This is a genomic window from Candidatus Pelagibacter sp. HIMB1521 (genome assembly GCF_052047875.1).
In the GTDB taxonomy this organism is placed as follows: domain Bacteria; phylum Pseudomonadota; class Alphaproteobacteria; order Pelagibacterales; family Pelagibacteraceae; genus Pelagibacter.
In genome coordinates, this window is the sequence record NZ_JBNAIZ010000007.1 from 1 (window position 1) to 57671 (window position 57671).

Below are 57671 nucleotides of genomic sequence, written 5' to 3' on the forward strand. Positions count from 1 at the left end.
CTTATTAATAATATTAATTCTTCCTATAATAATCAGTCCTGAAAAATATAACAAAGAAAGATATTATAAAGAAAATAGATTTAACATCTGGTGTGACAGTTTTATGAAAAGTTATACAAAACAAATTTCACAAACCGAAATTAAAAAAATTTGCAATTAATCTTTTTTAATTATCACCATTAATGATTTACCAATAAATAGTTTTAAGAAAATATCTAAAATTTTTGATAAAGGAATCATTATATTCCAAAATTTAATACTAGATTCTAAATTAACTTTATCAGAGAAATTAAGAAATTTTGAAAATAAAATTAAAAAATATCCAATAGAGTCAAAATAACTTGTGTTATAATTTTTAATATTTAAATCAAATAAGATTTCTTTAAACATTTTTTTATCATATCTGCGGTAATGTCCTATTTTTTTGTCATAATCCGTGAATAAATATTGAAAAGCTGGAACACTTATAATTAAAAATCCATTTTTTTTAAGTTTTTTATATGCATTTAAGATTTCTTTTTTATCTTTTTCAATATGCTCTAACACATCTAAATAAATTATAGTGTCATATTTTAAAGTATTATATTTATTAAGTATCTTAACTCTTTTAAATTTTTTAGTTCTTTCCTTTAATTTTTCTCTAATTTTGCCCGAAGGTTCGTATAAATGAATTTTGTTTGAGATTGGATAATATTCTTTTAAGAAAACACAGTTTCCTGGTCCTACTTCAAGAATATTTTTTTTCACAAAATTTCCAAACAAACTCCATTGATAATTTCTAAAATTTTTAGCCTTATCAAAATAATCAAGTTCCCATCCTTCATAATCTGTTTTCTTATTCATATTTTTTAAATAATACTGATTTTAAAATTTTAAAAAACTTCAAAATTCAATTATTAAGTGATTTTTGTTCTCCTCGAATCATGTAATTCTACTATCGAGGTGATGGAGGGAGACTGAAGTCACCTCTTTTTATTTTAGAGCTTTTCTTAATTTATCAACTATTACTTTTAGAGCTGTTTTTGAGTAATTTTTTTCTTTAACAACCCACACAGATAATGGCCAAGAACTATCTTTTATACTTCTAGCAATAATATGTATATGCAACTGAGGAACAATATTTCCAATTTTTTCTACGTTAAGTTTTGAAGTTTTAAATAATTTTTTCATTACTTTACTTGCATAAACAATTTCCTTCATTAGCAGAGTTTGATCTTTAGAATTAAGATCGCTTATGTCAGTAATCTTATTTCTTTTGGGAATTAGTATTATCCATGGAAATTTAGAATTATCGTTTAACCTAATAGTGCATAATTTAAGATCAATAAGATGATGTGAAGTCTTTAAAAATTTCCTATTTAACTTAAACGACATGCTTATAATTTAATATATTCGTAGAAAAACTTAACTGCTACGAATAGTAAGAAAATAGCAAGTAATTTACTAATTTTATTTTTATCTATTCTGTGAGCTGTTCTTGCACCTATTCTTGCCATAAAAGTTGTAATCGGAATGAAGATTAAAAAAGCTGGTACATTTAAAAATCCAATACTAAATGGTAAATTTGTTTTTAAATAACTTCCTGAAATAAAAAAACCTGTGGCACCAAATAGAGCAATTAAAAAACCAATCGCTGCAGCACTTCCAATTGCTTTATTAATTGAATAACCAAAAAATTTAAGGATTGGTACATTCATAACAGCACCACCTATACCTGTTATAGCTGAAATAAATCCAACAATCGCACCAAGTATTATTTTTAAATACAATTTCATTTCAGATATTATACTCTGTTCCTTTTCTTTAATCGTAAGTAAATAAATTCCTAAAAGAAAGATTACGATCGCAAAAAAAAGTACTAATGATTTTGTTTTAAAAGTTGCAGCAAATATTGTTCCCAAAACAACTCCTGCAACTACAAAAATACCGTAGCTTTTGACTACATTAAAATCGACTGAATTAAATTTATGATGGGTTAAAACTGAAACTATTGATGTTGGAATTATTATTGCAAAAGAAGTTCCTACCGCTAAGTGCATTATATAAGCTTGATCAATTTCAAGTTTACCAAATATGTAATAAAGAAACGGGACAGTTATTAAACCTCCGCCGATACCAAAAAGGCCAGCCACAAATCCAACTGGAATTGCAGTCAAAACCATTAATAAAACTATATAGATATATTCATTTGCGAAGATTGAACTAAGCAGATTGACCATCTCTCATATCGACATTGTTGTATTTAATTTTATCCATTATGTGATCAATTTTTTTTACATCAGCATCTCTCACGCACATATTTTCACTTAAATATCTTTTCCAATGACTAGCACCAGATTGACCGTGAAATAAACCTAATGTGTGTCTCATGATTTGGTTTAAACGAGTTCCTTTTTTTAATTCGTCTTTTACATAAGGAATTAACTGCTCAATAACATCTTGCCTACTAGGAATATCCTCATTATTAAAAATTTCTCTCTCTATATCTGCTAACAAATAAGGTGTATGATAAGCAGCTCTTCCAATCATAACTCCATCTGTTTTTTCTAAATGAGGTTTAATTTGATTAACAGAGGTTATTCCTCCATTTATTATTATTTCCTCATTTGGAAAATCTTCTTTTAACTTATAAACAAACTCATACTTTAAAGGTGGGATATTTAGATTTTGTTTAGGTGTAAACTTACCAAGCATAGCCTTTCTTGCATGAATAATAAAAGTTTTAACACCTGTAGATTTTAGAGTGGATATAAAATTATGCAAGTTTTCATAATCTTCGACATTGTCATATCCAATTCTAGTTTTTATGGTTACAGGTAATTTAGTTTTCGATTTCATCTCTGTTAAACAATCTGCAACTAAGTTTGGCTCTTTCATTAAACAAGCGCCAAATCTATTTTTCTCCACTTTTCTACTTGGACAACCTAAATTTAAATTAATTTCATCGTAACCAAAGTCTTCTCCAACTTTTGTTGCCTCCGCAAGTAAATCAGGTGAAGATCCACCTAATTGAAGTGCAACTGGCTTTTCATTAATGTTGAATTCTAGTAATTTTTTTTTATCACCTCTATTAATTGCTTCATCGACAACCATCTCAGTGTAAAGAAGTATATTTTTAGATATTAGTCTTAGAAAATATCGTTCATGACGATCTGTACAGTCCATCATAGGAGCAACTGATACCAACCTATTCATAAACTAAGACTTTATATTATTTTATTATGAGTTTGAAGCTTCCGGATCTTCAGAAGCAACATCTGCTTCTTGATTTTCTGACTCTGAAACTTCATCTAATGAAACTTCACCCTGTTCGTTCATAGTTTCTTCACCAACTGAAGCATCAATCTCAGGTGTGGCTGTTTCAGACAATTCAGCTAAATCTTCCTTTGAAACTTGAATTTTTTCTGGAGTTTTTCTTGCTCTTTTAGATGGTAAAATTGGAGTTCCACTTTTTGAAATTTCTCCTTTGTAAAGATTTTCAAAATCATCACCAATATCTTCATCATCCTCTACCCCGTCATCAACTTGTTCAACGTGTTTTCTAAGTTTGTAAACAGCGCTTTCAGTTAAATCCGATACTTTGATTTTCTCTTCAGCAATTTCTCTTAAAGATATCACTGTATTTTTATCATTATCCCTATCTATTGTTGGTTCTAAACCAGCATTAAGCTGAGTAGCTCTCTCTTTAGCTACTAAAACTAATTCATAAGGACTTTCTACTTTATCTATACAGTCTTCAACGGTAACTCTAGCCATGCGCAGTATCTACACAGTGAGTCTTAAAAAATCAAGGGATATTTTTTATAAATAATGAGGATTTAACTTATTTTTTATCATTAATAAAAGCACAAGCATAAATCCAACGTATATTGCTGAAAAAGTGGCAATTTGTTCGATAACAAAACCTTTGTCTATTAAAAATCCATACAAAGCAGTTCCAAAAGCAGTGGAGAAAACCATTAAAGCAGAAGTCATAGCTTTTATTCCTCCAATAAATCTTACACCATATAATTCTGCCCATGTAGATGTACCTAAAACATTTGCAAAACCATTTGTCATTCCCAATAATCCTAAGAAAATAAATGAAACGATCGGATGATCAAAAACTATCAATACCAAAGCAGCAATCAACATAGGAATGTTTGTAAAAATTAATAATTTCCTGCTTGAAAACTTATCTATTAAAATACCAGTTATAAATAAAGTCAAAACAGAACATATCGAATAGGCCATAAAAGATTGAGCTATCACATATGGACCCCACCCCTTAGAAATTTGAACAAAAGACTGAAAAACTGCAAAGCCTGTAAAAATCCATGGCATTGCTAATAAGTTCCCACAAATAATATAAAACTTATAATCTTTTAATACTTCTCCTCTAGTCCATTGTTTGATTGTATCCTCTTGAGAATTATTATTATTGTCAGACTCTCTAGAATTAATATTTAAATTATTTATTAAGAACATTGAGACGACAGGGAGAAATAAAATAATAATTAAAGAAAATCCTACCCACAACTCTCTCCAATGTATGAATGTCAAAAAATATACTATTAAAACTGGTAAAATAAATTCTGCTAATGACAAACCTAACCAAGAAGTACTTAATGCTTTTCCTCTTGATTTATCAAAATATCTTGAAACTGTAGTACTAGCAGTATGAGACATTAACCCTTGACCAAATAACCTCATTAAAAAAATTGCTAAAAATAAAAAAACTATTGAATTGATTTTAGAAAATATAAATGAAGATATGCTTAATGATATAATTACAAAATATGCAAATTTAATTGCACTAAAATCATCTATTTTTTTTCCAACCCATATTAAAATAAAACTACTGCATAAAGTTGCGGAAGCATAAATTGAACCAAATTGTCCATGAGATATAGAAAGAGCTTCTCTAATACTAGTGTTAAACAAACCAAGAAAATAACTCTGTCCAAAACTTGAAAAAAATGTAAAAATAAAACCAAATAAAATTACTTTTAAACTTAAACTTTTAAACATAGATAAAAATTATGACTTGTAATGTTGCTTTCATAGGGCTTGGGGTTATGGGCTACCCTATGGCTGGTTATATATCAAAAGCTGGACACAATGTAACTGTTTTTAATAGAACAAAATCAAAAGCTGAAAAATGGATTGGTGAATACAAAGGTAAAATGGCTGACACTCCTGCTCAGGCAGCAGAAGGTGCAGATTTTATTTTTACATGTGTAGGTAACGATAATGATTTAAGAGAAGTAGCTACAGGAGAGAATGGATTATTTAACACAGCAAAAGCTGGATCAATATTTATTGATAACTCAACTGTGTCTGCGGAAGTGTCTAGAGAATTATATAAAGCTGCAAAAGATAAAGGTTTTGATTTTTTAGATGCACCAATATCTGGAGGTCAGTCTGGTGCTGAAGGTGGAATACTTACTGTAATGGTTGGTGGTGATGAAGAAGTTTTTAAAAAAGCAGAGCCAGTAATTGATTGCTACAGTAAAAAAGTAAAATTAATTGGATCTTGTGGAAGTGGACAACTGACTAAAATGATGAACCAAATGTGTATAGCTGGAGCAGTTCAAGGTTTATCAGAAGCAATTAATTTTGGAATAAATGCAGGTTTAGATATGGATAAAGTAATGGAAACTATATCTAAAGGTGCGGCACAGTCTTGGCAGATGGAAAATAGATATCGAACTATGACTGATGATAAGTTTGATTATGGGTTTGCTATTGATTGGATGAGAAAAGATTTAAAAATTGCAATTGAAGAAGCAAAAAGAAATGGTTCGCCTGTGCCAATTACAGAAATCATAGATGGTTACTATGCCGAAGTACAAGAAATGGGTGGTAACCGTTGGGATAGCTCTGCACTTATTGCTCGATTAAAAAAGAAAAAATAATTTGTGACTAAAACTGTTCCTTATTATGAGGACTTTAAGGAGATCAAAAAGAAAATTTGGTCTATGTTAAATAATGCTATCAAAGACAGAAGCTCGCCTTTTAGAATACCTGTATTTATATGTGGTAGCCAATCTGATTTAGATGGTAGAATTGTAGTTCTTCGAAAATCAGATCAATCTAATAACTTAGTTCAGTTTCATAGTGACATTCGTTCAGATAAAATTGAAAAATTAAAATCTAACAAAAATGCAGCAATGCTATTTTATGATAAAGATGAAAAAATTCAGGTTAGGCTAAAAGTAGAGTGTACTATTAATCATAATAACGAAGTTACTAAAGAATCTTGGTCAAAAACCCAACACATATCTAGAAAATGTTATTTAGTTGATAATGGACCAGGAACTGAGTCTGACATACCTACATCTGGACTGAAACCTGAACTTAATAATTTTGATTACACTAAAGAACAAAGTGAAGAAGGTTACAAAAACTTTACAGTTATTCAGTGCAAAATAAAATCAATAGAATGGTTATATTTGGCTGCTAAAGGTCACCGACGAGCTAGATTTGATTTTGAAAACAACCTTGGTTCAGAAAACACAATCTCAAGAGATTATTGGCTTGTACCTTAAAGAACATATTATTTTAAATTAATTATCAATTTTAGAATAAAAGATCAAATTTTACTAAATTTGATAAATTAATTTTTCAATTTATAGCCTATTTTGAGTAATTACTCGTTAATGAGCAAAAGTACAATTTTATTGATCAATATAGTTTTATGCTGTATTTTTGAATGTAAATATGAATAGCAATAAAACACATGAAATATATCCTGAGTTTTTGAACCAATTAGCTGTTGATTTAAATATATTTTATAAAAAAATAATTAATTCAAATATAAATGTTAAAAACAAAAATAAATCAGGAAAATTTAATCCTGTAACCAGTTTCGATAAAGCATTTGAAAAATTTATTAGGAATAAAATAAATAAAAGATTTCCTGGTCACAGCATTGTAGGTGAAGAATTTAAAACAAAAAATAAAAAAAGTGATTATTCTTGGATTATAGATCCCATTGATGGTACCAAATCATTTGTTGTTGGAAATCCAACGTGGTCAAATTTAATTTCATTAAATTATAAAGGAAACCCACAATTTGGTTTGGCTAATTTTCCTGAGTTAAATAAATACTATTTTAATCAAAGCGCAAACACAGCTTATGTTGTAAAAAATGGAAAAAAAAGAAAACTTAGAGCAAATAAAAAATCCACATTTAACCAAATGAAATTAGCAGGAGAATTTCATGGTTGGTTATCTTTAGATCAACAACTAAAAATTCTTAAAGTTTTAGATTTAATGCAATTTCCATCGTCAGATGCCCTAAGTTATGTGAATTTTTGTGAGGGAAAAATAGATTCTGTTATTCAATGTGTAAATAAAATTTGGGATATTCATGCTTTAATACCAATAATTAAAGCTTCAGGAGGGATTGCCTCGACTTGGAGTAACAAGGATCCAAAGGAAGCAGGAACTATTTTAGTAAGTTCAAATAAAATTATTCATAATAAAATGCTCGGTTATTTAAAACCGTTATCTGAATTTATTCCTGGAGGAATAAATAATTAAGTGATGCTTGGATTGTTTTTTTTACCCTTAAATTTTCTCTCCCAAGCATCACTTTAATTAATTACTAATTCAAAAATCCAAATTTTAGTTTATTAATATCTATATGTCTAAAAAATTTAAGATCGGTATTGACTATGGTGGTACAAAAATAGAGGGCATTCTTTTGGATCAAGATGGGAAACAAATTGAGAGAAAAAGATATTTGTATGACAAAAATTATATTTCAGGAATCGAAACTGTAAAAAAACTAGTAAGTGAATTTGATGCAATTAGTGAACAAACTTGTTCAGTGGGTCTAGGAATACCTGGTTTTTCATCAAAAGAGACTGGATTAATCACTAATGCTAATTCCTTATGGTTAAATGACAAACCATTTGAAAAAGATTTAGAAATTGCATTACAAAGAAAAGTAAAGTTGATGAATGATGCCAATTGTTTAACTTTATCAGAAGCTATAGATGGTGCTGGTAAAGATTATCAGTCAGTATTTGGTGTCATAATTGGAACTGGTTTTGGAGGAGGTTTATCTTATAAAAAAGAAATTATTGAGGGATCAAATCAAATTGCTGGAGATTGGGGTCATCAACCATTACCCTATCCAACTGACGAAGAAAATAAACTAAATGTTAAATGCCCTTCTGGAAATTGTGGAAGACCCTTGTGTGCAGAGCAATTCATCTCAGGAACAGGTTTCACTGAAATTTTTAATAAAAAACATAATACAAATTTTACGACAACAGAAATTGTTGAACTTGATAAAAATAACGATGATCGTGCTAATTTAGAATTTTCTTTATATGAGGATAGAATGGCAAGATTAATGGCTGTAATGGTAGGTATCTTTGATCCAGACGTAATTGTTTTGGGTGGAGGAATGTCAAATATTGAAAGATTGTACAAAAATATTCCTCCATTAATCCCCAAATATACTTTTGCAAAAAAAATAGAAACCAAAGTTTTAAAAAACTTACATGGTGATTCCAGTGGAGTAAGAGGAGCTGCTTGGTTGTGGAAATAATTTTTAATTTATAATAGTTTTTCTGCTGTCACTTCATCTGTAATTAAACCATTTACAAGCCTACCATTTAATGCTGCTTTTATTGCAAGAACCCTATCTGATCCTCCTGCAAATGCAATTACTGGTTTCTTTAAATTTGCGTCTGGAAGAATAGACATTGGAATATAATTATCAATATTTTTTATTATTTTTCCATTTTCATCGAAACACACGCCATTAATTTGTCCCACTACACCTTTTGATTTCATTAAATGATATTTGTCATCATCTATTAAAGAGTCTCTTAATAAGCCTGCTGTTTTTTTGGATCCAAATCCACCTATAGATAAAAAACAAGCATCAAAATTTTTAATTAATTTTACTGTTTTTTTAACAGGTAAATAATTCAAAAAAAATTTTTGAACTTCTTTGCTAGATGAATAGATAGGAACTGTGAAAGGAAAAAAATTAGACTCTACATTTTGACTGATTCTACCTAGTACAAAATAAGGTGGTTCAAGACCATCTGGACCATGATTGCCAATATTTGATACTATTTTATGCTGTAAGCAAGTGACTGGTGAAAGTTTATCAGCTACTTTTGAAAGAATTAATCCAGAACCAAAAATTAAATTCATAGACTTTTTTGCCATCAAAAAAGTATCTATAGTTTTTGATGCCAAATTCACTATCCCATCTAATTTGTCTATTTTATTAGAAACATTTGGGGCAACTTCAACATTCATTAGGTTAAATTTTTTTTTTAATTCCAAAGATAATTCTTGGCATGAAACTATTGGGTGATTTATCTTAAAATTAACTAAATTTTCATTGACTGCTAAGGAAATTAATCTTTGAGCTCTTTGTCTTGAAATTCCCATGGTCTTTGCTATTTCATCTTGGTTCATTTTATAAATATAATACATCCAGGCAGCTCTCGCTGCGTTATCGTTTTTGTGTACTTTTGATATATTCATTATAGAATTCTTATATCGTTTAAAAAATCTTTTTCAATTAATAGTTGCACTAATTTACTCATTTTGAGTATTTGATCGAACTTGAGCAAATATATTGATTTTCATAACCAACTGTGATTAGGTTTCATTAATAAACTAACAAGGAGAAATATGAATATAATTAGAACTGCTATTGCTTCTATCATCACACTATTCGTTTCGACTATTGCTATTGCTGAAACAATTAAAGTAGCAACAGTAAACAACGGTGACATGATTAGAATGCAAGGGTTAACAAATGAATTCACTTCTAAAACAGGAATAAATGTTGAGTGGGTTACATTAGAAGAAAACGTTCTACGTCAAAAAGTTACAACTGACATTACTACTAAAGGTGGTCAGTTTGATGTACTTACAATTGGTACTTATGAAGTTCCAATTTGGGGAGGCAAAGGTTGGTTAAATGAACTTAACTTTAGCGCTTCGTATGATGTAGATGATCTTTTACCAGCAATCAGAAGTGGTCTGTCTATAGATGGAAAACTTTATGCAGCTCCTTTCTATGGTGAGTCATCAATGATTATGTATAGAAAAGATTTAGTTGCTAAAGCTGGAATGACTATGCCTCAAAGACCAACATGGGGAGAAGTTTATGATATTGCTAAAGCAATCACTGAAGGCAACGACGGTGTATACGGCGCTTGTTTAAGAGGTAAACCTGGTTGGGGTGAAGGTGGAGCTTTCATAACAACTGTAGCTAATGCATTTGGTGGTAGATGGTTTGATGAAAACTGGAACCCACAAATGGATAGTCCAGAGTGGAATGCTGCGGTATCGTTTTATGTAGATTTACTTCAAAACTATGGGCCTCCAGGTGCATCATCAAATGGTTTCAATGAAAACTTAGCATTGATGAACGAAGGTAAATGTGGAATGTGGATTGATGCGACAGTTGCAGCAAGTTTTGTAACAAATCCTGATCAATCAAAAGTACATGACAAAATGGCATTTGCTCAAGCACCATGTGCTGTAACTTGTAAAGGTTCAAACTGGTTATGGGCATGGTCTTTAGCTATTCCTGGTGGATCAAAAAAAGTTGATGCAGCAACTAAGTTTATCGATTGGGCAACTTCCAAAGATTACTTAGAGCTTGTAGCTTCTAAAGAAGGTTGGGCAAATGTACCTCCTGGTACTCGAACGTCGTTATATCAAAACCCAACTTATTTAAGTGAAGCACCATTTGCTGAGATGACTTTAAATGCCATTAACACAGCAGACCCTTCATTTAATGGTACTTTGAAGAAAAAACCTTACATGGGTGTACAGTTTGCTGCTATTCCTGAGTTTCAAGGAATTGCAACTTCAGTATCTCAACAAATCTCTTCAGCTTTAGCAGGAAAAATCACTGTAGAAAAAGCATTGAAAAATGCGCAGAAGATTGCTGCAAAAGAAATGAAGAAAGCTGGTTATACTAAATAATAACTAAGCTTTAATTATATTTAAAGGCCACTATGAAATTAGTGGCCTTTATAATAAAACCTTAATCATCAACATCTATGAGAAGTAATTTAGTTCCCAAATTAACCTCTTATCCAACTATTACTTTGTTATTTATTTGGATGGCAGTGCCTCTAGGGATGACCATTTATTTTTCTTTTTTAAGATACAGCTTGATGTATCCAGATGTAAGAGAGTTTACTGGTTTATTAAATTATGAATATTTTTTAACAGATTTTGCCTTTTTGGAAGCTTTGTGGAACACTTTTGTTTTAGTTTTTTCTGTATTAATTTTTTCAATATTATTCGGCACAGGATTTGCAGTTTTATTGAACCAAAATTTCTTTGGTAGAGGTTTAGCGAGAGTTTTGGCAATAGCACCTTTCTTCATTATGCCAACAGTAAGTGCATTAATTTGGAAAAACTTATTTATGAATCCTGTATCAGGATTGTTTGCGTGGCTATTATCTTTATTTGGTCTTGGGCCTATAGATTGGTTTACTCATGTTCCAATGATTTCAATAATAATAATTGTTTCATGGCAATGGACTCCTTTTGCAACACTAATTTTATTAACAAGCTTACAATCAGTTGATAAAGATCAGCTTGAGGCTGTTAAACTAGATGGAGCAAATAACTTCCAAGCTTTTAGGTATGTTATACTGCCCCATTTATCAAGACCGATTGCGATAATCATATTAATAGAAACTATTTTTTTACTAACAATATTTGCCGAAATATTTGTTACTACAACAGGTGGGCCAGGTTTAGCTACTACAAATTTAGCATTCTTAGTATTTACCGAAGCCTTGTTAAAATTTGATATTGGTATTGCTTCAGCAGGTGGTGTTGTTGTTGTTATACTCGCAAATATCGCAGCATTCTTTTTAGTTAAAATGATTGGAAAAAATTTACAATAAATATGAAAAAAAAAATTATTATTACTTTTTTTGCTTGGTTGTTTTCTCTGTTAATTTTCTTTCCTATTTTATGGATGATAATTACATCATTTAAAACTGAAATAGATGCGGTAGCAATACCACCTTTATTTTTTTCATTTGAGCCAACGTTAGAAAACTACGGGATTGTTCAAGAAAGAAGTAATTATCTAAAGTTTGCACAAAACTCTGTAATAATTTCATTTGGTTCATCAATTTTAGGTTTAGTGTTATCAATACCGATAGCCTGGTCAATGGCTTTTCATCCAACTAAGAGAACTAAAGGAACTCTTCTGTGGATTTTGTCAACAAAGATGATGCCACCAGTTGGAGTGTTAATCCCAATTTATTTAATATTTAGAGACTTTTCTCTTTTAGATACTCAATTGGGAATTGTTATTGTTTTATGTTTTGTCAATTTGCCAATCATGATCTGGCTTTTATATTCATATTTCAAAGAAATACCTAATGAGATTTTAGAAGCTGTGAGGATAGATGGTGCTAGTACACTTCAAGAAATACTTTATGTTTTGGTTCCACTTTCGTTACCTGGAATAGCATCAACATCTTTGTTATGCATTGTGTTAGCTTGGAATGAAGCGTTTTGGACTTTAAATCTTACATCTATTGATGCTGCTCCTTTAACAACATTTATTGCATCTTATTCCAGTCCAGAAGGTTTATTTTATGCAAAACTTTCGGCTGCCTCTACCCTATCAGTATTACCAGTTTTATTTTTAGGATGGTTTACTCAAAAACAATTAGTCAGAGGATTAACTTTTGGAGCTGTTAAATAAATGTCTTTGGAAATAAAAAATCAAACAGATAATCCTAAATTAATTAAAGGTAATTTTGATAAAAGTTCTATTCAAGCTGGAATATTGCATATAGGTGTAGGAAATTTTCATAGATCACATCAAGCAAATATTATTGATCAATTTATGGAAAACACAGGTAATTACAGCTGGGGAATTGTAGGTTTAAATTTACTATCCGAAACTACTAACTTTCTAACAAATCTAAAAAAACGAAATGGAAATTATGTTTTAAAAACAATTTCACCAAATGAAGAGATTGTATTTAGAGAAATAAAATCAATTGTTGAATTATTAGATTGGAATTCAGATAAGGAAAAATCAGAAAAAATTCTTTTAAATAAAAATATACATTTAGTCACCATTACTGTTACAGAGACAGGATATTTTTTAACTGATAACGCTGAATTAGATATTAATCATGAGGTTATTAAAAATGAAATAATGGGTAAAATTACTAATTCACTTTACTCTTATTTAAGAATTGCTCTAAATAAACGAAAAAATTCAATTAATAAACCAATTACAATTTTATGTTGTGATAATTTAAGAGAGAATGGAAAAATATTAAAAAAAGCTTTTTTAAAATATTTAGAACTCTTTAATGAAAAAGATTTAATAAACTGGGTTAAAAAAAATGTTTCTTTCCCACCATGTGTAGTTGATAGAATTACACCAAGATCACCGGAAAAATTATCAAAAGAAATTGAAGATCATTTTGATATTAAAGAAGATTGCACTGTTTTATCTGAAGATTTCATTCAATGGATAATAGAAAAAGACTTTGCGGCACCATTTCCTGATCTTGATAAAATTGAAAATGTTAATTTTACAGAAAATGTATTTGATTATGAGGAAACTAAAATTAGAATTTTAAATGGAGGCCATACTTGTTTGGCTTATCTAGGAGCACTCAAAGGTTTAAAAACTTTTGATGAATGTTTTAATCATGAGGATCTAAAATCTTTTTTCGATAATTTACAAAATAAAGAGATAATCCCAGCATTGGGTAATATAAAGCCAATAAATTTAAATAAATATTTAGAAACAATATCTCATAGATTTCAGAATAGTCATATTAGTGATGCGTTAGAGAGAATTTGCATGGATGGTTCAAGTAAATTTTTAATTTTTATAATACCCACTATAAAAAAATGTTTTGAAAATAATATTGAACCTGTAAATTCAATTACAGCTATTGCTAGTTGGTATATCTTTATGAAAAAAGTTTATAATAAAGAATTAGAATTTAATTATATTGATCCAAAATGGGATTGGTTAAAAAACTTCCTTGAAGATGATATGATTGACGAGTTTTGCACTAACAAAGATTTATGGGGAGACCTACCTACTCAGTTTCCTAAATTTAAGGAAATATTAAAATTAAAAATTAAAAATAAAAGATGAGATAATTAAATGGCTAATATTAAGATTAAAAACTTAAACAAATATTATGGTGATCTTCATATTATAAAAGATGTAGATATAGATATTGAAGACAAATCTTTTACAGTTTTAGTTGGGCCAAGCGGTAGTGGAAAATCAACAGTGCTTAGAATGATAGCTGGTTTAGAAGAAATAAACTCAGGTGAAATTTATATTGATAATAAAATTGTTAATAACTTAGATCCAAAAGATAGAGAGATTGCAATGGTATTTCAATCTTACGCCTTGTACCCACATATGACAGTTTTCGAGAATATGGCTTTAGGTCTAAAATTAAGAAAAACACCTAAAGATCAAATAATTAAAAAAGTAAATGAAGCTGCAAAAATACTTAAATTAGAAGATTACCTTCAAAGATTACCAAAACAATTATCAGGAGGTCAACGACAACGAGTTGCTATAGGCCGTGCAATTACAAGAGATCCAAAGATTTTTTTATTTGATGAACCTTTGTCAAATCTAGATGCAAAGCTTAGAGTGGAAATGAGAAGAGAACTAAAAAAATTACATGAAGATCTACAAACTACAATGATTTATGTTACCCATGACCAAACAGAAGCTATGACTTTAGGAACAAAAATTGCATTAATGAATAATGGTAAAATAGAGCAATACGATACTCCGGATAAAATTTATAATAACCCAAAAAGTGTTTTTGTTGCAGATTTTGTGGGTTCTCCATCAATGAATTTTATCAGTGGTAAAATTATGAATAATGATAAAAATATAAGTTTTTTACCTACCAATGGCGATGATAATTCTAAATTTAATTTATCTGATGATTGGAAAAATAAAAATAATATAGAAAAAACATCCTTGCTTGGATTTAGACCAGAACACTTTTTCTTTAAAAAAGAACATGCGATTAATAATATAAAAAAAGACTATTTTGCAGAGATTAAAGTAATACCAAAATTAGCTGAATATGTTGGTCACGAACAAATAATTACCTTTAATTTTGAAGATCAAGAGATTTTAGGTAAATTTCCATCTACTGTAAATTTTGAAATAAAAAAAGAAATTACTTTGTATATAGATTTAAATAAAGTTTGTTTTTTTGATGAAGGAAAAAATAGAATTTAAATTTTATCTGATAATAAATTGATTGGTCAAAAAATACGTAATTTTTTATATACCTTTAACTATAATATTGCTTCCTTCAGAGTTTTGAAGACGAATGTCTTTAACTGGTTTATATTCATCAGAGTGATACCATTCTAAAGCTTTTTCATATGATGGAAATTTAATGATTACTAATCTTGGAAAATTATCTTCACCCTCTACTACTTGGTATTCACCATTTCTAACTAGATACTCACTACCAAATTTTTTTACAACCTCTGTAACTTTTGCTACATATTCTTTATAGTTTTCTGGATTTGTTACCTTTAATTGTGCAATCACATATCCTGCTGACATAATCTTCTCCTTTAAAATATTGATTTTGAATACTTCTTCCAGTTATCTTGATAGTGTTTAGTGTTTTCCTCTACAGCTTTTTTTTCTTCTTCAGTCACTTCTCTTACAATTTTTCCAGGTGATCCCAATACTAAAGAATTATCGGGTATAATTTTGTTTTCGGTTATTAGTGCTTTTGCTCCAATGATGCAGTTTTTTCCTATATTTGCATTATTTAAAATTACTGCACCAATTCCAATTAAACTATTATCTCCAATGGTACATCCATGAAGCATCACTAAATGACCTACAGTAACATTTTTTCCTACTTTTAATGGGCATCCAGGATCTGTGTGTAAAACACTACCATCCTGAATATTAGATCCCTCACCTATATGAATATTTTCTATATCACCTCTTAAAACAGCATTAAACCAAATGCTTGTATTTTTCTCTAATGTAACATCTCCAATTATAGTTGCATTAGGAGCTACCCAATTTTCGCCAGAGTTTTTTGGTTTTTTATCTTTTAAATCATAAAACATAATTTATATATTCTTACAGTATGCCAATACAAACTCCAATATGTGATTTTGGTCAAAAAGCTATTCCATTTGAATTAAAATCAACAGATAATAAAATTCTTTCATTAGATGATATCAAAGGAGAAAGTGGAACTTTGATAATGTTTATTTGCAATCATTGCCCTTATGTAAAAGCAGTCACAAAAGAAATAGTTGAAGATTGTAATGAATTAAAAAAAATTGGAATAAATTCTGTAGCAATCTGTGCAAATGATGCTGATAATTATCCAGAAGACTCTTTTGAAAATATGATTAAATTTTCAAAAGATAATAATTTTAATTTTCCTTACTTAAACGATGAAACACAAAATATTGCAAAAGCATATGATGCTGTCTGCACACCAGATTTTTTTGGATATAACAAAAATTTAGAACTTCAATATCGTGGAAGATTAAGAGAGTTGAGAAATCTTATACCTGTTAAAGAAGGTGAAAGTGATTTGTTAAAAGCTATGAAGCAAATTGCAGAAACAGGTGAAGGTCCTAAAGACCAAATTTCTAGTGCTGGCTGCAGCATAAAGTGGAAAACTAATTAATGTATTTAATTGTTACTAGATCTTTTCCTCCTGAGCTCGGTGGAATGCAAAGCTTGATGTGGGGTTTATCAAGAGAGTTGTCTAAAAACTTTATGATAAAAGTCTTTGCAGATTATATAGATAATCATAAAGATTTTGATGAACAAGCTTCGTTTTCAATTGAAAGAATTGGCGGAATAAAAATTCTGAGAAAATATAGAAAAGCTCAATTAATTAATGAATTTATCAAAGAGAATAAAGTTGAAGGAATAATTGGAGATCATTGGAAAAGTTTAGAATTAATTAAAACTTCTAAAAAAAAATATTGCCTTATACATGGTAAAGAAATCAATCATCCTAAAGGATCAACTCAAAATAAAAGAGTTTTGAATGTTCTTAATAATGTAGAAAAAGTTATTGCTAACTCACAATATACTAAAAACCTTGCTATTGAATGTGGAGTTAATGAAAATAAAATTATTGTTATAAATTGTGGAGTAGATCTAGCAAAAGAATTAAACGAAAAATCATTAGAAAAAGTTGAAAGCTTACTAAAAGTTAAAACGCCAAGATTAATTACTGTTTCAAGATTTGATAAAAGAAAAAATCATGAAAAAGTAGTGATGGCTCTTAGAAATCTAAAACAAATTTACCCAGATATTGTCTACATTTGTATTGGATACGGTGATGAAGAAGAAAATATTAAAAAATTAGTAAAAGAATTAAATCTAGATGAACAAGTAATGTTTTTTAAAGATATAAGTGATGATTTAAAAAATGCACTAATCGCTAAATCAAATTTATTTGTAATGCCTTCTATAATTCATAAAACATCTGTTGAGGGGTTTGGAATTGCATATGTTGAAGCAGCACAATACGGTATTCCATCTATAGGCGGTAAAGATGGTGGTGCGGCAGATGCAATAGATCATGAAAAAACTGGTTTAATATGTGATGGTAATAGTCTTGATGATATTTATTCTTCAATTAATTCAATGTTAGAAAATAAAAAATATTTAGAGCTTGGAAAAAATGCAAAAGAGTTTGTTAGCAAATTTAAATGGTCTGAAATTATTAACAAATATAATAAAATTTTAGAATAATGGAAACTTGTATAATTTGTAAATCACAAGTAAAAAAAATAAATAATTTTGTTTATAAATGTACTAAGTGCTTATTTTTGAAATCAGATTTAAAATCTGGATACGGTAGAGAGATTGAGGGTATAAATGATCTTAGAAAACAAAATTTCAAAAAAATTATAAAAGTAATAAAATCTTTAAATAAATCTGGAGAGATTAAAATCTTAGAAATAGGATCTGGAAGTGGTATTTTTTTAGAGGAATGTAATCATGAAAATCTTAATGTTTTAGGAACTGAAGCAGATAATGAGCAGGTAAAATATTTAAAAAAAAAATTCCCAAATATATCACAAATCAAATTACCACTCGAAAAAGTAGATGATTTGAATTTTGGTAAATTTGATTATGTAATATTTAATGATGTTTTTGAGCATCTTGAAAAATTAGATGAAGTAATCCAACAACTCGAATATTTTTTAAAAGATGAAGGAAAAATTTTAATAAATTTACCTTCATCCGAGGGAATTATTTACAAATTTGCAAATATTTTAAATAAATTTGGCATAAGAAACTTTTACAATAGATTGTGGCAAAAAGGTTTGTCATCTCCTCATTTATCCTATTTTAATAATCATAATTTAAGTTGGCTATTTAAAAATCATAATTTTGAGTTAGTTTATTCAAATTATTTAAACACCGTAAGCAGATATGGTAATTACAAAAGATTAAATTCTACTATCAATAATAAAATAATTTGTATGTGTTTAAGTTTTTTTATTATTTTTTTTTTTTATATTCAAAAAATACTTCCAAAAGATATAATTTTTCATATTTATCAAAAAAAAGAAAGATTTGATTAAAGCAAATGTCAAAAAATAAGTTTGCTATTTTCTTAATTATTATTTCAGTTTTTTTTGGAACATTAATGTTAACTTTTTTAAAGTTAGCGCAAGAAGAAGTTAATGTGTATGTAGCAGGTTTTTTTAGATTTTTATTTGGCTTTCTGATTATTTTTCCCTATATGTTAAAAACTAAATTTACAGTTTTTAAATCAAATCATCATAAAAAACATTTTCTTAGAGCTGTTTTAAACTTGCCTTCAATGCTTTTATATTTTTCAGCTTTAACAATGATGCCAATTGAAAAAGCTACAGCAATATCTTTTGTTGTTCCTTTCATAGTAACTATTTTGGCTGTTTTGTTTCTCGGAGAAAAAATTTATATCTACAGAAGTTTTGCACTAGTTTTAGGATTTATTGGTATGTTGGTAATTTTAAGACCAGGTATTATTGACATCTCTATTGGGGTGTATATGGCACTGGCATCTTCTTTTATGTGGTCAATAGTGATTATAATTACAAAAACTATAACAAAAGATGACAGTTCGATTACAATTTTATCTTATGGATACTGTTATATGACTATTTTTAGTTTCCTTATTGCATTGTTTTATTGGCAAACACCAAGTTTAAAAACCTTGATTTATTTATTTTTTGCAGGTCTATCTGGCACATTGTTGCATCTTTGTATTAATCACGCTTATAAATTAGTTGATGTAAGCATGACACAACCCTATTCTTTTCTAAGTTTAGTATTTGCATCTCTGATTGGTTACTTTGTATTTAGCGAAATCCCTGATCTCTTCACTTGGATTGGTGCAAGTATAATATTTTTAGGAGTTATCATTATGTCTTATCGTGAAATGAAGCTTGATAGAGAAATTATTAGAAAACGAATAGATATTAAATCTTAATTTTTCTTCTTAAAAGTTTTGTAAATATGCCAAGCTACAATTAAAATTGTAGTAGCTAGGATACATGCAGTTAATGTTCTGTCCCACAAAAATTCCCACGAACCGTTACTTAACAATAAAGATCGTCTCAAGTTTTCTTCCATCAATCCACCAAGTACAAATGCTAATATCAAAGGTGGCATAGGGAAATCATATAATCTTAAAAAAGTTGCTACTACTGCAATCCCAATCATTAAATAAATATCAAAATTATTAAATGACATTACGTAAATTCCAGTAACAGAGAAAAATAAAATTAAAGGAATTAAATAATTTTTAGGTACAGCAAGAATTCTAGCTATATAAGGAATGAGTGGTAAGTTTAATATAAGAAGAATTACCATTCCAATATACATTGACATAATTATCGACCAAAAAATCTCTGGATTAGTCATATAAAGTCTGGGACCAGGCTGAACACCAAAACCCAAAAGTGCTCCTAACATTACTGCAGTGGTTCCACTCCCAGGAATCCCTAAAGTAAGCATTGGCACAAAAGAACCAGAACAAGCAGCATTGTTTGCAGTTTCTGGTGCTGATAAACCATTTACGCTTCCTTTACCAAATTTTTCTTTTTCTTGATCACTAACTACGTTTCGTTCCATTCCATAAGCTAAAAATGATGCAATAGTTGCACCAGCTCCAGGTAAAACACCGATTAAAAAACCAATTACTGATGATCTTGGGATTGTTTTGTACATTTTAGTTCGTTCTTCTTTATTAATCTTAATTGAACCAAGTTCAGTTAATGAAACTTGTTTAGCAGCAGTTGTTGGATCATTTCTCTTTAAAATAATTGTTAAAGCTTCACTCATCGCAAAAGTTGCCATCACAACTAACACGAAGCTAATCCCATCAGTTAAGTTCATATTATTAAATGTATATCTTGTGATATCAGACAAACTGTCTTGACCAACTGATGCCAACATCAAACCTAAAACAACCATCATCATTGCTTTTAAAAATTGTCCTTTAGATGAAAATGCAGCAATAGCAGTTAAACCTAAAATCATTAAAGCAAAATAATCAGGTGATCTAAAAGATAAACTTACTTTGGATAAGCTTGGTGCCATAAATAATAAATAAATTGCAGATAACGTTCCACCAGCAAATGAACTCCATGCTGCAATAGCTAAAGCTTTTCCAGCCTTACCTTGCTGTGCCATTGGATAACCATCAAATGAAGTTGCAACTGTTCCTGGAACACCAGGGGCATTTAATAATATTGAAGAAGTTGAACCTCCAAATACTGCTCCATAATAAACTCCAGCCATTAAAATTAATCCAGTTGCGGGTTCAAAACCATATGTAATAGGTATCATTAAAGCTATTGCAGTCATTGGACCAAGACCAGGAAGCATTCCAATGATTGTTCCAAAAAAACAACCAACCATAACCATTAGTATGTTTTGGAGTGTAAGTGCTGTCGTTAATCCAATTAGTATTCCTTCAATCATCCCATCACTCCAATTAGTTGTAGAAATGGATCTCTTAAATAAATGTCAAGGATACCATGAAGCAAATACATAAAGGCAGTAACAAATGGAAAGGATAATAAAAACATTAAAATCCACCTTCGTTCTCCTAAAAAATAATATGAAGCAAATAAAAACAATGAAGTAGTTAAAAAATAACCAACTTTTAAAATTGTAGCTCCGTAAATAATTGCAATAAGTATAAGTATACCAGTTTTTTTATACTCTAAATTTTTATGCTCAACTTTAATTGTATTTGGGTCTGGCAAAATAAGTTTTAATCCAGAAAAAAATAATCCTGCATAACCTAAATAAATTGGAAATGTTCTAGCATTAAATGGAGCATTTTCATCGAATGTGAAAACTTGAATTTGATAAGCTAAATATAAATAAAATGCAGAAAAAATAAAAAAGAGCAGTGATATAATTTTTGTAGTATTTATATTCACTGCTCTAATTTTAATTTCTAACCAAAGGTTAGATTACTCCTAGTTTTTTCATAAGAGCTGTCATTTCTTCAGTTTGTTTTTCTAAGAAAGAAACAAACTTACCTTCAGGGTTATAAATATTAACCCATGCATTTCTTGCTCTTACTGTTTCCCATTCAGGAGTTTTTTGTACATCGCCAAGCATTTTTGCAATTGCAGCTTTATCAGAATTGCTCATACCTGGAGGGCCAAAGAAACCTCTCCAGTTAACGAATTGTACATCATACCCTTGTTCTTTGAGAGTTGGTGCATCTGGTGCATCAGAAACTCTTGAAGGAGCAGTAATACCAATAATTGTTACTTGGTCTCTTGCACCCATCAATTCACCTAAACCAGTTGAAATGATTTGAGTTTCTCCAGATAAAAGTCCAGCTAAAGCTTTTCCACCAGCATCATAAGGAATATATGCAACAGCATTTGGATCTGCACCTGCAGCTTGGAATGCTAAAGCACCAATTAAATGGTCCATACTTCCTCTTACTGATCCACCAGCCATTTTAATTGAGCTTGGATCTTTTTTGTATGCATCAACTACATCTTTGAAGTTTTTATAAGGTGAGTTTTTTGCAACTGCAATAGCACCGTAGTCACCAATTACACCAGCAATCGGCACAACATCTTTATAAGATAAAGTTCCACTACCTTTTACATAACCTTCGTGTCTAGTAATTGATCTTAATACTAATGGTGTAGATTGAACTAACACTGTATTAGCAGGTTTAGTATTAATCATGTAAGCAAGTGCTTTACCACCACCACCACCTGACATATTTTCAAATGATGCGCTGTTTAACATACCAGCTTTTGTTAAAGCTTCTCCAGTACCTCTAGCAGTTCCATCCCAACCACCACCAGCACCACCACCAATTACAAAGTGCAATTTATCAATTGCTACTGAGTTAGTGGTTGTTGCTGAGAATAATAGGATTGCTGAGAATAATACTGAAAATAATTTTTTAAAATTACTCATAATACCTCTCTTCTTGTTGTTTATTAATTAAATGATATTAAACATTTAATATAAAGTAGTGTCAATCATATAGAAATTTAAAGATGAATTCATCAACACAGAAAATTAAAGAAAATTTGTCTCAGTTATTTACGTTAAAATTTATAACTGTTTTTTTGATAAGTGTACCAAGTGCAATAATTGCTGAACAATTCAATATTCCACTTGCTTGGTTTTTAGGCCCAATGATTATCACATCAATTGCTGCTTTATCAGGAATAAAAATCATTATGCCTAAAATTGTTTTGAGCTTTATTCTAATTATTTTAGGTTTGCATATTGGAAATTACATAGATCAAAATCTATTTAACCAAATGATTAATTGGATTTGGACATCTCTGATTATGTTAATTTACATAATAATCTGTATTCTAGTTGTTGCTAAGTATCTGCAAAAATTTGCAAATTACGGTAACAAAGCCTCTATATTTTCTGCTGCTCCAGGTGCTTTAGGTCCATTAATGATTTTAGCAGAAAATGAAAAAACAGATTTATCTCAAGTTGCAACTTCTCACTTAATTAGATTGATCATTATTATAACTGTAATTCCACTTATTATCGTAAACAATACTGACAATGATGTTTTATTAAATGGTGAATTTAATTACTTGGCTCAAAATCATTTAAATTTAATTTTACTTATTATTGCATCTTTATTTTTTATTTTTGTTTTTGAGAAAATTAGAGTGCCAGCAGCCTTATTATCAGGAACATTATTTGCAAGCGGCTTATTACAAATTACAGATGTAGCTACGTATAAATTGCCAAACGAAACAGTAAATTTTTGTCTGTTAATTCTTGGTTCTTCTGTTGGATGTAGATTTGCTGAAAAAACAGTGAAGGAAATTGCAAACAATTCACTACATAGTATTGTGGCGACAGTAATATTGGTGACATTAGGCTTACTTGCTGCATACGTTGCAACATTCTTTGTTGATACAAATATTTTAACTTTAATATTATCTTTTAGTCCGGGTGGAATTTATGAGGTGGCAGTTATAGCAATTGCTTTTGATTTAGACCCAGACTTTGTTGCTTTTCACCATATAATAAGATTGCTTTTTATACTTTTCACAGTTCCAATATTTTTAAGAGTTTTAGAAAAAATTAAGAAATAATTTCAGAAAGTCTTTCAAAAACTTTTTCTGCTGAGAGTTTTGATAATTCAGGGGCTTCTATTGCTTTAAAGCTATCTCTTTCAATACTGACTTTAAAAGGAGTTGTATGTGAACCAAATAAAGCAACGCCCTTTGATCCTAAGTGTGCAGTTATGTGAGCAGGTCCAGTATCATTGGCGACAACAAATGAACTGTCTTTAATTAATCCAGATAATTGTGAAATATTTAAAGCTTTACCTTTGTCTAAAACACAAATAGCGTTTATATTTTTTGCATCTTCAATTTCATCTGGTCCAGGTGCAATAACCACTTTAAATTTATTTTGGAATTTTTCATTAATCATAGAGATTAGGTCGTTATAGTAAGGCCATTTCTTTGAAGTTAAATGAGGTGAGCAAAAAGGAAAAAGTAGTATGTATTTATCTAGTTCGTAATTATTTTTTATTTCTGAAATATCAACTGTACTCCATGAAAAATCTGGTTTCATCGTATGATTGGTATTAATTCCAGAAGATTTTAACTGATGATCAAATCTTGAAAGAACAGAGTCTTTATCAAAATCTTTTTTAGTTGTTCCTTCTGGTAGAGTTGTTTCTGTTGAACACCAAATAGTTTTGTCAGCCTTAGGAAATAATATATTTTTGTAAAATGATGTTCTGCTAGAATTTTGAAGATCATAAACTTTTGAAAAATTATGTTTTTTAATCTCTCTCATTAGTAAATATAAATAAATTAAGTTAATCTTTGATAATCTCTTATCTAGAATAACATTTGAAATATGTGGGTTTTTTTTAAATAGTTCAAAATAAGGCTTTGTTGTTAATAAATGAATTTGATCATCTTTATGATTTTCAGAAATATCTTGAATTGCCCCACATGCTTGAGCTATATCGCCTAAAGATCCATGTTTAATAATTAAAATATTAGACATAATTCTAACAACTTAACATAGTATAAAGTTTTATGAATAAAATTATAGTTGAGGTTTCTGTTGGAGAGCTTTTAGATAAGATTTCAATATTAGAAATCAAACAAGATAAAATAAAAGACCCAGAAAAATTAAATTTTATAAATAACGAACACTCTATTCTTAAAAATCAGTTAGAAAAAAATGTTAAGTCTGATGAGAAGCTTGAAAAATTATTTCAAGACTTAAAAGATATAAATGCCAAACTTTGGGTTATTGAAGATGACAAAAGAGATTGTGAAAAAAATAAAGATTTTGGAGAAAAATTCATAAAACTTTCTAGAGATGTTCATTTTTTAAATGATGATCGTGCCAAAATAAAATTAGAAATGAATAACCATACTGGTTCTGCTATTAAAGAAATTAAAGAGTATACTAGTTACTAAAAACTTTTGGAAACCAATCTTCCCTCATCTGATCTCCTGATTTTAAATTAATTCCATCGAATGGTGGTGATGTTGGACCACCTCTTTCAACAAAAGTAACATCATCACCTATAAATCTCATTGAGAATGCTCTACGGGATTGAGAACTTTGATTTCCTGTGGAACCATGAACAGTTTTAAAATTAAACAAAACTGCATCACCTAATTTTAAATCAGGAATTAATATATCTTCTTCAAATTCTTCCTTTTTTGGAAGACTCATAAACGAGTCACCGTCTTCATACCAAGGTTGATCATTAGACCATTTAGTAGGTCTTAAAAGTTTTTTCCATTTATGTGATCTTAAAATTAATTTAAGGTTATTTTCTTTATTTACTTCATCTAATGGTATCCAAAAACTTCCTGTATCATCTCCATCAACACAATAATATGGCATGTCTTGATGCCAAGGTGTTTCTTTGTTTGTACCTGGATCTTTTATAAAAAGATGGTCATGAAAAATTTGTATAGATTTTGAATTTGTAGCCTCAGCAACTATCTGAGCAGCAAGAGAATTAAACATACAATTTTTGAATTCTTTTATTCTTTTCCAATTGCAATAATCTTCAAAAAATCTTCCCTCATTCACACTCACATTTTCCCTTCCATGTTGACTAGGGTTGTCTAAAACTTTTTGAAAACCATTTCTTAATGGTTCAATCCAATCTTGAAATGCACCTTTAATAATTATTGCACCAAGATTTTGATAATCATCAATCTGTTTTTGAGAAAGATACATTTTATTGTTGGAAGCTATATTTTTTTTCTAAATACTTAATCACATTATGAATAATAAAAGTCATAAATAAATAGATTCCACCAGCTACAATAAATACTTCTATAGGCTTAAATGTTGTTGATATGATATATTTAGCAACACCAGTTAAGTCCATTAGTGTTACTGTGCTTGCTAATGAAGTGCCTTTCATCATTAAAATTATTTCATTTCCATAGGCAGGAAGAGATTGTCTAATCGCAATAGGTATTTGAATTTTATAAAATATAATTTTGTTTGAAATACCTAGACTTTTCCCAGCTTCAATAATTCCTGGTTTTATAGTTTGAAATGCAGATCTTAAGATTTCAGACGTGTATGCGCCTGTATTTAATGTAAAGGCAATAATTGCACACCAATAAGGCTCTTTTAAAACAACCCATAAAACTGTTGATCTTAAATATTCAATTTGTCCTAATCCAAAGTAGATAATAAAAATTTGAACTAATAAAGGAGTACCTCTGAAAACATAAGAGTATCCATAAGCAAATTTATTAATAAATATATTTTTGTTTAATCGTAAAATTGCAAAAAATAATCCAAGAAATAATCCAAAAAATAAAGAAGCTGATAAAAGTTTTAAAGTAATAACAGTTGCTCCTAAGAGTTTTGGAAAACTAGTGATCATTAAATCAAAATCCATTAATAACCCCTGCTATATTTCACTTCTAATTTATTAATTAACTTCATGCTAATAAAAGTAAGCAATAAATATAAAACTGCTGCAAAAGAATAAAAAAATAATGGATCTCTTGTAGATCCTGCAGCAATATAAGATTGTCTCATGATTTCGACTAAACCAGTTACTGATATTAAAGAAGTATCCTTCAAAGTGATTTGCCAAACATTACTTAAATTTGGAATTGCTAATCTTAACATTTGAGGAAGAATTATTTTATAAAATTGACCAAACTTGTTTATTCCTAAAACTTTAGCAGCTTCAAACTGTCCTTTATCAATTGACTGAATAGCTCCTCTAAAAACTTCTGTTGAGTAAGCTCCTGAAATTATGCCAATAGCAACAGCACCAGTAATAAATGCATTAATCTCTATATATTCGTAATAACCAAATATTGATGCAACATACATGATTGCACCACTCCCACCAAAAAATAATAAATAAATTACTAGTAGTTCTGGCACACCTCTTATTACTGTGGTGTAAAAATTACCTACGAAGTTTAGAGTTTTGTATTTTGAAAGTTTGAGTGGAGTAAAAATTAAAGCAAAAAGAAAACCAACAAACATCGCTGTAACAGATACAGCTACTGTCATTAAGGTTGCGTAAAATAACTCGTCACCCCAACCTGTTTTTCCAAATGCAAGAAGTTCCATATAGACTGGCGACTATATATTATAGCCACCAAATCCAAAATTAATTACATAGAAGCGTCAAAACCAAAGTGTTTAATAGCAAGTTCGCTAATAATTCCTTTTTTTCTAGCTTTGTTAATTGCTTTATTGAAATCTTTTAAGATTTTAGCGTCTCTTTTTCCAATAGCACTATCACTAGCTTGTCTGATTCCAACACCAACTCCATTTCCAAATGCACCACCTGAAAAAGTTGGTCCAACCAAAACAACTGGCTTACCAGATTTATCAGCATAATCTGTAAATGCTACAGCTGCAGCAAGTGCAACATCACATCTTCCAGAAGTTAAATCTAAGTTAACCTCGTCTTGAGTTTTGTAAGTTCTAACATTTACACTTCCAACATCACCAGACTCTAAAAAGTTTTGGTGAATTGTACCTGTCTGTGTACAAACAGTTTTTCCAGCAAGAGCATCTGTTAAAGTTTTAAGTGCTTTTTTAACACTTGAACCACCTAAAGATAAATTGATACCTTCTGGTGTATCCATGCCTTCTAAGCTTGAACCTTTCATTACAGCAAGAGATGCAACTTCATCAGCATAACCTTGTGAGAAAGTGATTGTTTTCTTTCTTTCATCAGTGATTGACATACCGGCCATGATTGCATCGAATTTTCTCATTACTAATGCAGGTATCATTCCATCCCAATCTTGCTCAACGATTGTGCACTCATACTTCATAATTTTACAAAGCTCTTGAGCTAGCTCAACCTCAAACCCAATTAAATTGCCAGAAGCATCTTTTGAATTCCATGGAGGATAAGCACCTTCAGTTCCAATTTTAATTTTCTCAGCAGAAACATTTCCGATGATTAAAAAAGAAGCTAGAACTGTTAAAATAGTTTTTTTGAATATATTCATATTTTCTCCTTTAATTGGGATAATTATTTCACAATTTTTAGAAAGAAAAAAGAAAAATTAATGATTTATTGATGATGAAAAGTTCCAAGCACAATCAAAACTTGGTATGTAAACTCTAGATAATTTAGCATTACCAAAATTTTGATTAAAGACATTTAACCAACTATCAACTTGCTTAGGTTTTTTATCCTGACTACCAACTTGAGCTGTAATTACACCTTTTGGTTTTAATATTCTCACCAAAGAGTCCATATTTTTTGCTGCAAGATCTATGCAAAACTGGTCATCATTAAGATCGACAAAAATATGATCGTAAGTATCATCAGCAACTGATTTAATACTTTCAAATGCATCTCCCCATACACATTTAACTGAATTTTTTTCTGTAGCTTTTTTTCCAATATCACCAAGATGTTTATTGCAAACATCTACAACTTCTGGATCTAACTCATACCAATCAATAAAATTAAAATTTTTAGAAATACATTCTCTTGCAACTCCACCATCTCCACCTCCAATGATAGCTGCTCTTTCATTATCTTTGTTTAAATTTAAACCTGAACCAACAAATGTAGAACTATATAAATGTTCATCTGTTGCAGCAACTTGAATTTCACCATCTATAAATAATGATTTTCCAAACTGCTCAAGATCTAAAATTTCAATATGTTGACCAACTTTAGATTTAAAATCTTCTAAAACATCATTTACAACATAAGATTTTTGTAAACCTGGAGAGCTATAAATGTCATGATAAAGTGATTTTGTATCTCTATTAAATTCTTTTTTAACAATTCTTGTATGTTCAAATTCTTTCTTAATTATATCAATTGCAACTGATGGACTTACTTTCCCACAAGTAAAAAAATCAAAACTAATAATTCCTTTTTCAGGAAATGTATGAAAACTAATATGGCTTTCTGCTAAAAGAGCCAATATTGTGAAACCTTGTGGTTCAAATTTATATTTAGAAATATTTAATATTGATACTTTTGCAGCTTTTGCAATTTCATGAATTACTTTTTCATAAACAGAAGGATCGTATTCTTTTGTAGTTCCAATGATGTCTAGAGTTATATGTTCTCCAACTTTGGTCATTAGCTATCCTTTTTATAATTTTTAGCTTTGGATAAAACTTTATTCATTTCTGCTATAGAAAGAATTTTAGGCTTACCCAATTTCAGGCTCGTTATATACTGAAGCGATATATTTTCAACCTCTTCAGCTAATTCAAAAGCTTTTGGTAAATTATCTTCAAATGCAATCTGACCGTGATTTGAAATTAAACAGGCTTTTCTACCTTTTAGAGCTCTTAAAATATTTTTAGATAATTCTCTCGTTCCAAAGGTTGCATATTTTGCACATTTAATGTCATGGCCACCAGCCATTGCAACCATGTAATGAAAAGGAGGTATTCCTTTATTATGAGTAGATACAGCAGTTGCATTTGTTGAATGAGCGTGAACAATTGCTTTAGCTTCTTTTTTATTTTTATAAATATCTTGATGAAATTTCCATTCTGAAGAGGGAATACCTTTTTTCTTGTCAAACTTACCGTCTAATGAAACGAAAACTATATCTTTATTTTTTAAAGTTGAGTATTTTTTTCCAGACGGGGTAATTAAAAAACCATTTTTATACCTTACTGAGATATTTCCAGATCTTAAAGCTGATAATTTTTTTGTATTCAACATTTTTGAATATCGGATAATTTCAGAACTTAAATTTTTCATTTAAATAAGTTTTTTAGTCCATCGGTGGAAGCTTTGCATACTCCTCTTTCAGTAATTAATCCACTTACATATTTTGCAGGAGTTACATCAAAAGCTAAATTCATTGCTTTACTTTTTTGTGGGTATATCAAAACTTTCTTAACTTGATTGTTTTCATCAATACCTTCAACATGAGACAATTCCTGAGAATTTCTTTCCTCAATAGGAATGTCTTTTGCATCTTTGATATTCCAATCAATTGTTGAACTTGGAAGTGCAACATAAAAAGGGACTTTGTTATCATGTGCAGCTAAAGCTTTTAGATAAGTTCCAATTTTATTGCATACATCTCCATTGGACAAAGTTCTATCTGTTCCAACAATACACATATCAACTTCGCCTCTTTGCATTAAAATCCCTCCAGTATTATCAGCAATAATTGTATTTGGAATTTCTTCTTCGTTTAGCTCATATGAGGTTAAATTTGCACCTTGGTTTCTTGGTCTTGTTTCATCTACCCAGACATGAACTGGAATTCCTTTTTTATGAGCATGATAAATAGGTGAAGTTGCTGTGCCCCAATTAATTGTTGCTAACCAACCTGCATTACAATGAGTTAAAATATTTACTGTATTTTTTTTGTCATTGTAGATTTCCTCTATTATTTTTAATCCATTAATACCTATATCCTCACAAAACCTCTCATCCTCATCACAAATTTCTTTAGCTTCTTTTAAAGCTATATCTAAAATTTGATCACTATTGATGCCAGATAATTTTTTCATCATACGATCAACTGCCCATTTTAAATTTATAGCAGTAGGTCTTGATTTAATTAATTCTTCTGAACATTTACTTATAAATTCTTGAGAATTGCTCTCATGAATAGCCAAAACTATTCCGTAAGCAGCTGTCGCCCCAATTAAAGGAGCACCTCTAACTTCCATAACTTTGATTGCATTTATTGCATCTTTTACTGATTTAAGATCTTTTATTATAAATTGATGAGGAAGTTTTGTTTGATCAATAATTTTTACTATATTATCTTCATACCATATTGTTCGATACTCTTTTCCTTGAATTCTCATTTATTCAAAACTCTACCTGCAACAGTTTTTAACTTATCAATTGTTTTTTGGGTTCGTTTTTCTGGAGCAGTAATAATTGCTACATCTAAGCAATTATTAGTTGGATCATTTGGATCTATATGATCTTCAAAATTCTCAATTAAGTTTTTAATCATAACCTTTGCTTTTTCAGCATTTCCTAACAAAACTTTTATTACTTGTTGAACATCAACGTTTTCATGATCTTGGTGCCAACAATCAAAATCTGTAACCATTGAAACTGATGCATACCTAATTTCTGCCTCTCTTGCGAGTTTTGCTTCAGGCATATTGGTCATACCAATTACATCTGCTTTCCAAGATCTATATAAATTAGATTCTGCTAATGTTGAAAATTGAGGACCCTCCATAACAACATAGGTTCCATTTCTTTGATATTCTATATTGGATTTTTTAATTGCATCTTCACAAGCATTCATTAGTCCATTAGATGTAGGATGTGCCATCGATACATGGGCAACGATTTCATCATCAAAAAAAGTTTTTACTCTTGCAAAAGTTCTATCAATAAACTGATCAACAATAACAAATTTTCCAGGTGGCAAATCTTCTTTCAAAGATCCTACGGCTGAAACTGAAACAATATCAGTAACACCTAACTGTTTTAACGCATCGATATTTGCTCTAAAATTTATATTAGAAGGAGAAACAAAATGCCCTCTTCCATGTCTTGGCAAAAAATAAACTTCTTTATTATTATAATTGGTTTTTAATATTTGATCAGATGGTTTGCCCCAAGGTGTATCAATTTGTAATAATTCTCTGTCAGTAAATTCTTCAACATCATAAAGACCACTTCCACCAATTATTGCTAATTTATTTGTTGTCATAATTTAAAATATATTTATTTATAATTGAGTATTATGAATTTAAAAGATCATATTAGATCAATTCCTGATTATCCTAAAAAAGGTATTCTATTTAGGGATATAACCACTCTAATTAAAAACGAGGAAGCTTTTGCTGAAACAATTAATCAAATTATTGAAAGATCTAAAAAATACAAAATTGATAAAATTGCTGCAATAGAATCAAGAGGTTTCGTGTTTGCCTCTGCTGTTTCTTATATACTTAAAAAACCTTTTATAATGTTGAGAAAAAAAAATAAATTACCTGCTGAAGTACATTCAGTAGATTTTGAATTAGAGTATGGCACTGCAACTATTGAGGTTCATAAAGACTCTATTTTAAAAGATGAATCTGTTTTAATAATTGATGACTTAATTGCAACAGGTGGTACCGCAGAAGCTGCCGCTAAATTGATTGAAATGTGTGATGCAAAAGTAGCTGCATTTGTTTTTGTTATTAATTTATTTGATTTAGGTGGATCAGATAACTTAGTTAATAAAAACTATAAAGTTGAAAATTTAATTGAATTTCCAGGTCATTAAATGGTAGCGGGAAGTGGGATCGAACCACTGACCTCGGGCTTATGAGTCCCGCGCTCTAACCAACTGAGCTACCCCGCCATAAAGTGAAAGATTTATACTACATTTATTATCTCTTTCAACTATAAGTAAATTTCCTATGAAAAAAAAAATTACCTTTCTATTTATCAGCCACTTTTTCTTTTTAATAATCGGCTTTGCCTTAGGTGTATATTTTCTACCTATTTTAACTGCACCAGAGTCAGTGGAAATAAGTAAAATTAATGAGTATGAAAATAAATCTCAATATCAAACTGAGTTTGTAAGAGATTTAAGAGGGAGTGATCCGTTTCACTGGGGAGAAGCAAAAGTTACAATTTCAAATACAAAAATTACAGTTAATGGCGCAATTGCACCGGGGCCTGATTATAAACTTTATCTAACAAATGAATTTACACAGCATGAAGATGAATTTTTACCAATTAAAGATGAAGCTAAATATGTTGCAGAAGTTAAAAGTTTTGAAAACTTTGTTGTTGATATTCCATCAAATGTAGATGTAAGTAAATTCAATACTGTAGTTATTTGGTGTGAAAGCTTCAGTGAATTTATAACTGCAGCTAAATACCAATAATTTTTTTAATTAACTATTTTTAAAATTAGTTTGCTTTAATGGTTTAAAGATAATTTCAGCAGAATATTTAATTTTCTCTATTTCTATTGAAATATTTCCATTTAGAAGTTCTTCATCTGAGTAGTCATTATTTATATAACCAAATGCTAGATTTTTTTTAAAGTTGAAAGAATAATTACCTGATGTAGTTCTTCCTACGATTTTATCATCTTTATAAATTGGTTCATCGTGAAGCATAAGAGGTTTTCCAGGTTTATTATTTTTAAGAACAAACATAGCAAATTTCCTATCAATTTTTTTATCTTTTATTTTTTCCAGTGCTTCTCTTCCTATAAAATTAAAATCTTTTTTATAACTAATTGTAAAATTAAGACCCGCTTGATATTGATTTTCTTCAGGTGATATATCATGACCCCAATGTAAAAAACCACTTTCCATTCTCATTGTGTCTAATGCATGCATTCCACAATTAGATAAATTATATTTTTTACCTTTTTCTATTAATTTCTCATATATATTTTTAGAGTCAGAATTTTTAACATAAAGCTCATAACCCAACTCTCCGACATAAGATAATCTCTGGGTCCATATTTTAGTTCCGTCAATTTCAATATATTTTGAATTTGCAAACTTAAAATTTTCATTGCTAAAATCGTCTGAGCTTAAATCTTGCATTAAAAATCTACTCTTTGGACCAAATATTCCAAACACACAATAATCATCGGTAACGTCAGTTAATTCTACACCTTCTGATAGATGCTTCTTGATATGAAATTTATCTCTTTCTCTTGTTGCTGCAGAACTAATAATTCTAAAATGATTTTGATCTATACAAACTACTGTAAGATCTGTCTCTATTCCTCCATCTTTATTAAGCATATGAGTATAAGTACATTTTCCAGGTTCTTGCTTTATATTTGCTGTACAAATTCTCTGAAGATCTTCATAAGCTTTATCAGATTTAATTTCGAATTTAGAAAAAGGAGACAAATCATATAGACCAACATTTGTTAGTGTGTTGTTGGTTTCGTATTCAACTGATGGATACCAGTTTTGATAATTATAACTATATTCATACTCAGCTTTTTCTCCATCAAGAGCAAACCACATTGGTCTTTCGTATCCAGCAGAAACTCCAAAGCATGCACCAAAACTTTTTAATTCATTGTGGTAAGGTAATTTTTTTACATTTCTTGATGTTTTATATTGTTTATAAGGCCAATGCATTCCATACAAATCCCCAAGAGATTCAGTGATACGATCTTTAATAAAACCTAATTCTGAATGAAACTTTTGAAATCTCTTTATATCGTAATTAAAAATATCTTCATTGATATGACCAGTCATTAACCATTCTGCAGTTACTTTTCCAACTCCGCCCCCACTACCAATACCAATGCTATTCAAACCACAGCTAACAAATAAATTTTTAACTTCAGGAACTTCACCCAATAAAGAATTAGTATCAGGCGTAAAAGATTCTGGTCCTGAAAAAAACTTTCTAATTCCAGCTTGTTCTAAAACTGGAAATCGTTTCATGGATTTTTCTAAATAAGGTTCAAAATGATCAAAATTTTCTGGAAATTCACCAAATGAAAAATCTTCAGGAACTTTATTAGTATCTTTAAATGCAGGGATTGATTTACCTTCAAATATTCCAATTAAAAGTTTTCCAGCATCTTCTTTGATATAAGTACTGCTGTCAAAATCTCTTATTACAGGTAATGTTGGTGAAAGATTTTCAATTGGTTCTGTAATTACATAAAAATGTTCTGCAGGATATAAAGGAATACTAACTCCTATTTTTTCTCCAATTTGTCTAGACCACATGCCTGTTGCAAGGACCACATATTCACATTCAATATCTTGCCCATTAACTCTAACACCACTAACTCTACCATTTTTAGTTAATATTGTTTCAACAGGTGATTGCTCAAATAATTTTGCTCCACCTAATCTTGCACCTTTTGCTAACATGTGTGTAACACCACTTGGATCAGCTGCACCATCACCAGGCATTAACACTCCGCCTTTTAAATCCTCTGTGTACATGATTGGATAATTTTTCTTTATCTGATCTTTATCTAAAATCTTAATATCAACATCATACAATTGAGCAGTAGTTGCTTGTCTTTGAAGTTCTTGCCATCTAGCATCTGTTTGAGCAATAGATAAAGCTCCATTAATTCTTAAACCTGCAGAATGATCAACTTCTTTTTCTAATTTTTTATAAAGATCTAAAGTATATTTTCTAATTTTTGTAACAGCGGCTGTTGGACCTAATTGACTGACTAGTCCTGCTGCATGCCAAGTTGTACCTGATGTTAATTGATCTCTTTCTAAAAGAACAACATCTTTCCAACCAAATTTTGTTAAGTGATAAGCAACAGAGCAACCAATAACTCCACCTCCAACAACAACTACCTTTGTGCTAGAAGGATACTTTTTTTCCATTACTAATGTTTGACAGCTTCTCCTGGATCTACAAAGTTGTGGCCAAATACATCTGCAACTGCCTTATAAGTAACCATTCCTTTATGAACATTTAATCCAGCTAAAAAGTTTTTATCTTCACTTAATGCTTTTTGATAACCATTGTTAGCAAGTTTAACTAGATAAGGTAACGTTGCATTATTTAATGCTAATGTTGAAGTTCTTGGAACTCCACCCGGCATATTTGCTACACAATAATGAACAACGTCATCAACAATATAAGTTGGTTCGCCGTGAGTAGTTGGTTTACTTGTTTCAACACATCCACCCTGGTCAATTGCAACATCAACAATCACAGAACCCCTCTTCATACTTTTGATCATGTCTTTTGTAACTAATTTTGGTGCTTCAGCACCTGGAATTAAAACTCCACCAACCAATAAGTCTGCTTCAGAAACTAATTTTGGAAGATCAATTTTGTCACTTTGCTCAGGAATAATTTTGTCACCAAACATCTCTACTAATTGTTTTAATCTAGCCTCTGATTTATCAACGATATGAACTTTAGCTTGCATACCTGTTGCAATTACTGCAGCGTTTTCACCTACAACACCACCGCCTAAAATTACAACAGTTCCACCAGTTACACCTGGAGCACCACCTAACAAAAGTCCTCTTCCACTTTGATTTTTTTCTAAACAGTGAGCACCTGCTTGAACAGACATTCTACCAGCTACTGCGCTCATCGGAGCTAATAATGGTAATCTACCATTATCATCTGTTACTGTCTCATAAGCAATGTTAACACTTTTTGATTTAATTAATCCTTCAGTTAATTCTTTCGCTGCAGCTAAGTGAAGATATGTGTAAACAATTTGATTTTCTCTAATCATATCAACCTCAACTTTTTGAGGCTCTTTAACCTTAACAATTATGTCTGCATCATTAAAAATATCAGCTGCAGTGCTTGCTATTTTTGCACCTGCATTTGTATATTGATCATTTTCAAATCCAGCTTCAAAACCACCATTGTTTTCAATAATAACTTCGTGACCTTCTGAAACCAAAGTCTTAACACTATCTGGTGTTAGCCCTATTCTGTTTTCTTGTGGTTTTATCTCTTTAGGTACGCCTATCTTCATAAGCACTCTCCATGTCTTTTAAAAAACTAATTAGTTCTTTTGGTTTTTTTGATAGTTCGTAATACCTGTTCTAAGTTTATCAATGATCTCATCTATATGTTTTTCTTCACATATAAATTGAGGAGCGATAATTAAACAGTCACCAGTTGCTTTAAAGTTCACACCTGCTTCATAACAAGCTTTAAAACATTCATAACCTGCTTTACCTGGTTTAGTATTCATTTTCATATCAATACCACCCATCATTCCATAACCTCTTATATTTTCAACAGACTCTAAGTCTTGAAGAGAGAACAATCCTTTTTGGAAATAAGGTGCTAAATTTTTTGCTCTGTTAAAGATATCTTCTTTTTCAAAAATATCTTGAACAGCTAATCCTGCTGCTACTGCAACTGGAATTCCTGAATAAGTATAACCATGAAATAATTCAACAGATCCCATTGGTGAAGCATCCATTACTGCATCATAAATTTCATCTTTACATGCAACTACTCCCATAGGGACAACTCCGTTAGTTGTTGCTTTAGCCATAGTCATTAAATCTGGAGTAACACCAAATTCATGACTTGCAAAAGAAGATCCCGTTCTTCCCCAACCTGTAATTACTTCGTCAAATATTAAAAGAATTCCATGCTTGTCACAGATCTCTCTTAATCTTTGTAAATATCCTTTTGGTGGAACTAAAGTTCCAGTAGATCCAGCAATTGGTTCTACAATACAAGCCGCGATATTTTCTGGTCCAAAGTTACTTGCAATTCTTTCTAGATCATCTGCAAGATCTCCTCCTGTTTCAGGTTGACCACTAACAAATTTATGTTCTGGTAAATGTGTGTGTCTCATATGTTGAACACCTGGCATCAAGATACTTGCAAATGTTTTAACATTATTGATCATTCCACCAACTGAAACACATCCAATGTTCATTCCGTGATAACCTCTTTCACGTCCTACAAATCTAAATCTATGAGCATTTCCTTTTGCTCTATGATAAGCAATTGCAATTTTAATTGCAGTCTCAACAGCAGTTGAACCACAAATAGTAAAAAACATTTTGTTTAAATCACCTGGAGTGTGTTTTGAAATTTTTGTAGCTAATTCAAATGAACCACCAAAACCTTGTTGGAAAGGCTGCGCGTAATCTAAAGTCTCTAATTGTTTAGTAACTGCTTCTGTAATTTCTCTTCTTCCATGTCCTAATGGATTACAAAATAATCCTGAGCTCGCATCAATTTGTGTTTTTCCATGGTGAGTTTTTAAATAAACTCCTTTTGCTTCAGTAATTAATCTTGGGTTTGCTTTAAAATCTTTATTCGATGTAAACGGCATCCAATGTTCATTTAATGAATTTGGAACTGAAGTTCTTGTCTCTGAGCTCATAAATTTTTTTTCTCTCTTTATTAACTGTTATAAATATTTCCAACTATTAGACTAAATCAATTAGTTTGCTAGAAATATTTTGAGCACCCAAAATGATGCGTCATATGTATACAACTTTTAATTGAACCTATCTTTTTGTTTTACAACCGCTCTAAATTGAATTTAAATAAGGTTAATTTAATTAAATTAACATAGGGGAATAAATGAAAAAAATACTAAGTTTTATTCTAGGATCTATTTTTGCTCTTAACCTTTCAATTTCAGTTGCAAACTCTGCAGCTACTGAAGTTAGAGTTGCATACTTTCTAGAATGGCCAAGTCCAAATCTAGAGGACATGCAGAAGAAAAATTTTGCAAAAGCTCTTGGTGTACCAGTTAAGTGGACAAACTTCACTAACGGTGGAGCTATGACTGATGCAATGTTAGCAGGAGATATTGATATTTCTTACTCACAAGGTTTAGTACCCTTCATCAATGCTGTAAAATCAAATGCACCACTTAAGTTAGTGGATATTGCTATGGAATACGGAATGGGTGGAACTACTTGTGTAACATCAAATGCATCTGGAATTACAAAAGCTAACGCTACTGAATTAGAAGGTAAAAAAGTTGCTGTTCCACTTGGAACAATGGCTGAATACGTTTTTGACGAAAGTATGAAAGTTGTTGGTGCTGACAGAAGTAAAATGGATATTATTCAAATGGACCCTGAAGAAGGTGCTGCTGCATTAGTAAGCGGTGATGTTGTAATGGCATGTTTATTTGGTGGTAACTCTATTAAAGCAGCAACTGCAGTTGGTTCAAGATTATTAACTGTAGATGAAGCAAGAGCAGCTGGTATCTTAGGTATAGATATCACATCTGTTACAGATAAATTCATGAAAGAAAATCCAGGAATGCTAAGAACTTTCATCGAAGTAACTCACGAAGCAAACGACAGATACAGATCAGGTAAATCTGATATGAATGCTATGTCAAAAGCTTCTGAAATGACTGTTGCTGACATGAAAGAAACTTTAAGTGGATTTAAATTCTTAACTCCAGAAGAAACTAAAGCTTCTATGGAGAGCGGAAACCTAGATGGGTTCTTAAAAGGAATGGGAACTCCAGCTGGTAACGTAGACACAAGTTTCTTACCTTTATAATTTTAAAGGTTTAAGACTTTTTAAATAGGCGCTAATTTAAAAAATTAGTGCCTATTTTTTTAAAAAATTTCTAATATAAGGGCGCTATGAGTGATCTTGTTTCTCAAAATCTAAATATGATTTTTAAAACTCCAAAAGGAGAAACAGTTCATGCATTAAAAGATGTTAGCTTTACTCTAAAAAAAGGAGAACTACTTACTGTTCTTGGCCCATCTGGTTGTGGAAAAACAACTTTATTAAATATCACTGCTGGATTTTTAAGACCGACTTCGGGAAAAATTACTTTAAATAATAATGAAATAGATGGACCTGGTGTTGAAAGAGGAATGGTCTTTCAACAAGGTGCTTTGTTTGAATGGTTAACAGTTGCAGAAAACGTAAACTTTGGTCTTCGTATGAAAAGTGAAGATCCAGAAGTTACAGCAAAAAAAGTTGAAGAATGGTTAGATATAGTTGGGTTAAAAGGATTTGGTAACACTCCTACTTATCAATTATCAGGTGGTATGCAGCAAAGAGTTGCTCTTGCAAGATGTTTAATAAATGATCCTGATTTAATTTTAATGGATGAGCCATTAGGTGCTTTAGATGCATTAACAAGAGAAAAGATGCAGTCTTTGGTTTTAAAAATTTGGAAAGAAACAGGAAAAACAATTATTTTAATTACTCATTCTGTTGAGGAAGCTCTTTTACTTGGTGAAAGATTATATGTAATGGCTCCAAGACCTGGGAGAATACATAAAGAATATAATCTTCCATTTGCAGAAATGGGTCTTACTCAAGATTTAAGAGAAATTAAAAAAAATAAAGAATTTTCATCTACTAGAGAAGAAATTTTATCCATGATCTGGAATATGGAAGAAGAAATAATGGGGAAAGATAATTAATGTTAACCCAATTTGTAACAATATTAATTATCGTTTCTGTCATTGGCTGTATTCTTTATGGAAGAAGATTAATCAGAACTGAAAAAGTAGATGCTGTTTTTGGTAATCCAGAAAGAGCTAAAGGTGGAACGCACTGGGTAATTGTTGGAAGTAGTGCAATCTTAATGCTCTGGCTTTATTATTCATGGGATATTGCAAAAGGTTTTTATCCAAAATCAGCAAATGAATTATGTCAGGTTGCTAAAATTAATGAGTCGTTATTAGGTTTAAAATATCAGTTCCCTATTGAAGAAAGAGAGTTCAAAAGTACATCCATTATTAAAATTGAAAATAAAAATCTTGTAAAAATTGCAAATGAAATAAATGGATCTCCAGATCTAAATGATCAACAAAAAACAATTCTTGTAAGCTACATTGATAGAACTTCTAAATTAATTCCACTGTTAACAAGTGAAGAATTAATGGAAATGGATACTAAAATTAAACTTCAAGAAATAACAGAAGAAATAAAACTTCTAAGTTCTAATTTTCAAAAGAAAGATTATCCCTTTGAAACAGATGTTCAAAAAGTGGAGAGACAAAAACTTATTGATGAACAAGGTGGCTGGGGAATTACTACAATAGATTCTGGAAGCGGTTCTATTGAAAATACAATTGAAATACCAACTGCCCCTCAAACGAATAAAGGTTTAAAATTTCATGCAGCTGCAGCAGAATTAAAAAAAATTGATGACAAGTTTTTTAAATTAAAAAATCATAATCCACCTTTCAAAAGCTCAATTAAACAGCTTAAAGATGACATTAAAGCTTACAGAAAAGGTTTAGATGATAGTGAAGAGATAGCATCTGACTATGCAAAAAATATAGTTAAAATTGCAAGAAGAATAGAATTTGCAAGTATCTACCCTCCTAATGCATTAAATGAAATGCAAGCAGCAATCATAGAATTTGATGAGTTACAAAATAAAGAACAAGCTGGATTAAGATTAATCGATATACTTTTATTTCCTGCTGGAACAATTGTAGCAAGTGGACCTACTTGTTCGGAACAAGGTTCTGGTAGATGGCTACCTAAACCATCTGATACTTTTAATAAGTTTGTATTGATGTCTAAACCAAGTGTTGGATACAAAAATGTTCCTCTTTTATGGATTGAAATGGTTGATGTTAGTAAAATGATTGGCTTCATTTTACCAGATTGGATAGCTGATATTTTGCCTGGCGAATATCCGGTTCATACAAAAGATGGAATAGTTAAAGAGAACTTTAAAAGCAATGTTTTAAAAGTTGTTACTGGTGACTTTAAATTATTCAAAGTTCCTGTTCCATACGGACATATCTGGGACTCTTTTATGAGGGTATTTTTAGGATTAGTGTTCGGAATTATTATTGGTGTTCCACTAGGATTATTTATGGGACTTAATAGATTTGCAAAAGGTTTCTTTGATCCATTAATTGAACTTTATAGACCGGTTCCACCACTTGCTTGGGCTCCATTAATTATTTCTGTACTTGGAATTGATAACTCTGGAAAAATATTTTTATTATTTATGGTCTCTTTATCTATTATGATTATTTCAGCAAGAGCTGGAGCATCAGGAACTCAATTATCAAAAATTCATGCTGCTCACTCATTAGGAGCTACAAAAAAACAAATATTAAGATATGTAATTTTCCCAAATTCTCTTCCAGAAATTTTAACTGGAATAAGAGTTGCAGTTGGTATGTGTTGGGGAACATTGGTTGCAGCAGAATTTTTAGCTGGAACAACTGGTATTGGTTTCGTTGAAAACGTTGCTAAAAAATACTTCCAGTATGAAGTTATTTGGATAACGATATTTATTATGGGTCTTCTTGGTTTATTGTTCGATGTTACTTTAAGAAAAATAATCGATAAAACTATTCCATGGCGTGGAAAAGGATAAATGAAAACGCCATTATTAAAAAATCAAGTAATTAAAATTTTTCAAAAATTTGGTTTAAGTAGAGATCATGCTTTAATTTCTGCTAATGCTTTAATTAATGCAGAACTAGTTGGTGCTTATGGTCATGGTTTATCTAGACTTAAAATGTATTGTGATAGGATTTCTAAAAAAGTAATTAATCCAAAACCAAAAATTAAAATTAAGAAAATTTCATCTTCTATTTCTCATATTGATGCAAATAACAGTATTGGATTTGTAGCTGCTGATCTTGGAATAAAAACTGCAATTAAACATGCACAAAAAACTGGAATAGGTATGGTTGCAGTAAAAAATAGTGGTCACTATGGTTTGTCAGGTTATTACGCAGAACAAGCTGTTAAGAAAAATTTAATAGCAATGATTTATACAAATGCTCCTCCAGCAGTTGCTCCTCATGGTGCATTAAAAACTTTATTTGGAACTAACCCAATTTGTTTTGGAACCCCTACTGGTTCTAAAGTTCCTTTTATTTTAGATACATCAATCTCAATGATTAACAGAGGAAAAATTAGAGTTGCTGCAAGAAACAATCAAACAATTCCAGCTGGTGTAGCATTAGATAAATTTGGAAAACCAACTACTGATGCTAAAAAAGCATTAGCAGGAGTTCAATTGCCTATTGCTGGATTTAGAGGTTCGGGACTTGCTTGGATGGTTGATATTTTAAGTGGTGTGCTAACTGGAGGAAATCATGCTGGTCGAGTTAAAGATCCTTTTGATGATTTTTCAGGACCACAAAATATTGGACATTTGTTTATAACGTTTAAAGCAAACTTATTTCAAAAAAATTATAATCAAAGAATTAAAGACAATATTAAAACAATTAAAAAACTACCTAAAATTAAAGGTGTTAAAGAAATAATGTATCCAGGACAAAACAAGTTTAATCGTTACAAACAAAATCTCAAAAAAGAAATCAACATTCCAGATATTATTAAAAAAGATTTAGAAACTTTAATAAGTTAAAAAAGTTAGAACTCCTAAACAAGCAACAACAGAAGAAACAATAATTGTTCTTTTAACTTTTTCCTTTTTTTTCTCTTCAAGAAGTCTTTGCTTTAGAACATCCACATTCACTCTTTGTGGAGCTTCAATATTTTGAGGGGGGTTCTCAATTTCAACGGATGTTCTATTTAAGCTTTCTGTACTCATAATTTTTAAATACAAAATCATTTAATCATTAATAGTTACATTATTACATATTAGGAATGTCCAAAATGGGTTGACTCTTATTTATGTATTGTCCATATTGGGTTTTTTTTAAATCATGAGCACACTACCGAGCATATCTGACGCACTAGATGAAAAAATGGTTACTTCAGTAATCAATAAAAAATTTAATAATTTCGTTCCAGCTTTTTATAAATTTGTATCTGAATGGATAATTAATGCTTATTCCAATTTCAAAGATATAGAAATGTATATGGTCTTAATCTATTTAGTTAATAATGATTTTAAATTCTATAGAAAAAATGGAATTCAGGTCGATTACAACACCTTTTATAAAGACAAAACTTTAGAAATCGAAGAAATTAAAATTATTGAAATTTCTAGAGATCTTCAAATCCCAAAAGAAAGTGTAAGAAGAAAGATTATTTATTTAGAAAAAATAGGCGTAATAAAACGAACAAGGAAGAAAATTTTTATTGATAGATCTGCTTATGAAACAGTGCAGCCAATATCTGCATTAAAAAATTTATCGTATTTAATATCTATTTCTTCAAAAATTTTAAAACAAGAAAATCAAATTACAAACTCTCTTTCCTCAACAGAAATATCAGATGGTATTAAGAAACATTTTTCTTTTTGTTGGTACGAATTTTATAAATTTATTTTTTCTTACTATTTTCGATGGAGGAAAGAATTCGGTGATTTAGAAACATTATGTATAGGCTTACTTTTAATAGCTAATGCATCATCAAATAAAGATTTAGTTATTCAAGATATAGATATTGAAAAATGGAGAAAAAGAATATCTTTTGCAGACAAAGTTGGTTTGAATTCTATGTCTATATCAGACATTACGGGTATCCCAAGACCAACTGTTGTTCGAAAAGTAAATTTTTTAATTAAAAAGGGTTATGCTAAAATAGATCAAAAAAAATTAATTTCACTTAGTATTGAAAAAAAAGTTTTTTCAAAAACCCAAAAAATACAAGAAAAAACAATCCAAGAGATTTCAGAACTAATTTATAGAATTTTAAATAAAACTACAATTAACTAGATCTTCTTAAAATATATATAAAAATAAATCCCGTAATATACATGACTAAAGCATAAGCAGCTGTTGGTATCATGTAAGCAACATCATTAAAAATTTGAGATGCAACAAATACTGCTAAAGTTCCATTTTGAAGGCCGCACTCTAAAGAAATGCATTTTCTCTGAGCAACTCCAGTTGCAAAAGCTTTAGCTATATAAAAAGCTAAAATCATCATCACTATATTTAAAATTAAAACCGCTATTCCAGCTTGAGCTAAATAATTAAAAATATTTTCTCTTTCTTCAACCCATATTGCTGCAAATACAATAACAAATAATAAACTAGTAGTTCTATTGACAATGTTAATATTTGAAGAGATAAAATTTTCTGCAAAACCTCTTATAACCATTCCTATAATAACTGGAACAGTTACAGCCAGAGCCATTTTAAGTGCAATCCCAGTCATGGTAATCTCTGTCGACATTTCAGTAACCCCTAGCATTCCAGCTGAAGTAAAAACTATAAATGGAACTGAAATAATACTAATTAAACTTCCAACAGCTGTTAAGGAAATTGATAAAGCTACATCTCCATCTGCAAACTTTGTAAGAACATTTGATGTAACACCTCCTGGTGCTGCAGCTATAATCATTAAACCTAGAGCGATTTCAATTGGTAATCTTAAAATTAGAACCAATATGTAAGCTACAATTGGTAAAAGAATTAATTGACAAGTTATTCCAATTAAAAAATCTTTTGGATTTCTAATTACTCTCGTAAAATCTTTTACAGATAAACCAAGTCCTAGGCCAAGCATTATCAATGCTAAAGCTAGTGGTGCTATTTTAGTTACAATCTCCAAATATCTACTCTCTCAATGAAATTTTTATATCATACATCTGATATGGATAACTAAAAAAAAAAAATTAAACCTGAAAGTGTATTTTGTAATAAAACAGTAACAATTAAATTAAAATCATAATAACTTTCTCGTTAATATAACTTTAGAGAGGATATTATGAACAAACTATTAAAAATAGCATCTATTGTCCTTCTTTTTTCATTAACGATGTTTGGCATAACAAACAAAGCTTCTGCTGCAAAGTTAACTTTATATTGCAGTGTTGAAATTGATGTTTGTGAAATGCTTGAACAAGCTTATGAAAAAGAAACAGGCACAAAAGTTGCAATGACAAGAGCAAGTAGTGGAGAAACTTTTGCAAAAATTAAAGCAGAAGCTTCTAATCCAAAAGGTGATGTTTGGTTTGGTGGAACAGGTGATCCACACTTAACAGCTGCTCAGGAAAATTTAACTGAAAAATATAAATCAAAACACTTTGATGATTTATTGCCAGCAGCACAAAACCAAGCAAAAAATGCTGACTATAAATCTGTAGGGATTTATGTTGGTGCATTAGGTTTTGGATACAACAAAGATCTTTTAGCAAAAAAAGGTCTTCCAGCTCCTAAATCATGGATGGACTTAACAAAGCCTATTTACAAAGGTGAAATCCAAGTAGCTAATCCAAATTCATCTGGAACTGCTTACACAACTTTAGCTACAATTCTTCAAATTTTTGGAGAAGATAAAGGTTGGGATTTCATGAAGAAACTTCATGCAAATATAAACACTTATACTAAATCTGGTTCTGCTCCAATTAAAGCTACTGGAAGAGCTGAAAACTTAATTGGTATTTGTTTCCAACACGATGGTGTGAAACAAACTAAGAAAGGTTTACCTGTAGTAACTGTTTCTCCTGAAGAAGGAACTGGTTATGAAGTTGGATCAATGAGTATTATTGCTGGTGCAAGAAATATGAAGGAAGCTAAAAAGTTTTATGACTGGGCATTAAGTCCTGCAATACAAACTATGGTGTTCACTTCAGGAAAATCTTTGCAAGTACCATCTAATACTAAAGCAAAAGCTGATCCTGATGCTCCAGATTTATCAACTATAAACTTGATTGATTACAATTTTAAAGTTTATGGAGATAAAGCAACAAGAGCGAGTCTGTTATCTAAGTGGGATAAAGACGTATCTGTAATTCCTAGATAATTTTAGGAATTAATGAGAGGGCTCGTCATTTGCTGGATACTAATTGGTGGAACAGGTTTCTTTCTCTTTCCATGGTATGTAACAGGTGACGGGTTTTTCTCAATCAATTGGATTTTAGAGTATTCTTTAGAAGATTACGGATCTGCCCTACCTCAAGTTTTTATAAATAAAAAATATTGGTTATTCCCATTAATCTTTCCATTATTTTTACCTTTAACCACAATTAAATTAAATCAAACTAATCCTCTGTATTCAAAAATATTTTTGTACTCAGGTTTATTTGGTTTCTTTTATTTTTTCTTACAAGGTTTTGCTGTTGGGATCAGAGGGTGGAATTATGAAATATTCCAATCAATTTTTGGAGATGTAGAAAATCAATATGGAATGGGTTCAGGTGCAGTACTAACATGTTGTGCTTTTATATTTTATATTACTCACGGCCTTGCATCTCGTGGCTGGTTAAATGGAGATAATTTTATTGTAGGAAGTATTGGAAGTATAATTATTTTAGTATCTACTTTTGTTTTTTTTCCAATATTTAGAATGTTTGGTGTAGCCTTTAAAGGAACTGAAGGTGGTTACGAAATTAGTAATTTTTCAGATAAGATTTTTAACAAAGGGATATGGGGATTAGATTGTTTATATAGTGATTATGCTTGTGGTGTTTTCTGGAACACTATTACCATGGGTACACTTACAGCTTTTTCATCGACAATTTTAGGTTTAGGTTTTGCTCTTTTAATTGCAAGAACCAGTTTTAAATTTAAAAAAACAGTTAGAATATTATCTGTTTTACCAATCATTACCCCTCCATTTGTAATTGGTTTAGCTATCATAATTTTATTTGGAAGAACTGGTGTTGTAAGTTCGTTTCTTGAATGGGGATTTGATATCGAACCTTCAAGGTGGATTTATGGATTACCAGGGATTTGGTTTGCACAAACTCTTGCTTTCACGCCTATTGCATTTCTAGTTTTAATTGGTGTTGTAGAAAGTGTCAGCCCATCAATGGAAGAGGCATCACAAACATTAAGGGCTTCAAAGTGGCAAGTTTTTAAAACTGTTACATTACCTTTAATGAGGCCAGGAATAGCCAATGCATTTTTACTTGGGTTTATTGAAAGTTTAGCAGACTTTGGAAACCCGTTAGTGCTTGGAGCCGAGTATGATGTTTTATCTACTGAAATATTTTTTGCAATTGTTGGTGCACAATATGATGAAACTAAAGCAGCAATACTTGCTATGATTTTATTGTCTGTTGTCTTAGTTGTATTTTATCTTCAAAATCAGTGGTTAGGAAAAAAATCTTATATTTCAATTTCAGGTAAAGGAGATAGTGGTGTTCATCCTGAGCTACCGAATAAAACAAAATGGGTCATTTATTCAACAGTGCTTCCATGGGCTTTACTAACTTTTATTATCTACGTCATGATTATGTTTGGTGGATTTGTGGAGATGTGGGGCATTGATCATAGCTTTACTTTAAAACATTACATTGAAGCCTTCAGTGTTGAGTGGGTAGAAGATAGAGGATTTTTATGGACTGGAACTGCGTGGAATTCATTTAATACAACATTTACAATTGCTTTAATTTCATCTTTACCAACTGCTGCAATAGGAATTTTAACTGCCTATCTTTTAACAAGACATAGATTTAAAGGAAAAAATGCTTTTGAATTTGGTACCATGTTAAGTTTTGCAATACCTGGAAGTGTTATTGGTGTTAGTTATGTTTTTGCTTTTAACGTTCCACCTTTGGAACTAACAGGAACAGGAATTATTTTAGTAATTGCATTTGTATTTAGAAATATGCCAGTTGGTGTAAGAGCTGGAATAGCCGCCATGAACCAACTTGATCCTCATTTAGATGAAGCTTCTTCAACTTTAAATGCATCAAGTGCTCAAACTTTTAGAAATATAATTCTTCCATTGCTTAAACCAGCAATTACTGCTTCATTAGTATTTAGTTTTGTAAGAGCAATGACAGCAATTAGTGCTGTTATATTCTTAGTCAGTGCAAATTACGATCTAGCAGTATCTTATATTTTAGGAAGATTAGAAAATAATGACTACGGTTTAGCGATAGTATATTCATCTGCTTTAATTGTAGTAATGTTGTTTACAATTATGTTAATGCAATTAATAATAGGAAAACGTAAACTAGGAAGAAGAGATCAAAACTCATCAATTTTACAAGGAATTTAGATAATGAAAAAAGCTGAAGTGAAGTTTGAAAATATTACAAAGAAATTTAATGAAACTACAGCTGTTGATAATGTTAGTTGTAAATTTGAAGCTGGAACTTTGACAACGTTACTTGGTCCATCTGGATGTGGGAAAACAACTTCACTAAGGATTATTGCAGGTCTTGAAAGAGCTACAAGTGGAAAAATTTTAGTTGATGATGAGGACGTAACATTGCTACCTGCAACAGATAGAGATGTGTCTATGGTATTTCAATCTTACGCTTTGTTTCCACACATGAGTGTACTGGAAAATGTTTCTTATGGCTTAAAAATGATCAATGTAAATAAAGAAGAATACGTTCAAAAATCATTAGAAACATTAAAACTAGTAAACCTTGAAGGATATGAAAATAGAATGCCTTCAGAATTATCTGGAGGACAACAACAAAGGGTTGCTGTTGCAAGAGCGATTGTATTGGAACCAAAAGTGCTTCTGTTTGATGAGCCTCTTTCAAACTTGGATGCAAAATTAAGAAGACAGGTGAGAGAAGATATTAGAGAAATACAACAAAAGTTAGGAGTAACAACTATTTACGTAACACATGATCAAGAAGAAGCTTTAGCTATCTCAGACAAAGTAATCGTAATGAACAATGCAGTAATTGCTCAAGAAGGCAGTCCAAAAGATCTTTATAATTTTCCTAGAAACAAATTTGTTGCAAACTTTATTGGTGATGCAAATGTTGTGAAAGCCGAGGTTATAAATAAAAATTCAAATTCATATGATATCAAAATAGCTGAAATGAATATCAAAATTCAAAGTGACAACGAGTTAAATGGAGATATTTCTGTTGCCTTAAGACCAGAAAAAATATCAATTGATAGAAATAAAGGGGATAACTGTATTCATGCTACTGTAAATAATGCATCTTTTGTGGGCAGTAGTTATCAATACATTTTAAATTCTAAAGTTGGGAAATTATATGTTGTATCAGGTGATACAAATGACATTTTTAAAGTTGGAGAAGAAGTTTTCTTGAGTATAAATGAGCAAGAAGTAAAAATTCTTAACGACTAAAATTATGCTTTCAAATAAAGAAATTGTCTGTCCAAATAAACTGTTAGATATAGCTCACAGTAAAAAAGGAGTAAGAGTTGCAGTTGTAAATGCTGGCAAACCCCTACCCATGCTGTCCGTTCAAGATGCTGTAAATGAAAATCTAATTGAACCAGTTTTTATTGGTCATGATGTTGAAATACAAAAATGTGCTGAGGATCTTGGTTGGGATATTTCAAAATATGAACTTATCCATGAGCCAGTTGAAAACAATACGGCAAAAATTGCTGCTAAACTTGCAAGTGAAGGTAAAGTTAAAATAATTGTTAAAGGACATATTCATACTGATGTTCTTATGAAAGAAGTTTTAAAGCGAGAGTACAACTTATTGGGTAAAACTAGATTAAGTCATATCTGGCATATGACTATTGGAAAAGATGATAAGCCATTAATAATAACTGATGGTGCTTTAAATGTTTTGCCAAATGTTAAAACCAAAATGCATATTCTCAAAAATGTAATAAATTTTTCAAATCGTATAGGAATTGAAAGACCAAAAGTTTCTGTATTATCTGCAACTGAAGAAGTTTTGGATAGTGTACCAAGTTCAATTGAAGCAGCCGAAATAACAAAACTCGCAAAAGAAGAAAATTTGAACGCAGATGTCTTTGGACCTTTAGCATTTGATAATAGTATTTCTAAAAAATCTGCTGGTATTAAAGGCATTAAAAATTTAGTTGCAGGAGAAGCTGATGTATTGTTGGTTCCAAGTGTTGAAACTGGAAATGCTCTAGTTAAAATGATGATTTATTTCATGGGTGCCTGTGCTGCAGGAGTTGTAGTAGGAGGAAAAGTTCCAGTTGTAATAACTAGTAGATCTGATGAAGCGCAAGCAAGATTAGCATCTATAGCTGCGGCAGTAGTAGCTTTGGACTAAATGATTAATTGAATTTTTTTAGAAATTAACCTAAAAAACTTTAAATTTTAAAAGGAGAGAAATGGCAATTACATACTTAAAAAAATCACCAAAAACATCATCAACTGATGATACAAAAACAAGAGAAATAGTTGAAAATATTCTTAAAGATATTGAAACAAGCAAAGAAGAAGGTTGCAAAGAACTTTCTAAAAAATTTGATAAGTATGAAGGTGAAGTAGTTATCTCTAAAGAAAAAATTGAAGATATTAAAAAAAATTTAGATCAAAAAACAAAAGATGATGTTCAGTTCGCTCACGAAAGAGTGAGAAAATTTGCGGAAGCTCAATTAAAAAATTATGGTCAAGATTTTGAAGTTGAATTGTCTGAAGGTTTATATGCAGGTCAAAGATTAATTCCTGTTAATACAGCTGGATGTTATGTACCTGCTGGAAGATATGCTCACATTGCATCTGCAGTAATGAGTGTAACAACTGCAAAAGTAGCAGGAGTTAAAAATATTTTAGTATGTAGCTCTCCAAAACCTGGTGTTGGTGTTCATCCAACTATTGTTTACACAGCTGATCTTTGTGGTGCAGATGTAATTATGAATTTAGGTGGAGTTCAAGCAATAGCTGCAATGACAAATGGTTTATTTGGAAATGCGCCTGCTGATATATTGGTAGGTCCTGGAAACCAATTTGTTGCTGAAGCTAAAAGAATTTTATTTGGTAAAGTAGGTATTGATTTATTTGCAGGTCCAACAGAAATTGGAATTATTGCTGATGAAAACGCAGATCCAGAAATCGTTGCAGTAGATTTAGTTGGTCAAGCAGAGCACGGATACAATTCACCAGCTTGGCTTTGGACAACAAGTAAAGAATTAGCAGAAAAGGTAATTAAAAGAGTGCCTGAACTTATTGCTGATCTTCCTGAGTTACCAAGAACTAATGCAGAAGCTGCTTGGAGAGATTACGGAGAAGTTGTTCTTTGTGATACAGACGAGGAAATGGCTACAATTAGTGATGAGTACGCACCTGAACACTTAGAAGTTCAAACTAAAAACTTAGATTGGTTCCACAAAAGATTAAAAAATTACGGGTCTTTATTTATTGGTGAAGAAACAACTGTTGCTTATGGAGATAAATGTTCTGGAACAAATCATATTTTGCCAACTAAAGGTGCTGGAAGATATACGGGTGGTTTGTTTGTTGGTAAATTTATTAAAACTTTAAGTTTCCAAAGAATGACCAAAGAATCTACTGAACTTGTTGGAGCAGCTGCTGCTAGACTTTCAAGATATGAAGGAATGGAAGCTCATGCAAGAACTGGTGATGTTAGACTGAAAAAATACGGTTATTAAACAATTTATAAATAGGATTTAAAATGAAAAAATTTGAAGATGTAATGAGCGTCAGCAATGAAATTGAAAACATCACTGCTGAAGAAGCAAAGAAGAAATTAAATGATCCTAACGTTCAATTTATTGATGTTAGAGATAAAGAAAGTTTTTCTAAAGGGACTATTGGAAATGCGATGCATTTAGATAGAGGTTTGCTAGAATTTTATTTAGCTGAAGGAAGTCCTATTGAAAACGATACTTTTAAAAATAATCCTGACAAAGAATATGTTGTATTTTGTGGTTTAGGTGGTCAAGGAACTCTTGCTACAAAAACAATGAAAGAAATGGGAATTAAGAACGTTAAAAATATTTCAGGCGGTATGTCTGAGTGGGATAAGTTAAAAGATTAGTCCTTAATTAAATCTAAAACATCAATACCTATTTGCTTAAGTATATGTATTAAGTCTATAGGTACCCAGTTTTCTCTAATTTTACCTTCGTGGTGATGGTAAAAATCCATTACTCTCATAGTTACATTTTGATTATCAGATTTGTATCCTAACCAATCTTCTGACCCGTAAACTGCTTGTATACTATGCCAGCCAGCAGTCATTGAAAAGTTTCCATCACCAAGTTCACAGTAATGTCCTAGCTTCCAGTAATTTCTTTCTTTAAAAGTTTTTCTAAATGGTAACTGATGATTATCAACAAATCCCTCCAGGTTTCTTCCAGTACCTATTCCACTTGGTCCATACCATATCATTTTATCATGCCAAAATTCACTTTGTGGATGATTAATTAGTTTATCTTTTAATTCTTTATCTGAATTAGTTTCCAACTCTGGCTTTATGTTCAAGCTTCTTTGCATCGTTAAAGATTGGTCTAAACTTGCTTCAGAAACTTTCATATCTTTTTCAAAATAATTTACACCATCGGTATTAATTGGATTTAGCCAATTTCCTTCTGAACCTCTTGAAGGATTTATTGGATTTTTTCCTGTTTGAAATATTAAATCTAATAAATCAATTAAGATATAACTCTCTACAATTTTATCATTTTTCAATTCATGTACTTCGCAGCATTTAAGATTTACCATTTTATTAATTGGCTTTATTCCAAAAATAGGTTTTTTGAATGTGCCTGAAAGCATCGATACTGATCCAACTTGAACTTTATCTCTAAATGTACCCCCAATGACTATCTGTTCTCTTCTCTCAATGTCTGGAAAAGCTTCAAATAGAGGTAGCCAAAATTTTTCTTTAAATGTATTTGCACCTTCAAATTCATTAACAGGGTGAAAACAATTAACTTTTACATCTTTGTCAAAATAATTTTCTATATTTTGATCTAATTTAGATATTCCACCTTCTATAATTGTTTTTAAGTAGCCTCTTACTTTTGTTTTATTATTGAAATTTTCTTCAGGTGTAATTTCTAATTTTTTTACACCTTGCCGTTCTTTTAAACCTGTATCAAATTGTTGTATTGGCATTTATAATAATTTAAGTAGGGTTAATAACATAATTCAATTAGAAAAACATATGGAAAATAGGTTAGCAAAATTTAATGAGTTGGTTCCAAGCACCCTGCCCTTTGTGGAAGGAAAACTTGAAGGTCACAAAGAAAGAAAAAATTATTCTATAGTTGGACCTGGTGTAGCTGAAGATAGCAAACAATTTATAAAAATTGCTATGCCTCATAGTTTTAATTTAGGCGCTGTGTCAGCACTTCCCCAAAATGGTTCGGGCCTACATAGTCACACAACTGCAGAAGTATTTGTTATTTATTCTGGTAGATGGAGATTTTATTGGGGAGCAGAAGGAAAAGATGAAACAATTTTGAATGCTGGTGACATAATTTCAATGCCAACTAACATGTTTAGAGCATTTGAAAACGCAGGTGACGAAGAAGGACTAATTTTTGTTGTTTTAGGTGGAGATGATCCTGGAATAATAACTTGGGTTCCAAGTGTTTTAGAAAAAGCAAAAAAAACTGGTATGGCACTATTAAATGATAATTCATTAATTGATTTATCTGTTAATCAAATTCCAGACGGAAAAACAATTCTCGAGCCTATTTCTCAAGAGGAAATAAAAAAATTTGATAACTATAAATTGGATCAACTAGAAAAATTTATATGTAAAAGTAATGAAAATTCAAAACATGAAAACAAACTCAATGAGAATGTTAATTTAATTCAAATTCTTGGAAGCAAATTTGAAAAAAAAGAGTTCTCTCCAGTAATAAATCAAGATACAGGATTTAACCTTTCAATTTTAAAATCCAGTAAAGGCTATATTAATAATTTAAAATTTGAAAAACCTACAATAATGTTCTCAAGAACTGGAAAATGGGAAATTATGATTGATGATTTTAAGTGTGTTTTAAATGCTAAAGACACAATTTCTATTCCAATTAATTCAAAAGTTAATATTAAAATAGATGAAAATGAGGACAGTTACTTAAATTGTGTAACACAAATCTAATGAAAGGTTTTGATCCAAAATATAAAAACTTTCCTGATTACATACTAAAAATAACTAAACAAATTTGGGAAAATAAAGATGTTGAGTCTATTGCTCATTTTTATAGCGATAACATTCCAGTTAGATCACCATTTGGTGTCACCTATGGAAACAAACCTGTAATCGATGCTACTTATGCGACCTTAAAAGAATTTCCTAACAGACAATTGCTTGGTGAAGATGTGATTTGGAATGGAAATGATAATATCGGTTATCATTCATCTCATAGAATTTTAAGTAAAGGAACACATCTTGGTGATGGTTCATACGGCAAACCAACTGGTAAAGATATTTATTACAGAGTAATTGCTGATTGTGCATGCAAAAATAATCAAGTCTATGATGAATGGATTGTTCGTGATCAAGGTGCAATGGTAAGACAAATAGGATTTACACCAAAAGATTTTGCTCTAATGCTTATAGATAAAGAAGGTGGCGTTGATAAAGCAAAAAAATTATTTAATTCAAATTCTGAGATGAATTCAGATTACAAGCAAGGCGTTGTACCTAATGATTCTGTTGGAGGCAAATACTCCAAAATATTAAAAAATATCTTTAAAGGTGATTATGATTTTTCCAACTATGCAAGAGCTGCAACTATTTATTGGCCTGGAAACAAAATCGGACATGGGAGAGAGGATATAATCAAATTTTGGAATGTTTTGAAAAATACTTTAAGTGATATGAAGTTTTCTGTTGAGCACATTGGTTATTTGGAAGAGGAAGACAAAAATCCTAAAGCATCAATAAGATGGTTTCTAGAAGGTAAACATTCTAAAGACACTGAAGAATTTGGAGAAAAATCAAATCAAAATATTTTTATAATGGGTATAAACCATGCAGAAATAATTGATGGAAATGTTATAAGAGAATGGGTTTTGTTTGATGAGGTTGCAATTTGGAAACAAATTTTAATGAAATAAATTATGAGTAAAATTAAAACAACACATGTTGGAAGTTTACCGAGATCAAATGAATTATCCGACCTTTTATTTAAGAAAGATCAAAAAGAAAATATAGATTTAAATGAATTTGATAAAATTGTTCAAAGAGATGTAGATAATATTGTTAAAAAACAAATAGAAGTAGGAATTGACTATATTAGTGACGGTGAAATGTCTAAGATTAGCTATGCAACTTATGTTAAAGATAGAATTGATGGCTTTTCAGGAGAGAGTGAAAGAAAAGCACCAAAAGATTTAGATGACTTTCCATCTTTTAAAGAAAGAATTGCAAGAACAGGTGGCACTCCTACTTACACAAGACCTTGTTGTACAAGTGAATTAAAAATTAAAGATAAAACTTCCCTAACAAAAGATATAAATAATTTTAAACAAGCTTTAGAAAAAAATAATCATAAAGATGCGTTCATGAATGCTGCTTCTCCAGGAGTTATTTCAGCTTTCTTACCCAATAAATTTTATAAAGATGATGATGAATATTTAGAAAATTTATCTAACCTGATGAAAGATGAATATGAAGAAATTACATCAAGTGGATTAAAACTTCAGTTAGATTGTCCAGATTTAGCTCTTGCAAGACACATGACTTTTAAAGATTTATCAGAAGAAGAATTTTTAAGAAGAGCAGAAAAACAAATAGAATGTTTAAATAACGCTATTAGCAATATAGATAGCTCCAAGATAAGAATGCATATTTGCTGGGGAAATTATGAAGGACCCCATTTACATGACATTGCGCTAGAAAAAATTATGCCTATAGCTTTAAAGGCTAATATACAAACTTATTTAATTGAGTCGTCAAATCCAAGACATTCTCATGAGTGGCAAATTTTTGAAAATTTAAAAATCCCAAACGACAAAATAATTGCTCCTGGAGTAATCGACTCAACCACAAACTTTGTCGAACATCCCGAGGTTGTAAAAAATAGACTTGTAACTTATTCAAAAGTTGTTGAGAAAGATCAACTGGTTGCTGGAACAGATTGTGGTTTTAGTACCTTTGCTGGCTTTGGAAATGTTGATGAAAATATTGTTTATAAGAAGCTAGAGTCTTTGGTGCATGGCGCAGAACTTGCGTCAAAAGTGATTTAATTACCTCTTTAATTTAAACTTCTTAATAGATATAGTTTTTGAACTTAAATTATAATTTAACAACAAATATAAAGAGAGAAAACATATGAGAAAAATACTAGTTACTTTATTGTTTTTACTTTTTGGAACTTCTGCAAATGCAGATTGTAACATTAAAAGTGGTTCAATAAATATTTTGGCTAATGATTTTCCTGCATTAAGAACTTTCGTTGAAACTTCTAAACAATGTAAAGGAAGTGCAGATTTTAAAGTGACTCATTCATCTGAGCACAATAAAATCGCAGTGCCAGCTCTTACTGCAAATCCATCTGAATTTTCAGCTAGAATTGCAGCAAACAGTTCAATCGTTCCTTTAATGAACCAAGACTTAATAAGACCTTTGGATGATCTTGTTAAAAAATATGGAAAAGGAATTCAAGACTCTCAATTGATCACAATTGATGGAAAAGTAATGGCTGTAGCATTTATGGCTAATACTCAACACTTATACTATAGAGAGGATGTTTTAAAAGATCTTGGTATAGCTATTCCGAAAACATATGAAGAGGTAGTTGCTGCTTCTGAAAAAATTAGAGCTTCAGGAAAAATGCAATATCCATATGCTGCTGCTTACAAAGCAGGTTGGAACTTAGCAGAAGAGTTTGTGAACATGTACATTGGTCATGGTGGTGAATTCTTTAAGTCTGGAAGTGCAGAACCAAATGTAAATAACGCAAAAGGTGTTGCTACTTTAAACATGCTTAAAAAATTATCTGAATTAAGTAACCCAGATTATTTAACACATGATAGTGAAGCTATCAAAGTTGAATGGGAAGCTGGAAATGTTGCATTAATGACATTGTGGGCTTCTAGATCAGGTACACTTTTAGATGATGAAGGTGATGCTAATATTACTAAAGCTACAAAACTAACAGGTCCAGCTACTGTTGCTGGTGGAAATATCCCTGCTGCAACTTTATGGTGGGATGGTTTCACACTTGCAAAAAATAGACCTGATGCTGATGCTGAAGCGACATTTAGAGCTTTAGCGCATGCTGCATCGAACAAGAAAATGGTTGCTGATGCTGCTGACCAAGCTGTTTGGTTAGTAGAAGGATTTGTTCCAGGACCAAAATCTATTGGTGTAATTGAAGCTGTAAAAATGGGTGCAAAACCATATCCAATGTTACCACAAATGGGTTTAATGCATGGCGCATTAGGAAGTGAGATTGTTGAGTTTTTACAAGGTAAAGAGTCAGCTGAACAAGCATTGAAAGATGTTGAAGCTGCTTACACTAGTAAAGCTAAAGAACAAGGCTTTCTATAAAATCTAATCTTTAAGTGGGGACTTGGTCCCCACTTAACAAAAATTTTCAATGCCTAATAAAACATTTTTTTGGTTTTTTTTACCAACAGGATTAGCAATGGTCCTATTTATTGGGCTTCCTATCATTTCTACTGGAATTCAATCTTTTTATGCTCAACATGATCAAGTAGTTAAAGAGGTTAAAAAATGTGATCCATTTGGCTGTA

The 57671-nt window shown here is 30.5% G+C and carries 59 protein-coding genes, 1 tRNA gene and 1 pseudogene (1 of these 61 running past the window's edge); 33 read left to right on the top strand and 28 right to left on the bottom strand.

The window, feature by feature from the left end; genetic code table 11:
• Positions 1-156: 156 nt before the first annotated feature.
• The 6 genes and pseudogenes from ACTTA5_RS03525 to ACTTA5_RS03550 form a co-directional block, all read right to left on the bottom strand.
• On the bottom strand, positions 157-843 hold the full coding sequence (locus ACTTA5_RS03525) for a methyltransferase domain-containing protein (protein ID WP_440647973.1): 687 nt from the start codon (positions 841-843) through the stop codon (positions 157-159).
• A gap of 129 nt (positions 844-972) precedes the next feature.
• Positions 973-1374 carry an HIT domain-containing protein gene (locus tag ACTTA5_RS03530; protein WP_440647975.1) on the bottom strand — a complete coding sequence of 134 codons (402 nt, stop codon included), beginning with the start codon at positions 1372-1374 and terminating at the stop codon, positions 973-975.
• Positions 1375-1376: 2 nt separating this feature from the next.
• Positions 1377-2219, bottom strand: coding sequence for a sulfite exporter TauE/SafE family protein (locus tag ACTTA5_RS03535; RefSeq protein ID WP_440647977.1), 843 nt, complete (start codon positions 2217-2219; stop codon positions 1377-1379).
• Complete coding sequence (dusA, locus tag ACTTA5_RS03540; RefSeq protein WP_440647979.1) at positions 2203-3195, bottom strand: tRNA dihydrouridine(20/20a) synthase DusA; 993 nt, start codon at positions 3193-3195, stop codon at positions 2203-2205. Before dusA ends, ACTTA5_RS03535 begins: the two co-directional genes overlap by 17 nt.
• Before the next feature lie 180 nt (positions 3196-3375).
• Positions 3376-3756 (bottom strand): annotated as a pseudogene (gene rpoZ / locus ACTTA5_RS03545) (DNA-directed RNA polymerase subunit omega); the annotation flags it as partial.
• Positions 3757-3801: 45 nt separating this feature from the next.
• Positions 3802-5010, bottom strand: coding sequence for an MFS transporter (locus ACTTA5_RS03550; RefSeq protein WP_440647981.1), 1209 nt, complete (start codon positions 5008-5010; stop codon positions 3802-3804).
• Between the two features lie 11 nt (positions 5011-5021).
• Between ACTTA5_RS03550 and ACTTA5_RS03555 the strand changes: the two genes are divergently transcribed.
• The 4 genes from ACTTA5_RS03555 to ACTTA5_RS03570 all read left to right on the top strand — a co-directional run bounded on the left by ACTTA5_RS03555 (position 5022) and on the right by ACTTA5_RS03570 (position 8545).
• Positions 5022-5897, top strand: a complete 876-nt coding sequence (locus ACTTA5_RS03555; RefSeq protein WP_440647983.1) for an NAD(P)-dependent oxidoreductase — start codon at positions 5022-5024, stop codon at positions 5895-5897.
• A gap of 3 nt (positions 5898-5900) precedes the next feature.
• On the top strand, positions 5901-6530 hold the full coding sequence (locus ACTTA5_RS03560; protein ID WP_440647985.1) for a flavin-binding protein: 630 nt from the start codon (positions 5901-5903) through the stop codon (positions 6528-6530).
• A 172-nt stretch (positions 6531-6702) separates the two neighbouring features.
• Positions 6703-7527: an inositol monophosphatase family protein gene (locus tag ACTTA5_RS03565; protein ID WP_440647987.1), complete on the top strand. Its 825-nt coding sequence runs from the start codon at positions 6703-6705 to the stop codon at positions 7525-7527.
• Between the two features lie 103 nt (positions 7528-7630).
• On the top strand, positions 7631-8545 hold the full coding sequence (locus ACTTA5_RS03570) for an ROK family protein (protein WP_440647989.1): 915 nt from the start codon (positions 7631-7633) through the stop codon (positions 8543-8545).
• 8 nt (positions 8546-8553) lie between these two features.
• Here ACTTA5_RS03570 and ACTTA5_RS03575 read toward each other — a convergent pair whose 3' ends face one another.
• Positions 8554-9501, bottom strand: a complete 948-nt coding sequence (locus ACTTA5_RS03575) for a sugar-binding transcriptional regulator (protein ID WP_440647991.1) — start codon at positions 9499-9501, stop codon at positions 8554-8556.
• Positions 9502-9651: 150 nt separating this feature from the next.
• Here ACTTA5_RS03575 and ACTTA5_RS03580 point away from each other — a divergent pair, with 150 nt between their 5' ends.
• From ACTTA5_RS03580 to ACTTA5_RS03600, 5 genes are all read left to right on the top strand, one after another.
• Positions 9652-10959 carry an ABC transporter substrate-binding protein gene (locus ACTTA5_RS03580; RefSeq protein ID WP_440647993.1) on the top strand — a complete coding sequence of 436 codons (1308 nt, stop codon included), beginning with the start codon at positions 9652-9654 and terminating at the stop codon, positions 10957-10959.
• Between the two features lie 77 nt (positions 10960-11036).
• Positions 11037-11897: a carbohydrate ABC transporter permease gene (locus ACTTA5_RS03585; protein WP_262589039.1), complete on the top strand. Its 861-nt coding sequence runs from the start codon at positions 11037-11039 to the stop codon at positions 11895-11897.
• Between the two features lie 2 nt (positions 11898-11899).
• Positions 11900-12712, top strand: coding sequence for a carbohydrate ABC transporter permease (locus tag ACTTA5_RS03590; RefSeq protein WP_262589038.1), 813 nt, complete (start codon positions 11900-11902; stop codon positions 12710-12712).
• The gene (locus tag ACTTA5_RS03595) at positions 12713-14137 is read left to right on the top strand and encodes a mannitol dehydrogenase family protein (protein ID WP_440647995.1); all 1425 of its coding nucleotides are present in this window, start codon (positions 12713-12715) and stop codon (positions 14135-14137) included.
• 9 nt (positions 14138-14146) lie between these two features.
• Positions 14147-15259, top strand: a complete 1113-nt coding sequence (locus ACTTA5_RS03600) for an ABC transporter ATP-binding protein (RefSeq protein WP_440647997.1) — start codon at positions 14147-14149, stop codon at positions 15257-15259.
• A 45-nt stretch (positions 15260-15304) separates the two neighbouring features.
• On the opposite strand, the gene ACTTA5_RS03605 is transcribed toward ACTTA5_RS03600, so the two are convergent.
• A complete protein-coding gene (locus ACTTA5_RS03605) occupies positions 15305-15595 on the bottom strand; it encodes a DUF1330 domain-containing protein (RefSeq protein ID WP_440647999.1) in 291 nt (96 codons plus the stop codon).
• 11 nt (positions 15596-15606) lie between these two features.
• Positions 15607-16119 (bottom strand): gamma carbonic anhydrase family protein, encoded by a 513-nt coding sequence (locus tag ACTTA5_RS03610; RefSeq protein ID WP_440648001.1) that lies wholly within the window; start codon positions 16117-16119, stop codon positions 15607-15609.
• A gap of 20 nt (positions 16120-16139) precedes the next feature.
• Between ACTTA5_RS03610 and ACTTA5_RS03615 the strand changes: the two genes are divergently transcribed.
• The 4 genes from ACTTA5_RS03615 (at position 16140) to ACTTA5_RS03630 (ending at position 19508) form a co-directional block, all read left to right on the top strand.
• Positions 16140-16694: a thioredoxin family protein gene (locus tag ACTTA5_RS03615; protein ID WP_440648003.1), complete on the top strand. Its 555-nt coding sequence runs from the start codon at positions 16140-16142 to the stop codon at positions 16692-16694.
• Entirely contained in the window at positions 16694-17776 is a 1083-nt protein-coding gene (locus ACTTA5_RS03620) for a glycosyltransferase family 4 protein (protein ID WP_440648005.1), read from the top strand. The genes ACTTA5_RS03615 and ACTTA5_RS03620 overlap by 1 nt, the downstream gene beginning before the upstream one ends.
• 77 nt (positions 17777-17853) lie before the next feature.
• Entirely contained in the window at positions 17854-18615 is a 762-nt protein-coding gene (locus tag ACTTA5_RS03625) for a class I SAM-dependent methyltransferase (RefSeq protein WP_440648007.1), read from the top strand.
• A gap of 5 nt (positions 18616-18620) precedes the next feature.
• A complete protein-coding gene (locus ACTTA5_RS03630; RefSeq protein WP_440648009.1) occupies positions 18621-19508 on the top strand; it encodes a DMT family transporter in 888 nt (295 codons plus the stop codon).
• On the opposite strand, the gene ACTTA5_RS03635 is transcribed toward ACTTA5_RS03630, so the two are convergent.
• From ACTTA5_RS03635 to ACTTA5_RS03645, 3 genes are read right to left on the bottom strand one after another with little or no spacing between them, the layout of a single operon-like run.
• Positions 19505-21004, bottom strand: coding sequence for a tripartite tricarboxylate transporter permease (locus tag ACTTA5_RS03635; protein ID WP_440648011.1), 1500 nt, complete (start codon positions 21002-21004; stop codon positions 19505-19507). The two genes, ACTTA5_RS03630 and ACTTA5_RS03635, sit on opposite strands and share 4 nt — an antisense overlap.
• Complete coding sequence (locus tag ACTTA5_RS03640; RefSeq protein WP_440648013.1) at positions 21001-21471, bottom strand: tripartite tricarboxylate transporter TctB family protein; 471 nt, start codon at positions 21469-21471, stop codon at positions 21001-21003. Before ACTTA5_RS03640 ends, ACTTA5_RS03635 begins: the two co-directional genes overlap by 4 nt.
• 28 nt (positions 21472-21499) lie before the next feature.
• The gene (locus ACTTA5_RS03645) at positions 21500-22480 is read right to left on the bottom strand and encodes a tripartite tricarboxylate transporter substrate binding protein (RefSeq protein WP_440648015.1); all 981 of its coding nucleotides are present in this window, start codon (positions 22478-22480) and stop codon (positions 21500-21502) included.
• Positions 22481-22563: 83 nt separating this feature from the next.
• Here ACTTA5_RS03645 and ACTTA5_RS03650 point away from each other — a divergent pair, with 83 nt between their 5' ends.
• A complete protein-coding gene (locus ACTTA5_RS03650; protein ID WP_440648017.1) occupies positions 22564-23637 on the top strand; it encodes an AbrB family transcriptional regulator in 1074 nt (357 codons plus the stop codon).
• Here ACTTA5_RS03650 and ACTTA5_RS03655 read toward each other — a convergent pair.
• The gene (locus ACTTA5_RS03655; protein WP_440648019.1) at positions 23627-24568 is read right to left on the bottom strand and encodes a glycosyltransferase family 9 protein; all 942 of its coding nucleotides are present in this window, start codon (positions 24566-24568) and stop codon (positions 23627-23629) included. The two genes, ACTTA5_RS03650 and ACTTA5_RS03655, sit on opposite strands and share 11 nt — an antisense overlap.
• 32 nt (positions 24569-24600) lie before the next feature.
• Here ACTTA5_RS03655 and ACTTA5_RS03660 point away from each other — a divergent pair, with 32 nt between their 5' ends.
• Entirely contained in the window at positions 24601-24990 is a 390-nt protein-coding gene (locus tag ACTTA5_RS03660) for a DUF6165 family protein (RefSeq protein WP_440648021.1), read from the top strand.
• Here the strand turns inward: ACTTA5_RS03660 and ACTTA5_RS03665 are convergent.
• Genes ACTTA5_RS03665 through ACTTA5_RS03700 form a run of 8 tightly spaced genes read right to left on the bottom strand, consistent with a single transcriptional unit; the run spans position 24980 to position 31704 of the window.
• Positions 24980-25768, bottom strand: coding sequence for a phytanoyl-CoA dioxygenase family protein (locus ACTTA5_RS03665; protein ID WP_440648023.1), 789 nt, complete (start codon positions 25766-25768; stop codon positions 24980-24982). The genes ACTTA5_RS03660 and ACTTA5_RS03665 overlap by 11 nt on opposite strands.
• Position 25769: 1 nt before the next feature.
• Complete coding sequence (locus ACTTA5_RS03670) at positions 25770-26447, bottom strand: ABC transporter permease (protein ID WP_262589020.1); 678 nt, start codon at positions 26445-26447, stop codon at positions 25770-25772.
• The gene (locus ACTTA5_RS03675) at positions 26447-27139 is read right to left on the bottom strand and encodes an ABC transporter permease (protein WP_440648025.1); all 693 of its coding nucleotides are present in this window, start codon (positions 27137-27139) and stop codon (positions 26447-26449) included. The genes ACTTA5_RS03670 and ACTTA5_RS03675 overlap by 1 nt, the downstream gene beginning before the upstream one ends.
• Positions 27140-27183: 44 nt before the next feature.
• The gene (locus tag ACTTA5_RS03680; RefSeq protein WP_440634496.1) at positions 27184-28035 is read right to left on the bottom strand and encodes a transporter substrate-binding domain-containing protein; all 852 of its coding nucleotides are present in this window, start codon (positions 28033-28035) and stop codon (positions 27184-27186) included.
• 57 nt (positions 28036-28092) lie between these two features.
• On the bottom strand, positions 28093-29133 hold the full coding sequence (gene speD / locus ACTTA5_RS03685; RefSeq protein WP_440648027.1) for an adenosylmethionine decarboxylase: 1041 nt from the start codon (positions 29131-29133) through the stop codon (positions 28093-28095).
• Positions 29133-29768 carry a class II aldolase/adducin family protein gene (locus ACTTA5_RS03690; RefSeq protein ID WP_440648029.1) on the bottom strand — a complete coding sequence of 212 codons (636 nt, stop codon included), beginning with the start codon at positions 29766-29768 and terminating at the stop codon, positions 29133-29135. Before ACTTA5_RS03690 ends, speD begins: the two co-directional genes overlap by 1 nt.
• The gene (gene mtnA / locus ACTTA5_RS03695) at positions 29765-30835 is read right to left on the bottom strand and encodes an S-methyl-5-thioribose-1-phosphate isomerase (RefSeq protein ID WP_440648031.1); all 1071 of its coding nucleotides are present in this window, start codon (positions 30833-30835) and stop codon (positions 29765-29767) included. Before mtnA ends, ACTTA5_RS03690 begins: the two co-directional genes overlap by 4 nt.
• Complete coding sequence (locus ACTTA5_RS03700) at positions 30832-31704, bottom strand: S-methyl-5'-thioadenosine phosphorylase (RefSeq protein ID WP_440648033.1); 873 nt, start codon at positions 31702-31704, stop codon at positions 30832-30834. The genes mtnA and ACTTA5_RS03700 overlap by 4 nt, the downstream gene beginning before the upstream one ends.
• Before the next feature lie 33 nt (positions 31705-31737).
• On the opposite strand from ACTTA5_RS03700, the gene ACTTA5_RS03705 reads away from it, so the two are divergent.
• Positions 31738-32265, top strand: coding sequence for an adenine phosphoribosyltransferase (locus tag ACTTA5_RS03705; RefSeq protein ID WP_440648035.1), 528 nt, complete (start codon positions 31738-31740; stop codon positions 32263-32265).
• 1 nt (position 32266) lies between these two features.
• On the opposite strand, the gene ACTTA5_RS03710 is transcribed toward ACTTA5_RS03705, so the two are convergent.
• Positions 32267-32343 (bottom strand) — tRNA-Met (locus tag ACTTA5_RS03710).
• 58 nt (positions 32344-32401) lie between these two features.
• Between ACTTA5_RS03710 and ACTTA5_RS03715 the strand changes: the two genes are divergently transcribed.
• Positions 32402-32875, top strand: coding sequence for a DM13 domain-containing protein (locus tag ACTTA5_RS03715; RefSeq protein ID WP_440648037.1), 474 nt, complete (start codon positions 32402-32404; stop codon positions 32873-32875).
• Between the two features lie 9 nt (positions 32876-32884).
• Here the strand turns inward: ACTTA5_RS03715 and ACTTA5_RS03720 are convergent, their stop codons facing one another.
• From ACTTA5_RS03720 to ACTTA5_RS03730, 3 genes are read right to left on the bottom strand one after another with little or no spacing between them, the layout of a single operon-like run.
• On the bottom strand, positions 32885-35329 hold the full coding sequence (locus ACTTA5_RS03720; RefSeq protein ID WP_440648039.1) for a GcvT family protein: 2445 nt from the start codon (positions 35327-35329) through the stop codon (positions 32885-32887).
• Positions 35330-35331: 2 nt separating this feature from the next.
• Complete coding sequence (ald, locus tag ACTTA5_RS03725; protein WP_440648041.1) at positions 35332-36450, bottom strand: alanine dehydrogenase; 1119 nt, start codon at positions 36448-36450, stop codon at positions 35332-35334.
• Positions 36451-36480: 30 nt separating this feature from the next.
• A complete protein-coding gene (locus ACTTA5_RS03730) occupies positions 36481-37827 on the bottom strand; it encodes an aspartate aminotransferase family protein (RefSeq protein WP_075505902.1) in 1347 nt (448 codons plus the stop codon).
• A gap of 203 nt (positions 37828-38030) precedes the next feature.
• Between ACTTA5_RS03730 and ACTTA5_RS03735 the strand changes: the two genes are divergently transcribed.
• The 4 genes from ACTTA5_RS03735 (at position 38031) to ACTTA5_RS03750 (ending at position 42786) form a co-directional block, all read left to right on the top strand.
• On the top strand, positions 38031-38972 hold the full coding sequence (locus tag ACTTA5_RS03735) for an ABC transporter substrate-binding protein (RefSeq protein WP_440614218.1): 942 nt from the start codon (positions 38031-38033) through the stop codon (positions 38970-38972).
• Between the two features lie 86 nt (positions 38973-39058).
• A complete protein-coding gene (locus ACTTA5_RS03740) occupies positions 39059-39856 on the top strand; it encodes an ATP-binding cassette domain-containing protein (RefSeq protein ID WP_179850418.1) in 798 nt (265 codons plus the stop codon).
• Positions 39856-41781 carry an ABC transporter permease gene (locus tag ACTTA5_RS03745; RefSeq protein WP_440648043.1) on the top strand — a complete coding sequence of 642 codons (1926 nt, stop codon included), beginning with the start codon at positions 39856-39858 and terminating at the stop codon, positions 41779-41781. Before ACTTA5_RS03740 ends, ACTTA5_RS03745 begins: the two co-directional genes overlap by 1 nt.
• Positions 41782-42786: an Ldh family oxidoreductase gene (locus tag ACTTA5_RS03750; RefSeq protein ID WP_440648045.1), complete on the top strand. Its 1005-nt coding sequence runs from the start codon at positions 41782-41784 to the stop codon at positions 42784-42786.
• Here ACTTA5_RS03750 and ACTTA5_RS03755 read toward each other — a convergent pair.
• Positions 42775-42972 (bottom strand): hypothetical protein, encoded by a 198-nt coding sequence (locus ACTTA5_RS03755; protein ID WP_440633523.1) that lies wholly within the window; start codon positions 42970-42972, stop codon positions 42775-42777. The two genes, ACTTA5_RS03750 and ACTTA5_RS03755, sit on opposite strands and share 12 nt — an antisense overlap.
• A 115-nt stretch (positions 42973-43087) precedes the next feature.
• On the opposite strand from ACTTA5_RS03755, the gene ACTTA5_RS03760 reads away from it, so the two are divergent.
• On the top strand, positions 43088-44044 hold the full coding sequence (locus ACTTA5_RS03760) for a MarR family transcriptional regulator (RefSeq protein WP_440633524.1): 957 nt from the start codon (positions 43088-43090) through the stop codon (positions 44042-44044).
• On the opposite strand, the gene ACTTA5_RS03765 is transcribed toward ACTTA5_RS03760, so the two are convergent.
• Entirely contained in the window at positions 44037-44885 is an 849-nt protein-coding gene (locus ACTTA5_RS03765; protein ID WP_440648046.1) for a bile acid:sodium symporter family protein, read from the bottom strand. The two genes, ACTTA5_RS03760 and ACTTA5_RS03765, sit on opposite strands and share 8 nt — an antisense overlap.
• Positions 44886-45041: 156 nt before the next feature.
• Here ACTTA5_RS03765 and ACTTA5_RS03770 point away from each other — a divergent pair, with 156 nt between their 5' ends.
• From ACTTA5_RS03770 to ACTTA5_RS03795, 6 genes are all read left to right on the top strand, one after another.
• Positions 45042-46079 (top strand): ABC transporter substrate-binding protein, encoded by a 1038-nt coding sequence (locus ACTTA5_RS03770; RefSeq protein ID WP_440648048.1) that lies wholly within the window; start codon positions 45042-45044, stop codon positions 46077-46079.
• Positions 46080-46091: 12 nt separating this feature from the next.
• On the top strand, positions 46092-48284 hold the full coding sequence (locus ACTTA5_RS03775; RefSeq protein ID WP_262590512.1) for an ABC transporter permease: 2193 nt from the start codon (positions 46092-46094) through the stop codon (positions 48282-48284).
• 3 nt (positions 48285-48287) lie between these two features.
• The gene (locus ACTTA5_RS03780; protein ID WP_440633527.1) at positions 48288-49343 is read left to right on the top strand and encodes an ABC transporter ATP-binding protein; all 1056 of its coding nucleotides are present in this window, start codon (positions 48288-48290) and stop codon (positions 49341-49343) included.
• 4 nt (positions 49344-49347) lie between these two features.
• Positions 49348-50259 (top strand): bifunctional enoyl-CoA hydratase/phosphate acetyltransferase, encoded by a 912-nt coding sequence (locus ACTTA5_RS03785; RefSeq protein ID WP_440648051.1) that lies wholly within the window; start codon positions 49348-49350, stop codon positions 50257-50259.
• Positions 50260-50320: 61 nt separating this feature from the next.
• On the top strand, positions 50321-51601 hold the full coding sequence (hisD, locus tag ACTTA5_RS03790) for a histidinol dehydrogenase (RefSeq protein ID WP_440648053.1): 1281 nt from the start codon (positions 50321-50323) through the stop codon (positions 51599-51601).
• A gap of 23 nt (positions 51602-51624) precedes the next feature.
• Entirely contained in the window at positions 51625-51990 is a 366-nt protein-coding gene (locus ACTTA5_RS03795; RefSeq protein ID WP_440648055.1) for a rhodanese-like domain-containing protein, read from the top strand.
• Here the strand turns inward: ACTTA5_RS03795 and ACTTA5_RS03800 are convergent.
• Positions 51987-53072 (bottom strand): ester cyclase, encoded by a 1086-nt coding sequence (locus tag ACTTA5_RS03800; RefSeq protein WP_440648057.1) that lies wholly within the window; start codon positions 53070-53072, stop codon positions 51987-51989. The two genes, ACTTA5_RS03795 and ACTTA5_RS03800, sit on opposite strands and share 4 nt — an antisense overlap.
• Positions 53073-53121: 49 nt before the next feature.
• Between ACTTA5_RS03800 and ACTTA5_RS03805 the strand changes: the two genes are divergently transcribed.
• From ACTTA5_RS03805 to ACTTA5_RS03825, 5 genes are all read left to right on the top strand, one after another.
• Positions 53122-54066, top strand: coding sequence for a cupin domain-containing protein (locus ACTTA5_RS03805; protein WP_440648059.1), 945 nt, complete (start codon positions 53122-53124; stop codon positions 54064-54066).
• Positions 54066-55028, top strand: a complete 963-nt coding sequence (locus tag ACTTA5_RS03810; RefSeq protein WP_440648061.1) for an ester cyclase — start codon at positions 54066-54068, stop codon at positions 55026-55028. Before ACTTA5_RS03805 ends, ACTTA5_RS03810 begins: the two co-directional genes overlap by 1 nt.
• Before the next feature lie 3 nt (positions 55029-55031).
• Complete coding sequence (locus ACTTA5_RS03815; RefSeq protein ID WP_440648063.1) at positions 55032-56159, top strand: cobalamin-independent methionine synthase II family protein; 1128 nt, start codon at positions 55032-55034, stop codon at positions 56157-56159.
• An 85-nt stretch (positions 56160-56244) separates the two neighbouring features.
• Positions 56245-57465 (top strand): ABC transporter substrate-binding protein, encoded by a 1221-nt coding sequence (locus tag ACTTA5_RS03820; protein WP_440648065.1) that lies wholly within the window; start codon positions 56245-56247, stop codon positions 57463-57465.
• Between the two features lie 49 nt (positions 57466-57514).
• Positions 57515-57671, top strand: the start of a protein-coding gene (locus ACTTA5_RS03825) for a carbohydrate ABC transporter permease (protein WP_440648067.1). It continues 872 nt past the right edge of the window; the window shows 157 of its 1029 coding nt (coding positions 1-157); its start codon is at positions 57515-57517; the stop codon falls past the right edge of the window.

Bases quoted from the DNA above. Each gene is read 5' to 3' on its own strand.
- ACTTA5_RS03525 (WP_440647973.1), bottom strand. From the start codon at position 843: ATGAATAAGAAAACAGATTATGAAGGATGGGAACTTGATTATTTTGAT.
- ACTTA5_RS03530 (WP_440647975.1), bottom strand. From the start codon at position 1,374: ATGTCGTTTAAGTTAAATAGGAAATTTTTAAAGACTTCACATCATCTT.
- ACTTA5_RS03535 (WP_440647977.1), bottom strand. From the start codon at position 2,219: ATGGTCAATCTGCTTAGTTCAATCTTCGCAAATGAATATATCTATATA.
- dusA (WP_440647979.1), bottom strand. From the start codon at position 3,195: ATGAATAGGTTGGTATCAGTTGCTCCTATGATGGACTGTACAGATCGT.
- ACTTA5_RS03550 (WP_440647981.1), bottom strand. From the start codon at position 5,010: ATGTTTAAAAGTTTAAGTTTAAAAGTAATTTTATTTGGTTTTATTTTT.
- ACTTA5_RS03555 (WP_440647983.1), top strand. From the start codon at position 5,022: ATGACTTGTAATGTTGCTTTCATAGGGCTTGGGGTTATGGGCTACCCT.
- ACTTA5_RS03565 (WP_440647987.1), top strand. From the start codon at position 6,703: ATGAATAGCAATAAAACACATGAAATATATCCTGAGTTTTTGAACCAA.
- ACTTA5_RS03570 (WP_440647989.1), top strand. From the start codon at position 7,631: ATGTCTAAAAAATTTAAGATCGGTATTGACTATGGTGGTACAAAAATA.
- ACTTA5_RS03575 (WP_440647991.1), bottom strand. From the start codon at position 9,501: ATGAATATATCAAAAGTACACAAAAACGATAACGCAGCGAGAGCTGCC.
- ACTTA5_RS03580 (WP_440647993.1), top strand. From the start codon at position 9,652: ATGAATATAATTAGAACTGCTATTGCTTCTATCATCACACTATTCGTT.
- ACTTA5_RS03585 (WP_262589039.1), top strand. From the start codon at position 11,037: ATGAGAAGTAATTTAGTTCCCAAATTAACCTCTTATCCAACTATTACT.
- ACTTA5_RS03590 (WP_262589038.1), top strand. From the start codon at position 11,900: ATGAAAAAAAAAATTATTATTACTTTTTTTGCTTGGTTGTTTTCTCTG.
- ACTTA5_RS03595 (WP_440647995.1), top strand. From the start codon at position 12,713: ATGTCTTTGGAAATAAAAAATCAAACAGATAATCCTAAATTAATTAAA.
- ACTTA5_RS03600 (WP_440647997.1), top strand. From the start codon at position 14,147: ATGGCTAATATTAAGATTAAAAACTTAAACAAATATTATGGTGATCTT.
- ACTTA5_RS03605 (WP_440647999.1), bottom strand. From the start codon at position 15,595: ATGTCAGCAGGATATGTGATTGCACAATTAAAGGTAACAAATCCAGAA.
- ACTTA5_RS03610 (WP_440648001.1), bottom strand. From the start codon at position 16,119: ATGTTTTATGATTTAAAAGATAAAAAACCAAAAAACTCTGGCGAAAAT.
- ACTTA5_RS03615 (WP_440648003.1), top strand. From the start codon at position 16,140: ATGCCAATACAAACTCCAATATGTGATTTTGGTCAAAAAGCTATTCCA.
- ACTTA5_RS03620 (WP_440648005.1), top strand. From the start codon at position 16,694: ATGTATTTAATTGTTACTAGATCTTTTCCTCCTGAGCTCGGTGGAATG.
- ACTTA5_RS03630 (WP_440648009.1), top strand. From the start codon at position 18,621: ATGTCAAAAAATAAGTTTGCTATTTTCTTAATTATTATTTCAGTTTTT.
- ACTTA5_RS03635 (WP_440648011.1), bottom strand. From the start codon at position 21,004: ATGATTGAAGGAATACTAATTGGATTAACGACAGCACTTACACTCCAA.
- ACTTA5_RS03645 (WP_440648015.1), bottom strand. From the start codon at position 22,480: ATGAGTAATTTTAAAAAATTATTTTCAGTATTATTCTCAGCAATCCTA.
- ACTTA5_RS03650 (WP_440648017.1), top strand. From the start codon at position 22,564: ATGAATTCATCAACACAGAAAATTAAAGAAAATTTGTCTCAGTTATTT.
- ACTTA5_RS03655 (WP_440648019.1), bottom strand. From the start codon at position 24,568: ATGTCTAATATTTTAATTATTAAACATGGATCTTTAGGCGATATAGCT.
- ACTTA5_RS03660 (WP_440648021.1), top strand. From the start codon at position 24,601: ATGAATAAAATTATAGTTGAGGTTTCTGTTGGAGAGCTTTTAGATAAG.
- ACTTA5_RS03665 (WP_440648023.1), bottom strand. From the start codon at position 25,768: ATGTATCTTTCTCAAAAACAGATTGATGATTATCAAAATCTTGGTGCA.
- ACTTA5_RS03670 (WP_262589020.1), bottom strand. From the start codon at position 26,447: ATGGATTTTGATTTAATGATCACTAGTTTTCCAAAACTCTTAGGAGCA.
- ACTTA5_RS03675 (WP_440648025.1), bottom strand. From the start codon at position 27,139: ATGGAACTTCTTGCATTTGGAAAAACAGGTTGGGGTGACGAGTTATTT.
- ACTTA5_RS03680 (WP_440634496.1), bottom strand. From the start codon at position 28,035: ATGAATATATTCAAAAAAACTATTTTAACAGTTCTAGCTTCTTTTTTA.
- speD (WP_440648027.1), bottom strand. From the start codon at position 29,133: ATGACCAAAGTTGGAGAACATATAACTCTAGACATCATTGGAACTACA.
- ACTTA5_RS03690 (WP_440648029.1), bottom strand. From the start codon at position 29,768: ATGAAAAATTTAAGTTCTGAAATTATCCGATATTCAAAAATGTTGAAT.
- mtnA (WP_440648031.1), bottom strand. From the start codon at position 30,835: ATGAGAATTCAAGGAAAAGAGTATCGAACAATATGGTATGAAGATAAT.
- ACTTA5_RS03700 (WP_440648033.1), bottom strand. From the start codon at position 31,704: ATGACAACAAATAAATTAGCAATAATTGGTGGAAGTGGTCTTTATGAT.
- ACTTA5_RS03705 (WP_440648035.1), top strand. From the start codon at position 31,738: ATGAATTTAAAAGATCATATTAGATCAATTCCTGATTATCCTAAAAAA.
- ACTTA5_RS03715 (WP_440648037.1), top strand. From the start codon at position 32,402: ATGAAAAAAAAAATTACCTTTCTATTTATCAGCCACTTTTTCTTTTTA.
- ACTTA5_RS03720 (WP_440648039.1), bottom strand. From the start codon at position 35,329: ATGGAAAAAAAGTATCCTTCTAGCACAAAGGTAGTTGTTGTTGGAGGT.
- ald (WP_440648041.1), bottom strand. From the start codon at position 36,450: ATGAAGATAGGCGTACCTAAAGAGATAAAACCACAAGAAAACAGAATA.
- ACTTA5_RS03730 (WP_075505902.1), bottom strand. From the start codon at position 37,827: ATGAGCTCAGAGACAAGAACTTCAGTTCCAAATTCATTAAATGAACAT.
- ACTTA5_RS03735 (WP_440614218.1), top strand. From the start codon at position 38,031: ATGAAAAAAATACTAAGTTTTATTCTAGGATCTATTTTTGCTCTTAAC.
- ACTTA5_RS03740 (WP_179850418.1), top strand. From the start codon at position 39,059: ATGAGTGATCTTGTTTCTCAAAATCTAAATATGATTTTTAAAACTCCA.
- ACTTA5_RS03745 (WP_440648043.1), top strand. From the start codon at position 39,856: ATGTTAACCCAATTTGTAACAATATTAATTATCGTTTCTGTCATTGGC.
- ACTTA5_RS03750 (WP_440648045.1), top strand. From the start codon at position 41,782: ATGAAAACGCCATTATTAAAAAATCAAGTAATTAAAATTTTTCAAAAA.
- ACTTA5_RS03755 (WP_440633523.1), bottom strand. From the start codon at position 42,972: ATGAGTACAGAAAGCTTAAATAGAACATCCGTTGAAATTGAGAACCCC.
- ACTTA5_RS03760 (WP_440633524.1), top strand. From the start codon at position 43,088: ATGAGCACACTACCGAGCATATCTGACGCACTAGATGAAAAAATGGTT.
- ACTTA5_RS03770 (WP_440648048.1), top strand. From the start codon at position 45,042: ATGAACAAACTATTAAAAATAGCATCTATTGTCCTTCTTTTTTCATTA.
- ACTTA5_RS03775 (WP_262590512.1), top strand. From the start codon at position 46,092: ATGAGAGGGCTCGTCATTTGCTGGATACTAATTGGTGGAACAGGTTTC.
- ACTTA5_RS03780 (WP_440633527.1), top strand. From the start codon at position 48,288: ATGAAAAAAGCTGAAGTGAAGTTTGAAAATATTACAAAGAAATTTAAT.
- ACTTA5_RS03785 (WP_440648051.1), top strand. From the start codon at position 49,348: ATGCTTTCAAATAAAGAAATTGTCTGTCCAAATAAACTGTTAGATATA.
- hisD (WP_440648053.1), top strand. From the start codon at position 50,321: ATGGCAATTACATACTTAAAAAAATCACCAAAAACATCATCAACTGAT.
- ACTTA5_RS03795 (WP_440648055.1), top strand. From the start codon at position 51,625: ATGAAAAAATTTGAAGATGTAATGAGCGTCAGCAATGAAATTGAAAAC.
- ACTTA5_RS03800 (WP_440648057.1), bottom strand. From the start codon at position 53,072: ATGCCAATACAACAATTTGATACAGGTTTAAAAGAACGGCAAGGTGTA.
- ACTTA5_RS03805 (WP_440648059.1), top strand. From the start codon at position 53,122: ATGGAAAATAGGTTAGCAAAATTTAATGAGTTGGTTCCAAGCACCCTG.
- ACTTA5_RS03810 (WP_440648061.1), top strand. From the start codon at position 54,066: ATGAAAGGTTTTGATCCAAAATATAAAAACTTTCCTGATTACATACTA.
- ACTTA5_RS03815 (WP_440648063.1), top strand. From the start codon at position 55,032: ATGAGTAAAATTAAAACAACACATGTTGGAAGTTTACCGAGATCAAAT.
- ACTTA5_RS03820 (WP_440648065.1), top strand. From the start codon at position 56,245: ATGAGAAAAATACTAGTTACTTTATTGTTTTTACTTTTTGGAACTTCT.